This window comes from Candidatus Methanoperedens sp. (assembly GCA_012026795.1).
Classification (GTDB): domain Archaea; phylum Halobacteriota; class Methanosarcinia; order Methanosarcinales; family Methanoperedenaceae; genus Methanoperedens.
The window spans coordinates 1-57,671 of sequence record VEPM01000010.1 but is presented as its reverse complement, the minus strand read 5'-3'; the positions used below and the strand labels follow the sequence as shown (position 1 = coordinate 57,671).

General features: G+C 40.9%; 47 protein-coding genes. 28 read left to right on the top strand and 19 right to left on the bottom strand.

The annotated features are described in order from the left end of the window. Positions 1-3: 3 nt before the first annotated feature. The 5 genes from FIB07_05385 to FIB07_05365 all read right to left on the bottom strand — a co-directional run bounded on the left by FIB07_05385 (position 4) and on the right by FIB07_05365 (position 6,338). Positions 4-861 carry a 2-oxoacid ferredoxin oxidoreductase gene (locus tag FIB07_05385; protein ID NJD52284.1) on the bottom strand — a complete coding sequence of 286 codons (858 nt, stop codon included), beginning with the start codon at positions 859-861 and terminating at the stop codon, positions 4-6. Position 862: 1 nt separating this feature from the next. After that, positions 863-2,614, bottom strand: coding sequence for a 2-oxoacid:acceptor oxidoreductase subunit alpha (locus tag FIB07_05380; GenBank protein ID NJD52283.1), 1,752 nt, complete (start codon positions 2,612-2,614; stop codon positions 863-865). 184 nt (positions 2,615-2,798) lie between these two features. After that, positions 2,799-3,266 carry a hypothetical protein gene (locus FIB07_05375; GenBank protein ID NJD52282.1) on the bottom strand — a complete coding sequence of 156 codons (468 nt, stop codon included), beginning with the start codon at positions 3,264-3,266 and terminating at the stop codon, positions 2,799-2,801. Positions 3,267-3,318: 52 nt separating this feature from the next. Next, complete coding sequence (locus FIB07_05370; protein NJD52281.1) at positions 3,319-5,661, bottom strand: CHAT domain-containing protein; 2,343 nt, start codon at positions 5,659-5,661, stop codon at positions 3,319-3,321. 98 nt (positions 5,662-5,759) lie between these two features. Beyond that, positions 5,760-6,338, bottom strand: a complete 579-nt coding sequence (locus tag FIB07_05365) for an Lrp/AsnC family transcriptional regulator (protein ID NJD52280.1) — start codon at positions 6,336-6,338, stop codon at positions 5,760-5,762. A gap of 123 nt (positions 6,339-6,461) precedes the next feature. On the opposite strand from FIB07_05365, the gene FIB07_05360 reads away from it, so the two are divergent. The 3 genes from FIB07_05360 (at position 6,462) to FIB07_05350 (ending at position 10,540) form a co-directional block, all read left to right on the top strand. Then, positions 6,462-7,190: a 4Fe-4S ferredoxin gene (locus FIB07_05360; protein NJD52279.1), complete on the top strand. Its 729-nt coding sequence runs from the start codon at positions 6,462-6,464 to the stop codon at positions 7,188-7,190. An 82-nt stretch (positions 7,191-7,272) separates the two neighbouring features. Beyond that, complete coding sequence (locus FIB07_05355; protein ID NJD52278.1) at positions 7,273-9,147, top strand: phosphoadenosine phosphosulfate reductase; 1,875 nt, start codon at positions 7,273-7,275, stop codon at positions 9,145-9,147. A gap of 64 nt (positions 9,148-9,211) precedes the next feature. Beyond that, positions 9,212-10,540 (top strand): DeoR family transcriptional regulator, encoded by a 1,329-nt coding sequence (locus tag FIB07_05350; GenBank protein NJD52277.1) that lies wholly within the window; start codon positions 9,212-9,214, stop codon positions 10,538-10,540. Here FIB07_05350 and arcC read toward each other — a convergent pair. Beyond that, positions 10,518-11,459 carry a carbamate kinase gene (gene arcC / locus FIB07_05345; protein NJD52276.1) on the bottom strand — a complete coding sequence of 314 codons (942 nt, stop codon included), beginning with the start codon at positions 11,457-11,459 and terminating at the stop codon, positions 10,518-10,520. The genes FIB07_05350 and arcC overlap by 23 nt on opposite strands. Positions 11,460-11,577: 118 nt before the next feature. Here arcC and cooS point away from each other — a divergent pair, with 118 nt between their 5' ends. Beyond that, positions 11,578-13,635 (top strand): anaerobic carbon-monoxide dehydrogenase catalytic subunit, encoded by a 2,058-nt coding sequence (gene cooS / locus FIB07_05340; protein ID NJD52275.1) that lies wholly within the window; start codon positions 11,578-11,580, stop codon positions 13,633-13,635. Positions 13,636-13,641: 6 nt separating this feature from the next. On the opposite strand, the gene FIB07_05335 is transcribed toward cooS, so the two are convergent. Continuing rightward, a complete protein-coding gene (locus tag FIB07_05335) occupies positions 13,642-14,541 on the bottom strand; it encodes an rRNA biogenesis protein (protein NJD52274.1) in 900 nt (299 codons plus the stop codon). Positions 14,542-14,942: 401 nt separating this feature from the next. Here FIB07_05335 and FIB07_05330 point away from each other — a divergent pair, with 401 nt between their 5' ends. The 3 genes from FIB07_05330 to FIB07_05320 all read left to right on the top strand — a co-directional run bounded on the left by FIB07_05330 (position 14,943) and on the right by FIB07_05320 (position 26,669). Continuing rightward, positions 14,943-19,034, top strand: coding sequence for a PGF-pre-PGF domain-containing protein (locus FIB07_05330; protein NJD52273.1), 4,092 nt, complete (start codon positions 14,943-14,945; stop codon positions 19,032-19,034). Positions 19,035-19,197: 163 nt separating this feature from the next. Beyond that, a complete protein-coding gene (locus FIB07_05325) occupies positions 19,198-25,227 on the top strand; it encodes a hypothetical protein (GenBank protein ID NJD52272.1) in 6,030 nt (2,009 codons plus the stop codon). Beyond that, complete coding sequence (locus tag FIB07_05320; GenBank protein ID NJD52271.1) at positions 25,224-26,669, top strand: PGF-pre-PGF domain-containing protein; 1,446 nt, start codon at positions 25,224-25,226, stop codon at positions 26,667-26,669. The genes FIB07_05325 and FIB07_05320 overlap by 4 nt, the downstream gene beginning before the upstream one ends. Before the next feature lie 47 nt (positions 26,670-26,716). On the opposite strand, the gene FIB07_05315 is transcribed toward FIB07_05320, so the two are convergent. Continuing rightward, positions 26,717-27,283, bottom strand: coding sequence for a DUF2334 domain-containing protein (locus FIB07_05315; protein NJD52270.1), 567 nt, complete (start codon positions 27,281-27,283; stop codon positions 26,717-26,719). After that, on the bottom strand, positions 27,274-27,504 hold the full coding sequence (locus tag FIB07_05310) for a hypothetical protein (protein ID NJD52269.1): 231 nt from the start codon (positions 27,502-27,504) through the stop codon (positions 27,274-27,276). The genes FIB07_05315 and FIB07_05310 overlap by 10 nt, the downstream gene beginning before the upstream one ends. Before the next feature lie 113 nt (positions 27,505-27,617). Between FIB07_05310 and FIB07_05305 the strand changes: the two genes are divergently transcribed. From FIB07_05305 to FIB07_05280, 6 genes are all read left to right on the top strand, one after another. Beyond that, the gene (locus tag FIB07_05305; protein ID NJD52268.1) at positions 27,618-28,109 is read left to right on the top strand and encodes a 3-isopropylmalate dehydratase small subunit; all 492 of its coding nucleotides are present in this window, start codon (positions 27,618-27,620) and stop codon (positions 28,107-28,109) included. Beyond that, positions 28,106-28,966: a hypothetical protein gene (locus tag FIB07_05300; GenBank protein NJD52267.1), complete on the top strand. Its 861-nt coding sequence runs from the start codon at positions 28,106-28,108 to the stop codon at positions 28,964-28,966. The genes FIB07_05305 and FIB07_05300 overlap by 4 nt, the downstream gene beginning before the upstream one ends. 19 nt (positions 28,967-28,985) lie before the next feature. Further along, positions 28,986-29,969 (top strand): NAD-dependent isocitrate dehydrogenase, encoded by a 984-nt coding sequence (locus FIB07_05295; GenBank protein NJD52266.1) that lies wholly within the window; start codon positions 28,986-28,988, stop codon positions 29,967-29,969. A 7-nt stretch (positions 29,970-29,976) separates the two neighbouring features. Then, positions 29,977-33,063 carry a PAS domain S-box protein gene (locus FIB07_05290; GenBank protein NJD52265.1) on the top strand — a complete coding sequence of 1,029 codons (3,087 nt, stop codon included), beginning with the start codon at positions 29,977-29,979 and terminating at the stop codon, positions 33,061-33,063. Positions 33,064-33,241: 178 nt separating this feature from the next. After that, positions 33,242-34,972 carry a histidine kinase gene (locus FIB07_05285; GenBank protein NJD52264.1) on the top strand — a complete coding sequence of 577 codons (1,731 nt, stop codon included), beginning with the start codon at positions 33,242-33,244 and terminating at the stop codon, positions 34,970-34,972. A gap of 74 nt (positions 34,973-35,046) precedes the next feature. Beyond that, positions 35,047-35,964, top strand: coding sequence for an ABC transporter ATP-binding protein (locus tag FIB07_05280; GenBank protein ID NJD52263.1), 918 nt, complete (start codon positions 35,047-35,049; stop codon positions 35,962-35,964). A gap of 9 nt (positions 35,965-35,973) precedes the next feature. On the opposite strand, the gene FIB07_05275 is transcribed toward FIB07_05280, so the two are convergent. From FIB07_05275 to FIB07_05255, 5 genes are all read right to left on the bottom strand, one after another. After that, positions 35,974-36,333 carry a cupin domain-containing protein gene (locus FIB07_05275; protein ID NJD52262.1) on the bottom strand — a complete coding sequence of 120 codons (360 nt, stop codon included), beginning with the start codon at positions 36,331-36,333 and terminating at the stop codon, positions 35,974-35,976. Between the two features lie 67 nt (positions 36,334-36,400). Beyond that, on the bottom strand, positions 36,401-36,925 hold the full coding sequence (locus tag FIB07_05270) for a 3-isopropylmalate dehydratase small subunit (protein NJD52261.1): 525 nt from the start codon (positions 36,923-36,925) through the stop codon (positions 36,401-36,403). 70 nt (positions 36,926-36,995) lie between these two features. Next, the gene (locus FIB07_05265) at positions 36,996-37,304 is read right to left on the bottom strand and encodes a transcription factor S (GenBank protein ID NJD52260.1); all 309 of its coding nucleotides are present in this window, start codon (positions 37,302-37,304) and stop codon (positions 36,996-36,998) included. Continuing rightward, positions 37,282-37,719 carry an NUDIX hydrolase gene (locus tag FIB07_05260; GenBank protein ID NJD52259.1) on the bottom strand — a complete coding sequence of 146 codons (438 nt, stop codon included), beginning with the start codon at positions 37,717-37,719 and terminating at the stop codon, positions 37,282-37,284. The genes FIB07_05265 and FIB07_05260 overlap by 23 nt, the downstream gene beginning before the upstream one ends. 31 nt (positions 37,720-37,750) lie before the next feature. After that, positions 37,751-38,842 carry a GTP-binding protein gene (locus tag FIB07_05255; GenBank protein ID NJD52258.1) on the bottom strand — a complete coding sequence of 364 codons (1,092 nt, stop codon included), beginning with the start codon at positions 38,840-38,842 and terminating at the stop codon, positions 37,751-37,753. A 56-nt stretch (positions 38,843-38,898) separates the two neighbouring features. Between FIB07_05255 and FIB07_05250 the strand changes: the two genes are divergently transcribed. Then, positions 38,899-40,167 carry an ArgE/DapE family deacylase gene (locus FIB07_05250; GenBank protein ID NJD52257.1) on the top strand — a complete coding sequence of 423 codons (1,269 nt, stop codon included), beginning with the start codon at positions 38,899-38,901 and terminating at the stop codon, positions 40,165-40,167. Positions 40,168-40,198: 31 nt separating this feature from the next. Here FIB07_05250 and FIB07_05245 read toward each other — a convergent pair whose 3' ends face one another. From FIB07_05245 to FIB07_05235, 3 genes are all read right to left on the bottom strand, one after another. Beyond that, positions 40,199-41,056: a tetratricopeptide repeat protein gene (locus FIB07_05245; GenBank protein NJD52256.1), complete on the bottom strand. Its 858-nt coding sequence runs from the start codon at positions 41,054-41,056 to the stop codon at positions 40,199-40,201. After that, positions 40,978-41,331, bottom strand: coding sequence for a tetratricopeptide repeat protein (locus tag FIB07_05240; protein NJD52255.1), 354 nt, complete (start codon positions 41,329-41,331; stop codon positions 40,978-40,980). Before FIB07_05240 ends, FIB07_05245 begins: the two co-directional genes overlap by 79 nt. Before the next feature lie 100 nt (positions 41,332-41,431). Next, complete coding sequence (locus tag FIB07_05235; protein ID NJD52254.1) at positions 41,432-41,647, bottom strand: hypothetical protein; 216 nt, start codon at positions 41,645-41,647, stop codon at positions 41,432-41,434. Positions 41,648-41,939: 292 nt separating this feature from the next. Between FIB07_05235 and FIB07_05230 the strand changes: the two genes are divergently transcribed. Continuing rightward, positions 41,940-43,103, top strand: a complete 1,164-nt coding sequence (locus FIB07_05230; GenBank protein ID NJD52253.1) for a PAS domain S-box protein — start codon at positions 41,940-41,942, stop codon at positions 43,101-43,103. A gap of 30 nt (positions 43,104-43,133) precedes the next feature. Here the strand turns inward: FIB07_05230 and FIB07_05225 are convergent, their stop codons facing one another. Together FIB07_05225 and FIB07_05220 are read right to left on the bottom strand one after the other, a co-directional pair. Next, positions 43,134-43,748 (bottom strand): hypothetical protein, encoded by a 615-nt coding sequence (locus FIB07_05225; protein ID NJD52252.1) that lies wholly within the window; start codon positions 43,746-43,748, stop codon positions 43,134-43,136. 40 nt (positions 43,749-43,788) lie between these two features. Next, positions 43,789-44,166, bottom strand: coding sequence for a hypothetical protein (locus FIB07_05220; protein ID NJD52251.1), 378 nt, complete (start codon positions 44,164-44,166; stop codon positions 43,789-43,791). A gap of 109 nt (positions 44,167-44,275) precedes the next feature. On the opposite strand from FIB07_05220, the gene argB reads away from it, so the two are divergent. The 13 genes from argB (at position 44,276) to FIB07_05155 (ending at position 57,212) form a co-directional block, all read left to right on the top strand. Beyond that, positions 44,276-45,163 carry an acetylglutamate kinase gene (argB, locus tag FIB07_05215; protein NJD52250.1) on the top strand — a complete coding sequence of 296 codons (888 nt, stop codon included), beginning with the start codon at positions 44,276-44,278 and terminating at the stop codon, positions 45,161-45,163. Between the two features lie 6 nt (positions 45,164-45,169). Next, on the top strand, positions 45,170-45,523 hold the full coding sequence (locus FIB07_05210; GenBank protein ID NJD52249.1) for a hypothetical protein: 354 nt from the start codon (positions 45,170-45,172) through the stop codon (positions 45,521-45,523). 11 nt (positions 45,524-45,534) lie between these two features. Beyond that, positions 45,535-47,301 (top strand): ribosome biogenesis/translation initiation ATPase RLI, encoded by a 1,767-nt coding sequence (locus FIB07_05205; protein NJD52248.1) that lies wholly within the window; start codon positions 45,535-45,537, stop codon positions 47,299-47,301. A 211-nt stretch (positions 47,302-47,512) separates the two neighbouring features. Beyond that, the gene (locus tag FIB07_05200; GenBank protein NJD52247.1) at positions 47,513-48,112 is read left to right on the top strand and encodes a hypothetical protein; all 600 of its coding nucleotides are present in this window, start codon (positions 47,513-47,515) and stop codon (positions 48,110-48,112) included. Between the two features lies 1 nt (position 48,113). Next, entirely contained in the window at positions 48,114-49,370 is a 1,257-nt protein-coding gene (locus tag FIB07_05195; protein NJD52246.1) for a hypothetical protein, read from the top strand. 188 nt (positions 49,371-49,558) lie between these two features. Continuing rightward, positions 49,559-51,805, top strand: coding sequence for a VWA domain-containing protein (locus FIB07_05190; protein ID NJD52245.1), 2,247 nt, complete (start codon positions 49,559-49,561; stop codon positions 51,803-51,805). A 220-nt stretch (positions 51,806-52,025) separates the two neighbouring features. Next, entirely contained in the window at positions 52,026-52,250 is a 225-nt protein-coding gene (locus FIB07_05185; protein NJD52244.1) for a hypothetical protein, read from the top strand. Positions 52,251-52,259: 9 nt separating this feature from the next. Continuing rightward, positions 52,260-52,670 (top strand): putative toxin-antitoxin system toxin component, PIN family, encoded by a 411-nt coding sequence (locus FIB07_05180; GenBank protein ID NJD52243.1) that lies wholly within the window; start codon positions 52,260-52,262, stop codon positions 52,668-52,670. Positions 52,671-52,987: 317 nt separating this feature from the next. Further along, on the top strand, positions 52,988-53,365 hold the full coding sequence (locus tag FIB07_05175; GenBank protein ID NJD52242.1) for an amidase: 378 nt from the start codon (positions 52,988-52,990) through the stop codon (positions 53,363-53,365). Positions 53,366-53,371: 6 nt separating this feature from the next. Continuing rightward, positions 53,372-53,551, top strand: coding sequence for a CsbD family protein (locus tag FIB07_05170; GenBank protein NJD52241.1), 180 nt, complete (start codon positions 53,372-53,374; stop codon positions 53,549-53,551). A 227-nt stretch (positions 53,552-53,778) separates the two neighbouring features. Next, entirely contained in the window at positions 53,779-56,544 is a 2,766-nt protein-coding gene (locus FIB07_05165; protein ID NJD52240.1) for a heavy metal translocating P-type ATPase, read from the top strand. A gap of 3 nt (positions 56,545-56,547) precedes the next feature. Beyond that, positions 56,548-56,766, top strand: coding sequence for a hypothetical protein (locus FIB07_05160; GenBank protein ID NJD52239.1), 219 nt, complete (start codon positions 56,548-56,550; stop codon positions 56,764-56,766). A 107-nt stretch (positions 56,767-56,873) separates the two neighbouring features. Continuing rightward, positions 56,874-57,212 (top strand): hypothetical protein, encoded by a 339-nt coding sequence (locus FIB07_05155; GenBank protein NJD52238.1) that lies wholly within the window; start codon positions 56,874-56,876, stop codon positions 57,210-57,212. The last annotated feature ends 459 nt before the right edge of the window (positions 57,213-57,671 follow it).

Sequence of the window (57,671 nt, the reverse complement as noted above, 5' to 3'; positions counted from 1 at the left end):
TCTTTACGTAAAATCATCCATAAGCCCGCTTATATCAATATTATCGATAGGCTGCTTCACAAGCGGTGTATCCTTTATCTGCGGCAGTTCATCCTCATAAGTTGGCGATAGCACTTCATAAAATATCCCGATCGGTATATGCTCACCCCATTCCTGCGACTTTATCAAAGCCTTGATTTTATCTGCCTTATCATGCCCCGCATCCTGGATATCATAGATCCGCTGCTTGTACCAGTCATAAGTATTGATAAAGTTAAAGCTCACACAGGGCTGAAGTACATCTATGAAAGACAGGCCCCTGTGCCTGACAGCAGCAAGGATGGTTTTCTGGAGATGTTTGACATCGCCCCCAAAACTTCGCGCAACAAAAGTCGCCCCTGCGGAAATAGCAAGGGCTATCGGGTTAACAGGTACTTCGATTACGCCTGATGGTGTGGATTTCGTTCTCACTCCCTTTTCACTTGTTGGTGAGGTCTGCCCTGTGGTAAGGCCATATATCATATTATTGTGGACGATATAGGTCATATCGATATTCCTTCGCATCGTATGGATAAAATGACACATGCCAATCCCGTACCCATCGCCGTCTCCTCCCACTGTGAACACTGCCAGTCCGTTATTTGAAAGCTTTATTGCTGTCGCCACAGGCAATGCCCTTCCATGTATCCCGTGAAGGCCGTATGTTCGTATCCAGTGAGGCAGTTTTCCAGAGCATCCTATACCCGATATCATTGCTATATTTTCCGGCTCTATGTTGAGTTCGACAATAGCCCCTTTTAGCGCAATTAATATCCCGAAATTGGCACATCCGGGACACCAGTTTGGCCTCTCGATAACATTTAAGTCCGTCATTTTAACCATATTAACCATGTGTTACCACCTCTTTTACTTCAGTGAATATGTCTTCAGGATAAAACGGCCTCCCGTCATATTTCAGGATCCTTTTATCCACATCCTTACCCGTTCTCTCCCTGATAATATCAGCAAATTGTCCTGAGAAATTGTTTTCCACCACCACCGTCTTTTTTGCAGATCCCAGAACCTCTGAGACCTTTTCAGACGGGAACGGATTCAAATATACTACCTGGAGAAAATTCACTCTGACGCCTTCCTTTTCAAGCAATATCATAGCCTCTTTTATCGGGCCTTTTGTGGAACCTGTTGCAATTATCGTGACCTCTGCATCATGTGACCCGACCAGTTCGGGCTGTTTTATTTCTTTTGCAAGAATATCCATTTTTCGCGCTCTTTTTTGCACCATTTTTATCCTGACATCGATGTCTTCCCTGATGTTTCCTTCTTCATCATGTTCATCGCTTGAAGCCGTGTATATTCCCTTTTTCATGCCGGGAATTGTTCTCGGGGAAATACCGTTTTCCGTATATTTATACCTCTTAAAAAAAGAGGTTTCAGGAGATGCGGCAAGATCAGTGGGAGATGCATAACTTCCACGGTCTATGGTTATTCTTTTTGTATCAAACTTATCGGTTGACTTGTGGCTTTCTGCAAGGTTCTTATCGCTTAAAACAATTACAGGGGTCTGGTATTTTTCTGCGATGTTGAATGCTACCTGTGTCAGATAAAAACTTTCCTCGACATCCCCGGGAACAACTATGGGCCGCGGGAAATCACCCTGCGAAGCATTGAGGGCGAATTTCAGATCCCCCTGCTCGGACCATGTGGGCATTCCCGTGCTTGGCCCCGGGCGCATTGACAGGATTATTACTACCGGGACTTCAAGCATTCCTGCAAGCCCGTATCCTTCGGTCATGAGACAGAAACCCCCGCCTGATGTACCGGTCATTGCCCTTACACCTGTAAAGCCGGCACCTATTGCCATGTTAATTGCCGATATCTCATCTTCTGTGTGCTTGACAACGATATTGAACCTTCGCTCCTGGGCTGCCATGAAATGCAAAATAGAAGATGCAGGAGTCATAGGATATGCGGCATAGAACTTGCATCCTGCATTTATTGCGCCCATACATATTGCATCATTGCCTGTAAGGATCATACGCCCCGGTTTTCCTATCGTCTCAAGCTTGTATTCAAAATCATTCTTGAAATTATTCTTGATATAATCGTAACCCGCTCTTGCTGCTTTTGTATTTTCATTGATTACCTTATCACCTTTTCTTTTGAAGTTATCCTTTATAACTTCCTCAACAATTCCAAAATCATAATCTATAAGTGCTATAGATGCCCCCAGGGCAACATTATTTTTCATTATCACCTGCGCTCCGATTTCCTTGATTATATTATTAAACGGGATCGGGTAGAGCCGGATATTGTCATTTATTTCCTTCGGTTCTATGGCTTCAGAGCTATCATAGATGATTCCCGCGCCGTTTACAAGCTCACCCTTATGCAATAATATCGTTTCTTTATTCAGGGCAATTAATATATTTACTGATTTTAACTGGGAAAATATCTCCTGGTCTTCCACTCTCACCTGCAAATTATTATGTCCGCCTTTTATAAGTGAAGGATATTCACTGATATCATACACATGAAGACCGCCGCGACAGCATGATTGTGAGAATATCATACCTGTAGCCATAATTCCCTCTCCTGCTTTTCCGCCTATTTTCCATGTTAGCCTGTTAATTACCATAGTATCACTTCACCCCAGGTACGATTGTCAAATGTTATCCTGATTTTCGTAACAATCATACCAACGGCTCCAAATAAAACATGTATTCAATAAGCAATATAGTTTGCTTTTATTGGTTTTGGCGCTTAGATTTTCAGGTTTCAAAAATTGGCTTCGTATAATTATATTGCTAACACCGGCAAGGTCATACCGTCGGAAGATTTTTTTTCCATGTCTGGCAGAATTCTTCATACACCGGGCGGAAAAATCGCTTGACAAGTATTACAGCTACAACGGCGGCAATGGCAGGAGCCAATCCTAGATTTGTCACTAGAAGAGCCGATAGGGCTGCTGCTATAGTCGCTTCATCGTTGGTACTGAAAGCTTTTATCAGGTCTTTTCTATCGTTCGTATCTTCTGTCTCAGAGCCACAGATGAGCTTGTATGCCTCCAGGTCCAGGCGGTTGAATAGCCGCTGCCCGAACTCCATCACATCTTCCTTGAGCCCCATCTGTGCCTTGTCATAGGTGACCTGAGGTTCGAACGAACTGCCCTTTGTCGGGTCTTGCGCTATGGCTTTTGCGCGGATCCCTAGTTTTTCGTATAGCTGTTCCTCATCGGATTTCAACAATTTCTGAACTGCCGGCTCAGCTTGTTTTGATAAATCTACCATATTTTACCCCATAAACAACTAATACTGCCATCAATTTATAGTTTTCCATACATCAAAATCTTGGCGGCTCAAAGCGCACGGTCACCGGGCCGAATAGCGTGTATGCAAGGCCGAGAGGATTATTGAGTTCCATGAAATATCGCCGGGCGTTCAGTAAAACACTGCCAGCCTGTCCCCCGGCTAGAAAGTCCCCCAGGAATTTTTCTGCAAACGGATGTGCAAATTCTACAGTCATAGGACATTCTGTCCCTATTACCCCACTGGCGCCGCTCGTGAGGAAAAAATGAATAAAGCTGTCCGATAAAGATGGAGTTATCTGTGCGGATTCGCACATATTCAATATAACGAAAGGATGGGACTGGAAATGGAGATCTTGAATCCTGTAAAGCTCTTCAAGATACAGCTTCCCATTGGACAGCTCGATCCAAGAACTATCTGGTTCGAATTTTTTTTTCTTTATGCTTTCATACAATAGTCTGTAGGTCTCAAGCAAGGGTGAGTTCTTATCCAGACTCTCATACCGCCTGATAAATAAATCAAGATTCAATCCTCCACCGATGTCAGCCCGGCGGTGCCGGGTATAGCCATGAGTGTAGAAGTAGAGAATATGAGCATCACATTTGTTCAATAGTTTCATACAATCATCTGCTTCTGTGATGGGAGGAGTGATTTCAAGGCTACCTGCGCTTCTTGCCTTTAGTTTTTCCAAAAACGATATTTCTTTGTCTGCATTCCTGAAGGCTTCCCACAGCATGAACCCGAGCTTGAGCCTGTCTGCAATCTTAACAGGCTCATCTGTCCCTTTATTTCTATTGGGCAACTGCTGTTCTATGCAATATCTGAGTCCCCAGAAGCCCTCAAGATCCGGGAGTTCATAATCTTTACCCGATATATCCCTGTCATAGAGCAAGGCCCATGGGAACACAAAGCTTGCAGCATCCTGATGAAGGGAAATTTGAACGATACCTCCCTCCCTGACAGTATGGTTTTTTAACCACTTACCTATCCTGTATATTGAGGTGTCTTTTTCAAGCAAGAACAGTTTTGTCCAGAGAGTTTGACCTGCTCTGGCAAGCCTGCGAACGCTCGCAATGAAATCATCCTTTTCTCCTTTCAGTCCAGATGTAAAAGTATTGCTCATCGCAATGTCGTACCATATATTTCGTATGTTTAACAGGAGGTCTTCCAGGTCTGGTGTAGGGATGTAAGCCGAAGCTGTTAAAACAATTTTTTGGTCTGGAGATTTGAAGAAGGCAAACGTGAATGAAAAGCTCTCTCCCTTTTTATTGATGTCAATATGCAAATCCCTGGGCACGATCTTATCAAAGTCCCGGTAATCAAGCTCCCGTCTTTCCTGTTCAAGCCAAAATGGTTCGTCCAACCCAAATCGTGACCGGGTTGAATCATCAAACCCGCCAACGACTTCGGCGTATATCATAACAACCTCAATTAGATTGAATTCATAATAAAGACGGATTCTGATCTGGGTTAAGTCGTTCTTACTGTCAGACTCCTTTAATGGTATGACATGGAAAATGGCATTCTCTACGGAGTCACCGCGAGGAGGGAGAATCAGTGTCTGGGTTTGATCTTTAATCATAATGTAATCTTCATGTTCCGTTGCTGCTGTTACCATAATAGTTACATTTTGCTCCTGTCCGGGTTCCTGGATAGGAGCCCTTTTTTCTCCTTTAAAAGGGATACCTTTTATCTTGGCCCGCACTGCTACTTCCAATTTATACTCCTGCCCTGTTTGCAGCGTGTGCCCCTTTGGTACTTCCTGGCCATGTTTGCTTCCTTCAGCGTAAATGAAGGTAAAATCGGCATATCGCAGCGAAGGTTCGACTGGAAAGACCTTGCTGATTGGTTTGCGGAGGTCTATCTTTCTATCGATAGGCGAACCAATCCGATCCGTGCCAAGATCACTCTTTTTGGATGCCCACTCTTTTGCATACTTTGGCGGTACTTCTGGCAGATCTAACTGTGGTTCCGCATATACTTCCCGCTCTGGCGGTTTGGCTCTCGTTAAGGTGGGCTTTCTGGCCATAGCTTGTAATGGAAAGAGAACCCGGATATTTTCTGAAATCAAATTCCGTATATCCCCACTGATTTTGTCGAAATAGGTTGATACAATCTGTTCAACATTGGATACGAACTTATCATTTTTGGAGAATTTTAGCAATAATTCATTTCTTAAATTCTCAGGCAACTTGTCAAAGTATGCATATAAAATATTAACAACAAAAATAACAGCTTCATTTTTTTCCGACAGCCTTAGCAACAGCTCATTTCTTTTGCTCTCAGGAATATTATCAAAATTAGCTTCTAAATTCCGGCCTTCTTCCCTGACATCCTCAGATGTTTTAGAAGAAATGCCACTATCGTTTTCACCCATTATTTCACCTACCGGTATTTATTAAAATTTGAATCAATCATATATTAAATTACCGGTCAACAGGAGGTGTTAACTAACAGCCCCACTTCCCGAAACATTCACTTCCAGATATTTCCGCTATAACTGTTTGTCACCGGGCACCCCATGCAGCGGTTCGATATATGATGGCTACAGTCTTTGCAGTTACATCCATTACCGCAGGGAGGCGTATCGCTGGACTCAAAATTCATTTTTATTGGCATTACAAAGTCTTTCATTGTTGCTATGACGATACTGACCTCAGCAGCCCTGACCAGGGGATTGCCCCTGAGATGGCCGTCAACAATTGCTTCCAGGGTGGCGATGTCCTCGCCAACGAAGAAAAGGCATAAGTTATGTTTTCCCGAAACGATAAGACCGTTTAGGAAATATGGGCAATCCTTAAAAATATCAAGAACAGACGAAGTGTTATTTGCTATTACATCTACCTTTGCCATATACAGGTTCACTTTTTTCAGGTTCATTCCCACGATATGCGAGAGAGCGCCATTTTTTTTTAATTTGTGAATCCTTGCGCTAACGGATGGCTGGGATATTTTGAGTTTTTCTGCCATTTCACTCTGGGGCATTTCAGGGTATTTTTCAAGAAGGGATAATATTTCCCGGTCTCTTTTATCAAGGTCAAGGAATTGTTTCATTGATTCTCATATTTACATTGAATATTATATAGTTTTCTATAATTTACTATAAAATACTTATATATTCTTATTATTTATAACCAAAATCCTTATAAGTTATAAAATCAATTATTACCTGATAATATGAATAGAGATATTGTTTTTATAGATGAGGAGAAATGTACCGGCTGCGGTTTGTGTATTCCTAACTGTGCTGAAGGTGCGATAAAGTTGATCAACGGGAAAGCAAAACTGGTCGATGACAGGTTTTGCGATGGCCTCGGTGCTTGCCTGGGACACTGCCCGCAGGATGCGATCACCATAATAAAAAGGAACGCGCCCGAATTTGATGAAGAAGCAGTAAAAAAACACCTCAAGGCTTCGCCCGAAATTGTTGGGAAGAAAGCTGAAAAGAAAGCCGAAAAGAATATCCCATGCGGCTGTCCCGGAAGTATGGCAATGGATTTGAGAAGCGAGAAAAAGGCTCCTGTAGCCCAGGGGCGGCAAAATGCAGAATTGAGACAGTGGCCTGTGCAGCTTATGCTTGTTTCACCGGATGCATCGTATTTTAAAGACGCTGACCTGCTCGTAGCTGCGGACTGCGTACCTTTCGCATATCCCAATTTCCATTCAGACTTCCTCAAAGGAAAGTCGTTGATAATCGGATGTCCGAAGCTTGATGATGCACAATACTATGTCGAAAAGCTGACAGAGCTTATCAAGAAAAACAATATTAAAAGTATTACGCTTGTTAATATGGAAGTCCCCTGCTGTTTCGGGTTGCAACGAATCGTTGAGGAAGCCGTAGGTAAGTCGGGGAAGATCCTGCCCATCAGACAGACAGTGATAACGATACGGGGAGAGAAGCAATAAAATTTTTATTTTATAATGTATTATTTATAAAAATTGTTGCCTGTATCACCATATATATACTACCATCACCAAATGAGGAACCATGCCCCATTATCTTGGCGAACTCCTGCTATACTGGTGTCCTTCCTGCAATCTTCCGGTACTCGGGAAAACCTGTGCCTGCGGCCAGGCCACAAAAAAAATTGAAATAACGCCTCCGGGTGACATCAGGCCGGCTTTTCCATACGATATAAATCTCATCAACAGCACAACAGAAAAACAATTCGGCATTAAACTAATCCCTGAAGGCCATCTTGTAGTCCTGAACAAGGCTCCTTATGAAGACAGGATGGATGAAGTGATTTTTGACGGCGCAGTCATGGGTTCTATCAGATTTGAACTTGAAAAAACGAACTGGGTATTCATTCCAAGGCTTGAGGGAGCAGGGCGTCTTGCGAACGGGACAAAATGCGTAGTTATCGATAAAGGGGCTGTTAATTTTATTATGAAAGGTGCATCTGTGCTTGCACCCGGCGTTAACGAGGCAAACCCCGGTATCGTAGAAGAGGATGAGGTAATTATCCTGACTCCTGAAAATGAAGTGATTGCTACCGGAAGGGCAAGGATGAGCGCCCGGAGGATGCTTACTCATGAAAAAGGCATTGCCGTTAAAACACGGTGGCACGATAAACCGCGCGCTATGGAGCAACCCACAGAACAGGCAAAAACCTGGGATGATGCAGTCCAGGCGAATATCCATATTCTTCGAACACGTGAAGAAAAAGCTCACAGTTTTATAAAAAATGTGATTGAAACCCAGAAAAGACCTGTGACTGTTTCATATTCAGGCGGGAAAGACAGTCTTGTCACGCTGCTTCTTGTGCGTGATACCTCAACTGATTTTGATATCCTGTTCGCTGATACTGGCCTGGAATTCCCTGAAACCGTAGAAAATGTCAGGCAAACAGCAAAGGAGCTTTTTTTACCATTAAAAATCCATTCATCAGGTGATTCATTCTGGCAATCCATAGATAATTTCGGGCCTCCGACCGTGGAAGCAAGATGGTGCTGCAAAGTCTGCAAACTCGGGGCGATCACGCAGGTCATAGAACAAAACTATGAGAATGGCTGCCTCACATTCATCGGGCAGCGAAAATATGAGAGCCAGATCAGGGCCGACAGTGAGCATATATGGAAAAACCCTTCTGTCGGAAACCAGATAGGAGCCACCCCTATCCAGAACTGGACTGCGCTTCACGTGTGGCTCTACCTTTTCTGGAAAAAAGCAAAATACAACCCATTGTACGAAGAGGGATTTGACAGGATCGGATGCTGGCTTTGCCCTTCAGCAAGCATGGCTGATTTCTCGCGATTGTCCCGGATACATCCTGAATTAAGTGAAAAGCTTGAAAAATATCTTAAAAGTTATGCCTCCCGTAACGGATTGTCCGATGAATGGGTAAAATACGGTTTCTGGCGCTGGCAGGTACTCCCTAAATCAATTGGTATGATAGCGCAAAAGTTGGGGATAAACATTGTCCCGGAAAATGAAAAAAAACCCGCCCAATTCACATTGGCTGCGGGATACCGCCCCTGCAAAGCAGGAGGAATCACGGCAGAAGGTAGTTTCGGAACTCCTTTGAATCTTTCACTTATTGAAGAATCAGGCTTCATGACCATGATCGGTGAAACAAATTCAATTGAAGGAGTGATCCTTGCTTCACAAAATGAGAATAATGTTCATGTATATGCAAGCGGGACAGTGGTTGCACGAGGCGGGAATGAAGATGAAGCCAGGGAATTAATACAACTTGCGCAAATATCAATAAGGCGGGCAGTGTTATGCACAGGGTGCGGCGTGTGCGTGGGCAAGTGCGCGGCGCGGGCAATAAGCGTAAACGGGACTGCAAGGATAAGTGAGAAATGTACCCGTTGCGGGAAATGCACATGGTCGTGTCCTGTTGTGAAGTTCGGATGACGAATAACAAACATTTATTACTATTAATTACTAATATTGCCTAAAATAGTAATTAGTAGTAAACATGAAAATTCCTGAGAAACCACCATCATCAAAAATTGAAGAAAATGAATTTGATGAGATTAAAAAATATCTGGAGAACAATGAATACAGGCAAGCGATTTTAGATATCTATGATAGGTATTTGTACTGGTCAGAATTAAAGCATAAAACAATTTCTCAACAAATCAAACCCGAAATTTTATGGAAAATTACTAAAATCCAGAGAAATTCTCACCCTGATATAATCAAATTAAGTGATATTAAAGGATTTGAATTTAAATATAACCTGACATCATATATTAATAAAAAATTACATGAATTTGATCTTAACTTAGGGGGAAAACTTGAAGGGGATATTATTCCGGAAGAAAATAAGAAACAGTATTTGATCGATTCAATTATGGAAGAAGCAATTGCTTCAAGCCAGCTGGAGGGGGCGGTTACTACCAGGGAACATGCCAAATCGATGCTAAGACAGGAAAGAAAGCCAGGAAATAGATCTGAACAAATGATCCTGAATAATTACAATACCATTAAAAAAATAAAACCATTAAAAAATAAAAAACTTACATCTGAATTAATTCTCGAAATTCATGCTTCTATCACAAAAGATACCCTGGATGATCCGGATAATGAAGGTAAATATCGGGCTACAAATGATATTTCTGTTGTTAATGTAAAAGGAGATATTGTTTATCACCCGCCGGACCATCAAAATATTGAACACTTGATGAATGAATTTTGTCATTTTGCCAATGAAAGTGATGAGATCAGATTTGTACATCCAATAATCAGGGCTTGCATATTGCATTTCTTGATCGGGTACATCCATCCATTTGTAGATGGGAATGGAAGGACTGCAAGAGCAATTTTCTATTGGTACCTGCTTTCAAGGAATTATTGGTTAATAGAGTATATGTCTATTTCAAGAATTATCATTAAATCTCGTGCACAATATGCAAGAGCATATTTGTTTACTGAATTTGATGAAAATGATTTAACCTATTTCATAAAATATCAGCTGAAAACAACAGAATCAGCATTCCAGGATCTTAAAAATTATATTGCACAGAAAATACAGGAAAAAACCGAACTTTATGATTTCAGGAAAATAAAAAACATCAATGAAAGACAAATTTACATATTAAAATATTTATCAGATAATCCTAAATTTACATTTACAATAAAGGAAATGCAAAATAAATTTAACACTGCTTATGAAACAGCAAGAAAAGATATTCTGTATTTACAAGATAAGGGACTTTTAGAAAAAACAACATCAGGAAAAAAGAAATTGGTATATTATCGCTCAAAAGGATTTGATGAGATTATCGAAGATTTAATTCAGTAGCAATAACTCTCGTCCCGGCTTTTCCTGCCAGCGCATCAAGTGCCTTATCAAGGCTTGATATGATCGCAGATTTTCCGCCCGATTTTATGAACCCGATAGCTGCAAGGACTTTTGGTTCCATGCTCCCTTTTCCGAAATGTCCCTCTTTTATGTATTGCTCGCCCTGCGAAATTGTTATTTCATGAAGGTCGACCTGGTTGCTTTTCCCATAATTCAATGCTGCATTTTCAACATCCGTAAGGATCAATAAAGTGTCTGCACCGACATCTTTTGCCATCAGGCTTGCTGTCATGTCTTTATCAATTACGGCTTCAACCCCTGCAAGTAAACCGTTTTTCCGGATAACGGGGATACCTCCCCCGCCTGCTGCAATAACCAGTACACCTTCGTAAATGAGCTTCATGATAGCAATTTCTTCTACAATTTCAAGCGGTAATGGTGAAGGAACGACCCTGCGGTATCCTTTTTTATCGTGTATCATCTTAATGCCCCGTGCCATCATCATTTTTGCTCTGTCTTCAGGATAATAAAGACCGATCGGCTTTGTGGGATTCTGAAATGAACCGCATGATCCATCAACTATCACCTGTGTCAGGATTGTCACTACCTCTTTTCTGATCCCGATTTCCGATAACATGTTAGTAAGAGATTGCTGCAGTGAATAACCAAGCATACCCTGTGTCTGGGCGCCACAGGTATCAAGAGGCTGGGGATGAACAAGCCCGCATTCTTCCTGCATCGCCAGGATATTTCCAATCTGGGGACCGTTGCCGTGCGTCAAAATTACTTCATAGCCTTCACTGATTATCCGGGCGATCTCCCTGCATGTCCGGTTTATCAGTTCCTGTTGCTCTTCTGGATTTCCTTTTTCCGGATTTAATATTGCGTTTCCACCGATTGCTATTACTATCAGGCTCATAGGATAATTGAATGATCTTAATATACTTCAAATTTTGTTTTCAGTCATAAAAGTAACATGATATTTGTTTTATTTTTACACATCATCATAATAAGCATGATATGCATGTAGCACCTATATGGTCTTTAAAATACGTTTTAATTTTAACAGATATTTTGAAATTACCATGAAAAATAATGATCTAAAAAATCCGGATAATGCAACAAATGAAATGATCAGGCACGCACATGTGCTGGGAATAGAAACCATTTTTGACAGGAATGGAAATTATGGTGCCGGGGAATGCAAGAAAGCAAAATGTAATTTCGGTTCAAGAGGGATATGCTGCAAGCAATGTATGCTGGGACCATGCAGGATTTCAGGCCGTTCCTTAAAAGGAACATGTGGTGCAAGTGCTGATACTATTGTGGCACGAAATCTTCTCATGATGATAGGAAGAGGTACTGCTGCACATTCATCCCATGCCCTGCATGTGGCATCAACATTACTCAAGACAATCCGGAACAATACATCATTCAGGATAAAAGAACCGATGAAATTAGAATCGGTCGCAAGGAAAATCAATTGCAGCGAACATGGGGTCAAAGCCATGGGTACAACTGTCGCAGAACTGGCAATATCCGATATCATGGGCGATGAAAAATATATGAGGTTTGCCATGTCATATTATCCTCCCGATGTTATCAGGAATCTTTCAAATCTTGGAGTAATGCCAGGGTCGGTTGGAAGGGAATTGCTCGATTCCGGGCATGAAACCTCTATGGGCACTATGGCTGATCCCACAGGGTTCGTACTCCATGCGGCAAGGCTGGGTATAGCTGATATTTCATCACTTATCATAAGTGCGGAATTACAGGATGTGCTTTTTGGCACACCAAAAATAGTCTCTTCAAAGATCGGCTTTAATGTGCTTGAAAAAGATAAAGTGAATGTGGTAATCCAGGGTCATGTCCCGCTGCTTTCAGAGAAGATCATTGAATTTTCAGATGACCCCGGACTCGTTGAAAAAGCAAGATCCCTTGGTGCCAGCGGCATAAATGTAGTGGGCTGCTGCTGCACGGGGAATGATGCATTGATGAGACATGGAATTCCGATTGCAGGAAGCAATATTCACCAGGAACTTATAATCGCCACAGGAATTGCCGAAGCCTTAGTCGTTGATGTCCAGTGTATTTATCCCAATATTGAGAATGTTGCAAAGCATTTTCATACAAAGATCATATCAACTATGAAAGAAGCAAGATTCAAAACCGCATACCATATACCTTTCGATGAAGAAAATGCAGATGACGCTGCAAAAAGCATCCTTAATGCAGCGATTGAGAATTTCCCGAAAAGGGGGCATAAAATCTTCCTGCCAGAAGAAAAGTCTCATGACCTGATGGCAGGTTTCTCGGTTGAGAATATTCTTGGTGTTCTTGCTACAATAAATCCGCAAGACCCGTTCAGACCATTAATAGAACATATAAAGTCAGGAGATATAAACGGGATTGTTCTTATGGCAGGCTGCATAAGCCCGGAAATGACCGAATCCAGCCAGGTGATAATCGTAAAAGAATTACTAAAGCAGAACGTACTTGTTTTCTCAACAGGATGCGCTGCGCAGTCATGTGCAAGAGGAGGACTTCTTACACCTGATGCTACAATGGAATTTGCAGGCGATAAATTAAAAAGAGTATTGAAATCGCTTGGTGATGTAGCAGGGAAGCCGCTTCCTCCTGTATGGCATTTCGGGAGTTGCGTTGACAATTCAAGGGCGATCATCCTGGCAATTGCACTTGCACAGAGGATGGGAATATCATTAAAAGACCTGCCTATAGCTGCATCAGCTTCCGACTGGGTGGCTGAAAAGGCCGCTGCAATAGGAGCAGGCACAGTAGCGCTGGGCATTACGGTTCACCTGGGGAGAGCCCCGCCAATTCTTGGAGGACCCGAAGTTGTTACTTTACTGACCCGGAAATCAGAGGAAATATTTGGCGCAGGGTTCATTATTGAAGAAGACCCGATAAAAGCATCGCAACTGCTTCTTTTACGCATAGGGAATGCAAGGAAAAAGCTGGGTCTGTGTTCGGATATTGGCATACATGGCTCACAGCAGCTAGATAAAAAGGATATTTCGATCTCCCAGAATAAATCCCCTAATCCTCAAAATCCGATACCCCTGCCGACATATTAATAGTAATTATTTCTTTTGCCTTGTAGGTTTTTTCCTGATAGCATCAACCTTTAACATTAATTCCCGCTGCAAATCTTCTTTTACATCGCCTGAATAAAGGTCATATCTTGAAGCAAGGGATATTTTAGCTGCAAGCACCCGTGCGATCTTCCCGCGCTGCCATTTTGGGGCAGTATTGATGATCGGATGCCTGAAAATAACACCATGTTTCGGTGATGGGGCTTTACCCTTCAGGTGTTTGAAAAGCGCATTGTTCGCACCTATTACCTGTATCGTGCCAGAAGGCATGGAAGCAAGCTTTTCAAGGCTCCCTGCGATACTTAACAGGCGCGCCCCGAGTATATGTCCTGTGATACTTGTTATATTTGGCGCTATCAGCGGCATGTTTTCTTTCAGGTATTCTTCGATACGGTTTCGTGTTTCATACAATGCCACAAGGCTCAAAGAGAAGCTTTGCATTATTTCCAGGTCAGCGGCTCTTCCCTGTTCGTCCATCTCAATAATTTTTCGGGCAAGTTCTTCACCTTTCAAAATCGTATCCTCAAAATTCATGATGTACCATTCCTTCAATCTTTCTGAAAGGACGTTACCTGTCTCATTAAGATCATCGATAGCTTCAACAGCAGCGATTATCCGCCTGTCGGGTGTCACGGTTTGAGCAACCTGTTCTTTTGCAAGCATGATTTCGAGTTCATGGAGCAATTTATCATATTCATCACCCGAACCTGCAAAACCATATTTTATAGCCAGTCTGCGAAGGTCCGAACCTGCGACATTTCCTCTTAACAGGAGGGGTTCATGGAGGAGTCGTTTAGTGATTGAAGAAAGGTCTTTCGGGAATATTTCGGCACTTATGATGGTGTTATTTTCTACATTGAAAATACCGAACCATGTTCGAATTTGCATGGGCCTGTATCTTACCTGAAAGTACTAAAACTTTCATAATTATGAAATTACGTTTGGAATAAACACAACATTTACATATTTTATATATAATAAATATAGTTATTATGGTCAATGAATAAAGGAACCACAGATATATAAATTGTTGCGCGCCCAAAATCATGACGCTTATCTGTGTTAATCTGTGTTCATCTGTGGTTAATATGCCAGATGAAACAAAAGCATCAAAAATTAGCGCGCCTGAAAGAAAACTGGTTTTTGTTATTCTGATTGATCGCATACAGGATTAATTGTTAAACGTTCTGAAAGATTGAAAAAATGTTGCATAAGATTATTAAGGGGAAAGAACATCATTAATTGGTAATTATCATAGTTATTATCATTGATTAACTGGAGGGATTTTAATGTCAAATTATAAAAAAACATTAACAATAACATTAATAATATCTTTCTTCCTGATAATTTTAATTATATCTGCAAGCTCAAGTCCGGTTCCGGATAATTTAGATCGCGACGATAACAATGCTATTCTCTTAAAGAACGCAAGAATTGATACATCCCTCCCGCAGCCCTCAAAAGTTGTTCAGAATACTGCTATTTCGCAAAATCAAATTGATGAGAATGGGTACTATCTCGTACAATTCAAAGGATACACAAAAGAGGAGTGGAAGCAGGCTTTGCGCGCTTCGGGCGCAGTCCTGTATGATTATGTTCCCAATAATGCTTTTATAGTCATGATGAATTCATCTGTAAAATCACAGGTGGAGGCGCTGGATCCGGTGAAGTGGGTCGGGATATATGAGCCAGGATACAGGATAAGCCCCGCGCTTTCCTCATCATCCGGAATTATGGGACAAGAGCCAGTAAATGAAAATATTACGGTTCTCCTGTTTGATGCCGCGGATAACCAGCGTGTATCGGATGAAACAACAGGACTTGGCGGCGAAATAATCAGTAATTCAGGGGACAGGATCAGGGTCAGGATAACAAAAACGAAGGTTCCTGATGTTGCACGGATAAACGGGGTGAGCTGGATAGAAAAATATGTGCAGCCTGTTCTTATGAATGATGTTGCGGCCAATATAACAACAGCATATTCTGTCAGGAATACGCATGGGTTGACTGGCGCGGGGCAGATCGTGGCTGTGGCTGATACCGGGCTGGATATGGGAGTTAACGATGCAACGATGCACGATGATATTGAAGGAAGGATTGCAGCTTTGCATGCCTGGTGGTCTGCCTACGGAGATAGCGGTGCAGAGGATAATAATGGTCATGGAACTCATGTCACAGGATCAATTCTTGGAAACGGTTCACAATCAAATGGTAAATATACAGGTATGGCGCCTGAAGCTCGCCTTGTATTTCAAGCTATGGAGTATGATGGGCCAAATCCCTCAATGAATGGGAAGTTGATTTTCCCTATTGACCTTTCCTCACTTTTTCAGGAAGCATACAATGATGGAGCAAAAATTCATAGTAACAGTTGGGGATTAAGTGATCTATTCGATCCACCATTTGGTGATTACATTTCTGATTCTCAATATGTTGATAGTTTCATGTGGGATAATCCTGATATGCTTATTGTTTTTGCAGCGGGAAATGAAGGGGTTTCAGGAGGTAATACGGTTCTTCCTCCGGCTACTGCAAAAAATGCAATTGCGGTTGGGGCATCAGAGAATCTCAGGATTGAAGGAGGATTTTACTCTGACAATGTGAATGACATTGCTTACTTTAGCAGTAGGGGATTCACTGATGATAACAGGATAAAACCGGATGTCGTGGCGCCAGGAACTTATGTTATTTCTACACGGTCAAGCAAACCAAGTGCTTCATATTCCTGGGGTGTTTTTGATTCATATTATGCGTATGACAGCGGCACAAGCATGGCAACGCCGATAGTTGCAGGCACAGCAGCACTTGTAAGGCAGTATTATGTTAACAACAAGTCCATTTCACCTAGCGCCGCACTGATAAAAGCAACACTAATAAATGGTGCTATTAATATGAGTTTGCCAAAGAATGCCCAGGGCTGGGGGCGTGTGGATATCGAAAATTCCCTGTTCCCGGCATTGCCGCGAATTATGCGATATTATGATAATAGCACAGGACTGAGCACTTGGCAATACTGGAATGTAAGTTACGAAATCAGCAATAGCTCCGAGCCATTTAGAGTAACTCTTGTATGGTCAGATTATCCTGGAGTTCCTTATGCAGGTATTACACTCGTGAATAACCTTGACCTGACAGTAACAGGCCCCAATGGGACGTATTACGGGAATGGTGCGCCGGATATCAGGAACAATGTAGAACAGGTCGAACTGGTATCCCCACCGCTTGGGCTATACACAATAAGAATAAATGGGACAAATATTCCCCAGGGACCCCAGCCCTTTGCTCTTGTAATTTCAGGGGCACTGGATTTTCTTCCTCCTTCTGCAAGCAATGAGTTCCCCACTAATAATTCATACACGAATAACAACACTACAAATGTAGCAGTAAACATAACCGATACTGTTTCAGGAGTGAACCTTTCCTCAACAGAAATGATAATTAATGGTTCTTATGTCTCTTTTTCAAATACTCCCATATCTAATGGATACAGGATACAGAATGTAACGACTGTTCCTTATAGCGATGGACGGGTTAATATATCAATAAATGCCACAAATAACGACTCAAAATCGCTGATTTATTCATGGTCTTTTATTGTAGATACAAAAGCCCCGTATGTAACCATCAACCCGGTCTCCTACCAGCGCGGTACAGCAGCAAAAACAGGCGGCATAATACAGCTAAATATCTCTGCGGTCGATCCTTCAGTCAACTCCACTTCATCAGGTCTGAAAAATGCATCTGTGAATGTGTCTTTAATAAACAACACAGGAATAATAACGCTCACTAACAATTCAGGTTTCTGGAAGGGAAATGTAACATTAGATAGATCAGTAGATGATGGGAATTATTCCCTGAATGTCCTATTTTCCGATAATGCAAGCAACATCAATAGCAGCGAGTACATTAACGTTTCAGTTGACAACACACCCCCTTCAGTAACTGATGTTTCCGTTTCATCAGTATTTGTGAATGTAACAGACTCCGTAAATATTACAGCGAACATCACTTCTGGCGACCTGGGAAGTGAAGTCAATGCAAGTGAAGTTTTCTCACGTGTGACATATCCGAATGGCACGTCAATAAATTATCCTATGAATCCTGGCAATGGCAATTTATCCTATTACAATTTCACTGATACAGTACAATACGGCCGCTTTAATGTAACCATAATTGCGAACGATACTACAGGGAACACGAACAGCACCCGGATAAAACAATTCGTTACTGTTCTCATGACAATTAATACAAGTGTGGAAACAAACGCAAATAATGATACTGTAGTATATGCTCCCGCATCCAACACAACGCTGCGCTTATTCACCTATAACACAAGCTATGGCGCAATAAACATTACACAATCGCGGGTAAATATCTCATCACCGGAACTTAATATCACAAATCCCGGCATATATGTGCTTGTAAATGCAAGCCAGGAAATCCGGAATAACCTGACGTATGTAGTTCTCTCAGTAAATTATACGAATGCAGATGTAAGCTCTTTTGTGGAGAGTTCTTTACGATTATACAGGTGGAATACCACCTCATCCCTGTGGGATAAACTTTCCGGCCCGGGTTCACCTTCATACGTAAATGATGCTGGCGTAGATACTATCAATAATTTTGTCTGGGCCAACCTTACAAACCTTAGCGAATTTGCAATAGGTGGCAACCTTTATACACCGCCATCACAGCAAACCGTTTCATCAGGCGGCGGAGGCGGAGGTGGAGGCGGGGGCGGCGCTTCAGGTGAAAATTATTCCAATATCGAAGTAACTGAAAAATACGACCTGTCGATCTATAAAGACAAAGTGACTTCCTACATGTTCAAGAACAACAGCAATCCTGTAATGTTTGTTAATATTACAGGTAATACCAGTTTTGGTGATATAACTGCAAGCATAGAAGTCCTCAGGTCTAATTCAACAATGGTAAAGAATAAACCCCCGGGAAATATATATAAAAATATTAATATCTGGGTAGGATCATCAACTTTTAACAGGCCAAAAAATATAAAAGAAGGTATTATCAGGTTCAGGGTATTGAACTCATGGCTTGATAGCAACAGTATCACAAACATCAAAATGGTCATGTGGGATGGCAGCGATTGGAGAGAGCTTGAAACAAATGAGGTTACAAAAGATAACATTTATTCATATTACGATGCCAGTACCCGGTCATTTGCAAATTTTGCAATAACAGGAACAAGAGGCACAGAAACGCAATTTTCATCGTCTTCATCTTTCAAAAATGTGGAACCCGGTCCAGCTGAAAATGTTACGCTGGTCGCAGGTCCGGATAAGAAAGCGCCAGGCTTTGAAATTAGTACCCTGGTATTATTGTGTTATGTGTTTTTCCTGTCCAGGCAACAGAGAAAATGAGACAGCGGGCAATATCAACCTACTCATGGAAGGCTTTAGTTAGATAACCGATAACTTTATTAATCATTACCATAATTATTATGATGTGATGATGTCCCATTAACCGTTAAAAAGGCTTTATGGAACAGTATGAAAAAAACTTGACTGATGAGGACGTATTATTATGACAGGTTATGGTAAGAGAACACATTTGAATAGCATGATACCAAGATCGGTTTTACTTGCTATGATTATTTTTGTGATGTTAATATTGATGAATCCTGTGGCTTTAGCAACATCAATTCAAAAATTCGGAATAGATTCAAGAACATACGCTTCAGGAGATCTCATAAGTATTTCAGGGGAAATACTCGATGGCAATTCATCTGGCCAGGTAAAAATAGTCATCTGGCAGGGTGATCAATTTCCGGAACCTGCAAATGAAACCGCAAATACAACTATTTACGCAGTTGACGGTTTGTTCTCCACTACAATACCAGCGCCTTCGAGTTCGGGGGAATACACGATCGCGGCTGTTGATACAGGATCAGGTATAATTTCTCCATGGCTTAATTTCAATGTTCTTGGGATAAATGATCCCAAAACCATAAAAATCGTCCTGACTGAAAGCAATGTCCTTACAGTCCCGCTTTCAGATGACCTGAATATTCCGAACATCACCGGGCCGCTTGCTTCAGGAAAAACCGGCGGAAATATCAGCTTTAATGGCAATACATATTATTTCCTTGTTTCTGATGATAATATTGCCTATTTAGACGATGATTCTGATATGAACCTGACATCAGACACCTCAGGGAATGCAGTTGTCGGAAACCTTGTAGAAGGTTCAAAGATCAAATTGAATACCAGCACCTATACTATTATTTATATTCATAATGAAACCCAGATAGTTCTTGCCCGTCCGGTCGTCCCCTCATTTTCAGGGGGCCAATCCGTAAATGTGACACTACTTGCAATAAACGCCACAAATATCCCTCTTGACAGCATAGTCATTCCACTGAACTTCATTAAGAGCGACGGCACCTCCACTACGACCAACGTGACAACGAACATAAACGGAATAGGGACAACAAACATCAGCGTACCCACAGAGGCAGGTGTCAATCACCTTATTGCAGGAAATGTCGGCCACCTGTCTTTTGTAGTAGATCCTGTGGAAATGTTCGGGGATCTGCTTTCCCAGGAGAATAAAGCCAAACATACTTTTTCCAGGAGTGAAACGTTCATTGCAGTTGCTTACCTGAAGAACAGGTCAAGCGGTGAACCCATATCCACTGCAGCGGTGACCGCTTCCATCTCAGGACCATCTATGAGCTATAATCTTACATTGGCCTATGACAGTTCTACAGGCTCATATATGGCCAATTATACTATTCCAGCCGATGCTCCTCTTGATACGTATAACGTAAAATACAAAGCAGTTATAGGCTCGCAGACACAATATGCCTATACCAATTATAACCTGAAAGCATACGATCTCTTCCTGAAAGCCGTTTCAAAAGAAAACGATGAAAGCGATGGTTTTGCACCCGGAAAAGAAGCGTTTCTCCTGCTTGCCGGGACCGACCTTGGAAATGGCATCAGGCTGGACATCAATAACATGACAGGTGGTCTTGATCGTTCACAATTCAAATTGAATATCACGAATGATCGCGGAAAGTCTGAAAATACGAACTGGGCTGTCATGAATCTCACAACATTTTATTCATATAAGAATGTGCCAGTAGATGTCCAGGATGAGATCAAGCGGAAAATGGGTGATAACGTAACTATCATTAACTTTACAGCGCCTGCATCCAATGGCATATACGATATTGTTGTACAGGTGAACCTGACACAGTGGACAATAGTAAAGACCAGTATTTCCGTACAGGATATTTTCGTTCGCGGTGAACCCGTCAACAAGAATGGCTGGTTCAATCCCAGGATAGCTCCAGGAGCTTATGCAAGGCTACTCATAATGGCTTTTGATCCGTCAACTGGAGAACAACTGACAGCGGACAGGATAAATGACGCAGGGCTTGTGGAGGTATTTAGCGAAAGCGCAGACGATGTCGTAACCCAGTTTATGATGAACTCCACCCTGGAGACTATCGAAATCCCATATATGGGACAGGTAAAGGCATTAAAATTCCAGGTCAATGATTCATACCTGGGATTCCACTTTGTCAAGTTCTGGATAAACGCGACAGTCAACGGGACGTCGAAAACGGTGATCGGGAACGGCTGGTTCGATGAAAAATCATATACAATAATGGCAAGACCGGTCTATAACACAGGAACCGGGATGTTCAAAACATTCGGCGGGAATGACGACATCAACCTGTCAGTATATGTGGAAGACATGAGCGGGAATAATGTATCGGGTGCTTCTATTGAAGTCCAGAACGTGAGATATGGGATGACAGGGGAAAATGTGCCGTTAAATTCCTCACAGACTTCATTCACAACAGACAGCAACGGCATGGTAACAGTTACAATTGATCCCACAGGCACATTGAAATCCGGTTTTTATAACGTCAGGATTAAAATGACCACCCAGGAAGGTGTGACAGATTACGGAAATGGCTGGTTCGAAGTCCGCAATTTCATCTTCTTTGCATATTCAACTTCATGGGATGCAGCCGTAAATAAGCCGATCCAGTTCAGTTTGAATGCTTTTAACAGCAATTTCCAGAACAAGAGCGCAAATGTGACATTGACCAGGATAAACTCAATGGGCGATTGGGAAATGATGACCCCGCCATCCGTATTCAATGATACTGATGTCCTTATAGGACAGATCAATGGAACATATACTTATGAACATCCCGGCCTTTCTAAAGGCGGGGATTATGAATTCGTGTTCGAAGCGAACGACGGCTCTTCAACTGAAGTGGGATATGCATGGGTACATGTGACACCCTTCATTGCATGGATAGATACCTATGGGAAATATGAATTTTCAACATCAGGCTACCTGAATTTTACTGTAGTGGCATCAGGTGATAAATTCGGCGGTGCGATTTCGCACAATATCACCAACATCACTGTTGAAAAGGTGATGCAGGAAGGCATGCAGATGGCAATATATCGCAATAAGTCGCAGATGGCGGAGATTACAACGACCCAGCAAATGGCAGTCAACAGGATGAACGTCTCAGTCAACACAACAGGCTGGGGCCAGGGCGGTTATTCGATGATACTTAAAGCAAAGGACAACCAGAACAATGAAATATATACCCAGTTCTGGTTCCAGTTAAAACTTGCAAGTGTTACAGTCCCTGAGCTGATGCGAGTAACCATCAACGGGGGCCAATTCCATACAAATACGACCGCGATCAATGCTACCTCCGATATCATTGCAAATAGGGATAAATTCACATCGATCGGCGCAATTACAGCAGGAAAAGCCAGCAGCAGGAACTTCAGTGGGAACCCTGATGAGCGAGAGTTCACAATGATAGCGGGTAATGGTAATGACCAGGTCGTAGATATCTGGAATCACAGTCTTGTCCCGTACTTTGCAATGGCAGCCATTGATACTGTTAATAATACGGTTTATATGGAATTTGAAAACCAGAGTGAGCCACGGGACCAATACTACAACCTTTCGGACAATACAACGACCCAGGTCTTCAATGCGTCCGTGGGTGACAGCTTCACCGACTATACAGGAAGGACATGGGAGATAACTGAGATTACATCCGATGGCACAATAAAATTGCAGGGCATAAACACCCTGAAAAATGGGCTCATGGTAAGCCCGTCAGTGATGGCAGGAAGCAAATCCGGAAAGTTCCTTATGGGAAATATTTATGATGAGGAATGGAGAAATGTCGATCTTGACGGCGATGGCCAGTATTACGGCAATGAAAGGTACAATATCCTCATGCTGGATTCGGTAGATGCCGGGATATATGATAAAGTCTATATCAGCAACATATCAAACTTCTCATCCGGAACATACATAGATGCAAGCTCAGGCAACGGTGTACAATTCGGAGGAGACCCGATATACCTGCTTTCCAATAAATACACATCAGGCGCTTATATGCTTGATTTCACAACATACAGGAAAGGCTGGGGTGGAATGAATCTCGGGACATTTGCGAACGGCTCTGTCATCAAGATACCTGTCCTCGTTCTGGAACCGGACGGGACACCTGTATCAGGCAGCAATGTATCAATAGACTTCTTGATGGATGAGAGCAGGTTACATTATCCGCTTACCGGGGTCAATAGCACGACTGATTCAAAAGGACTTACCATAATATCAATAAACTCGACCGCCAATACTATGCCGACAGGGGCATGGATGATCTATTACAATGCCAGTATTGACGGCAGCTATGCCACGGCGGATGAAGACATGTTCTGGGAAATGCCCAGGTTCGAACTGAGGAACTTCATGGTAACAGGAGCCCTGGGTATTCCTGGAAGAATAGATCTAACTAAATTGAGCGATAATATTACTTCAGACGGCTTACCCGGAAATAACATGCTCCTTGGCTTTGGCGATGAGATCGAATTCCAGCGCGGCATAGGGACGTGGTGGAATGATGGTGCGAAATACCAGCTTGAGTATCCCTTTGAAAGATGGTATTTCAACAATACTACACAAGGATTCAATTATTCCACAGACTGGGGAACCACCATGTATCCGGGGAACGGAACTTTGATCAATTCAAGCAGTGCAAAGAATGTGATCACATACAATGTCACGTTGATCAATAAAACAGGTGATCATCTTATCCTGGGGCTTGGAATGTATGAATATCAAATGTGGTTGTTCAACGTTACGTCAATCGGGGCAGGCAGCACCACTATAAATATGTCATATAAAGGATGGCCGTGGACAATGCCAGGCGGCAGTCCAGGAGGCCCTGGACCTATCGTGCAGACATTCAGCACTGGCATGAATTGGTGGATCGGCGGTCTTGATTTCACGGTTGAAGCCATATATCAGAGTAACAATACAGTCGTCTTGAGATTGAACAGGCCGGTCCTGGTTGGAGAAGTAAACTCCGCGAGCGAATTGATGGATAACTATAATGCAAATGGCGAACTCGAGAAGATGCGCGGCTCGGTTAACAAAGTGACTTTCAATTCCATGGATTACCTCGTATATGGATATGAAGATAAAGCGCCCACATCGGCTGATGGGATGCAATTTGGCAGAGATACTATGGACCGTGTGCTTGTAGAGAACCTCACAAATTCAAGTTCAAATGTTTACCGCATTGGTGAACCAATCCCTGAACTGAATAATTATTATGCGGCCTCCGCTCCGGAATGGGGAGGAAGGCTGGTTCTATTGAACAATAGCACCACACAGGTTTTCCCCATACCGCAATGGGGAGCAGACGCCCCGATCTATTATACAGGAAAATTCAGCGATGAGGATATAGGTGCTGATCTTGCCACAATGGGTGGTGGAGGCGGCAACATGCCAGCAGGGAATATTAGTTCCGATAAAAGGTATTCGATATTAATGTTCGATACTATACCCAATGGCTTCAACTTCCCCACACAGGCCATGTATGATGATGACCCTGATCTTACACAACTGGAGGATTGGGGCGGGCAATCGCCTGCATCATATGATATGTATGGACCTGAAAGAGGATATGGCGACGCTTTCCCTATGGGCATGTTCGATCCGATGAATCCGATTTATGTGAACATGTCAGAAAGGGGATCATGGGACATCGGGACAGGCAACATGGAGAGCTACCCCATGGCGATCCCAACAATAAAGATCAATGGGACTCTCAGGGCAATGACATTTATCCAGAAGCAGGATTTCGATAAGAATGACAGCATAACACTTTATGTTGCTGCGAAAGACTTCAAGGGCACGCCCATCAATGGAACCGCAGTTTTAACAAAGATAAAAATGTCTTTTGGCGGTTCTTTTAATAGAGGCCCCTTCGATGACCTTCCGAAAACATGGGATATTGCTAATGTCAATGTTACCCTCATCGAGGGTGAAGGGCTGATAAGAGTAAATGATTCCGAAATGCCGGCTGATCTAAAAGCAGGAGGAAGCCATGACTTCAGTTTCGGCGAATTCACGGCATTCATTGATGTGACCGATAATGATAATGCAGGCAGGACTGAGACATTGAAGAAGAATTTCTATATAATGGATAAAGATGCGCCCAAAGGAGGGCCTGGCGGCAGTGGCGGTGGCGGCGGAGGAGAAAAATGAGGACGATCTGTATGAAACAACAAATTATCGTATCCATGATGCTATTGATTCTTGCGATCCCGGCATCATCGGCAGTTGCGACAATAACTATTGGAGCGATCAGTTATGATAGTACGGTAGTAAAGGATGAGAGTATAACAGTTTCATCATCTGTGACTGCATCGACTGTGACGGGAACACTGACCGTGGATGTAACACTGACAGATAACTCGGGATTGTTCAATATCCCGACACCTGTCCAGCAATTGCAGTTCACGACCAATGGCACAAAAGCAATCTCATGGACGATAACGGCAACAAGCTCCGGAACGAACGCAGCTCCGTTTACTATCACGGGATCAGGCGACGACGGGAGTAACGGGGTAAGATCCTCAACTTCCGCGGTCACCGTAAAAGACAGGCCGGTCATTTCAATATCCGCCTCCTCAAATGTATCTTCAATAGCAACAGGAGGCTATGCTTCTGTAAGCTATGTTGTTTCAAATGACGCCTCCGTTGGCGCTTCGGATGCCACGAATGTTAATGTGACACTTGTATTGCCAGCCGGATGGAGCCTTTCTTCCGGAACTAATCCATATGCTCTTGGCTCTATTGCGCCAGGGGCCTCCACGTCAGGTTCATGGACCGTAAGGGCGACCTCTCCGGCCGCATCCAACACATTCACATTAAATGCCATCTCTTCCATCCCGGGAGGAACAGAATCCGGAACAGTATCTATCACAGGTCCTTCCGGCAGCGGGGACAGTGGCAGTTCTGGCGGGGGAGGCGGTGGAGGAGGCGGCGGAGGCAGATCAGGTGAGAATGTATCAAATATCGAAGTGATCGAGAAATATGATATGCAGATATCAAAAGATGCTCTTACCACCTATAGGTTCACTGATAAAAAGAACCCGCTAATGTATGTCAATATAACAGGCAACACCACTCTGGGGATCATCACCACATCAGTAGAAGTATTGAAGAATACCTCGACACTTGTGAGCTTCCCGCCTGAGGGACTTGTATATAAGAATGCTAATATCTGGGTCGGAACTGCGGGCTTTGCAACTCCGAAGAATATCAGGGATGCTCTCATCAAATTCAGGGTTGAAAACTCCTGGATGAATGAGAACAGCGTTCAAAACAGCGCAATAGTTCTTGAGAAATGGGATGGAAGCAACTGGATACAGCTTGAGACAAAGTTCGTATCAAAGGATGACACCTACTCGATCTTTGAGGGCAGGACAAACTCCTTCTCACCCTTTGCAATAGTTGCAAAAGCAGGAGTTGCAGCAACAATCGCCCCCGCAACAACATCAGGCTCAAGTACAACCAGAGCGCCGGGAGCAGCAGGAACAGCGCCAGGCAAGGCGCCATCAGGTTCCCCGACATGGCTTATCGCAGTGATCGTAATCGTGATCATCGGGGCTGCGGTTTATTTCCTGGCCAGGAAGAAAAGATGAGAAATCATCTTTTCAACCTCGATAAAAAAGAGTAGTAAGTAAGATTCTTACTTACTTCCAAATGTTTTTGTTGTTGCATTCAATTTTAATAGTCCATCTAATATATTTTTAAAGCTATCAAGACCTCTATTATCGTAGTCTTGCGGATGGAATAATACTAAGCAAAAATTGGTTGCATCTAAGCTTTCTTTACAATCACTAATTACTTGGGTATCCGGAGTAATAGCTCCGTTATTACCATACTTTGTTGCTGTTGAATATCCCACTCTATACATACGGGTATCATATAGGTTATCCCAATACTGATTTCCCGCAGATAGATACTTAAATCCCAGTTCACTTAATGGGAATGTGCTATTATCATTGTATTCATTATTCGGTGGAATGAAAGTTACTGGATTTATCTTCAGTAGATCATAGAGTTTGTCTTTTCCTATTTTTGCTAATTTATACGTTTCATCTTCGGTTAAATTAAAAATCTCACTTTGAGTATGATATGTTCCATGTTGTGCAATTTCTACATGAGGATTATCTTTGATTGATAACAGATACTCATAAATTATCTTATCATCCTCTATGTGAGTGAAAGGAATTACGCCCAGAATCACTGACATATTCCTTTGTAAGTCCACCTCATTAAACGAATATTGTCAATATAATCAATATGCAAAAACGTATTATAAGGTTCTGATTCAGTAACAGTTATCGGGGCTAGTGTTACAGCAGGAACTGATGTTTTATCGTATTTTTCTAATGCTTGAATATTTTCTCTTGAAATGCAACCACTGAGCAAAATCATTACTATTAATATTAAAATTATATAATTCAATTTCACAACAATTCAACCACCTTGACTTGCCGGATTAACTTCCTAGTGTTTATCACTGTCATTGATAATATCTTTTACCAAAATTTTTATATTCGCTGTAAACAATAAACTGTCAGTAAATGACTGGCAAAAACAATATTATATCGGGAAGAGCCTGGAAATTCGGTGATAATGTCGATACCGATGTTATAATTCCCGGTAAATACCTGCGCACGACTGATATGAACGTATTCGCGTCCCATGTTATGGAAGGGATCGACCCGTTATTTTCCCAAAAAGTCCGAAAAGGTGACATAATCGTAGCTGGAAAGAATTTCGGATGCGGCTCATCCAGGGAACAGGCACCCCTGGCTTTAAAATATGCAGGCATAGCGTGCATCGTAGCCGAATCATTCGCCCGGATATTTTTCAGGAACGCAATAAATGTGGGATTGCCTATTATCGAAGCAAGGATTGATTGCGAAGAGGGGGATAATATCGAGATCGACCTTGAGAAAGGAATTGTGAAAAATAATGGGAAAACATATCCGGCCACAAAACTCCCGGATTTCCTGCGCGAGATACTTGCTGATGGCGGACTTGTTGAACATCGCAAAAAGGTGACTCCTTGATATTCCCGGCTGATTATAAAAGCGTAGGTATGACCAGGACCGATCCGACAGGAAGGATCGGGGGGCCGATATATTTTACTACGGAATACCTGATCGCCGAACTTCCATCGGGTTACGAAATATATAAGGTGAAAAGTGAAGGCGAGGGACTGTTAAGAAAACTGGTCTCACTTGAGTTGATTGCCTGTGGAAAAGAGATAACAAAATTTAAGGAAAAACTTGATTCCCATGACAGGACGAAGCTTATCGAATGCGCTCTTCCCTTATGTAAAGGTGTCATAAATACTGTAATTTTTGAGGGTATGGACAGGCATACGACTTTTATCCGGGATCCGAGCCTGCATGAAGTAATGGAAATAGAAATAATTGATATCTCACCACCTGAACCACCCTGGCTTGACTTTGCAATCCAGAGACTTGTTAGAAGCGGTATACTCGGAGAACTGAATATTCGTTTTTCGACAAAACTCATTGACCTTCGCCAGTTTGAAGGTGAAAATGTGGTATTTCCCTGTCACGCCTCTGAACTAAAAGGAAAATACCTTGATACCGATACCGATATCAAAGATAACTCCATGCTTGTGGGATGTGATATATCAAAACAGATATTTGAGCTTCGCTATCCCGATTTGACTTATAAGCATATCAATATGTGTCCGCTTAAAACAGAACTTTACCTGCCCACAAAACCTTTTATCACACGATGCTGCCAGAGCAAGAAATCAGGTATGGTGAACCTTAATGGCATTGACGGCGCCGTAGTTCACTGGGGCGCGTCCGAATACGATATTGTGGATGCGATCAGGATGCTTGTAAGGATAATGAATGGTAATATCGAGAACAAGGAAAAAAAATAATGAAAAACCAGGAAAAAACATGAAAATCGCAATTATTCCCGGTGATGGCATAGGGAAGGAAGTCTTACCTGCGGCATTATCAGTACTTGATGTTTTCGGCCTTGATATAGAGAAAGTTCCTCTTGAGATTGGTTTTGGCAAATGGGAAAAAACGGGAAGTGCTATCAATGATGATGATATTTCTCTCATCAAGCAGTGCGATTGCGTTCTTTTCGGGGCTATTACAACTGTGCCTGATCCCAATTATAAGAGCGTTCTTGTGCGGTTGCGCAAAGAACTCGACCTGTATGCAAATATCCGTCCTTTCACGCCTCTTGAAAAAGTTAAATTACCCTGTGCAAAGAAATTCGATTTTGTGATAGTAAGGGAAAATACGGAGGGCATGTACTCAGGTGTCGAAGAACTGCATGAGGATGTTGCATATTCCACAAGAATAATTACACGCAAAGGCAGTGCAAGAATCGCAGAAAAAGCATGCAGGATCGCAAAGATGAGGAAAAAGCAGTTAACTATAGTCCATAAAGCAAATGTTTTGAAATCCGATTCGTTTTTCCGTGATGTCTGCACAGGCGTTGCGAAAAAAAATGATATAGTATATAATGAAATGCTCGTAGATGCCATGGCATACGATATGATCCTGCATCCGGAGAAATATGATGTGATAGTGACTACAAATCTTTTCGGGGACATACTTAGCGACGAAGCTGCGGCTATGGTAGGCGGCCTGGGCCTGTGTCCCAGCGCCAATATCGGCGATAAATATGCGCTTTTTGAACCCATACATGGCAGCGCTCCCGATATTGCAGGAAAAGGCATTGCTAATCCTATAGCAGCCATACTGAGCGTCAAGATGATGCTTGAATGGGCAGGGTTTGGCGTGGAAGCAACAAAAATAGGCCAGGCTGTAAATAATGTTCTTGATAATGGTATCGTTACTCCTGACCTTGGAGGTTCCTGTTCTACTCTTGATATTTCAAATGAAATCACAAAATTGATTAGATGAAAGAAACATGTGCGTTTCGAGTGGAAAAATGAAAGGAAAAACGAAAGGCCAGTTAATCGAGGAACTTAACAGCTTAAAAGAGCGCCTGAGTACACTTGAAAACGCTGATATTGAGCGGAAAAAAGTGATTAAAGCACTTAGCGAATCAGAGGCCAAGTATCGTTTATTATTTGATTCGGCTCCTGTCGGGATAGGGATAGCTGACCTTGAAGGAAATATTATTGATGCCAATAAAAACATGCAGGAGATGAGCGGCTTCTCTCTCGATGAATACAGGGCAATTGGTGTTGGAGCAACCTATGCTGATCTGGAAGAACGAAAGCTTTTACTGGACTCTTTAAGAGAAAAAGGGAAGGTGAGGGATTGGGAAGGCAGGTTGAAACGCAAAGACGGATCGGAATATTATGCATTGATCAACGCAGATATAATGGAATTGAAAGGTCGTAAAGTACTTCTTGCGATTATAAGGGATATTTCACAAATTAAGCGAAATGAGGTGGCATTAAATGCGGCTCTTGCAAAAGCGCAGGAGGAGAAAAACAAATCCGAGGCTATCATTGCAGCACTGGGTGATGGTATAATAATCCAGGATACTGGTTATAAAATAATATACCAGAACTATGTTCAAAATGATCTGTTCGGGAACAAGACAGGTGAACTTTGTTACAAAGCATATGAAGGCAAGGAAAAAATATGTGACGATTGCCCGGTTGAGAGGACATTCAGGGATGGGAAGATCCACAGGTCGGAAAGAAAAGTTTCCACAGATAAGGGAGATTTTTATTATGACCTTACTTCATCTCCTTTAAGGGATTCTAAAGGGAAAATCATAGCAGGAATAAAGGTTGTCAGGGAAATAACAGGACAAAAGCGCCTGGAACAAACCCTGCGCGAGAGTGAGGAGAAATACCGCAGACTGGTAGAGACATTAATGGAAGGTATCTGGGTGCTTGATAAAGATGGGAACACTACTTTTGTAAACCCGCGTATGGCACAGATGCTCGGATATACAGTTGATGAGATGCTGGGAAAGCATGTGTTTTCTTTTATGGATGAACAGGAGAAAGAGAATGCAATGCGCTATCTAGAACGACGTTCGCAAGGAGTCAAAGGACAGTACGATTTTGAATTTATCCGGAAAGATGGAACAAAAATATATACAAGTTTAGAAACATCCCCTATTACAGATGAGAATGGAAAATACTCTGGAGCTGTTGCGGCAATAGCAGACATTACCGAGCGTAAGCGTACTGAAGAGAAGCTTCGTAAAGGAGAGAAATTCCTTGAAAGCATCTATTCAAGCATCCAGGATGGAATCGGAATAATCGATAAGGGCATGAACATTATCAGTGCTAACAAGACCGCTGAAAGCTGGTACCCGCATGCTGTGCCGCTTATTGGAAAGAAATGCTATGAAGCATATCACCAAAGAAAAGAGCGGTGTGAGCTTTGTCCTGCCTGGGAAACGCTCAAAACCGGCAAAGCAGCTTATAGAGAAGTTGCCAGACACGGACCTGGAGGAAAGCAGGTGGGATGGGTGGAAATTTACAGTTATCCTCTTAATGATATGATTACCGGACAGATGAATGGCGTAATCGAATATGTCCGTGACATTACGAAACGCAAGCATATGGAGGAGCAGCTCAAACAATCAGAGGAAAAATACAGGAATCTCGTTGAACTGACTACAGATATCATTTATTTGACGGATAAGAAGCGCAATCATATCTTCATGAATGATGCAGGATTGCGGATATTAGAAGCTCTTCCTGGAGAAGTGATCGGTCATCACTGGTCTAAATACATATATCCTGAGGATAGGGAGAAATCTTTCCAGAAATTCCGGGAAATGATAGAAAATGGCACTGATGTTTTCGATTTTGAGAACAGGTATATTTCAAAGAGCGGCAAGGTAATTAATGTCCTTCATAATATCAGGATACTGAGAAATGAAAATGGGGAAGTAACAGGGACCCAGGGGATCGCAAGAGATATCACAGAAAGAGAGCGTTCAGAGGAGGCGCTACGCCTGTCGAACCTGGTAGTTGAGAACAGCCAGACAGTTCTTTTCAGGTGGAGGGCTGAGGAAGGCTGGCCAGTCGATTTTGTCTCAAATAATATAGTCCAGTTTGGTTACAGTGCCGAGGAATTCCTTTCAGGTGCGCTTCTTTATGAATCCATTATTCATCATGACGATCTGGAAAGAGTATCCAGACAGGTGCATGAACATTCAAAGAGTGGTGATGACAGGTTACATCAGGAGTATCGCATCATTGCAAAAAATGGGTCAGTCCACTGGGTCGATGACAGGACAGTGATCGAGCGCGAAAAGAACGGAAATATTACCCATTACCAGGGAATAATAATAGATATCACAGAACGCAAACATACTGAAGAAGCTATCAGGAAATATAACAAGGAACTTGTGGAGTCCAACCGCATGAAGGAACTGTTCACTGATATCATGCACCATGACCTTTTGAATCCTCTTAATGTGGCCAATGGATATGTTGAACTTTTTCTTGAAGATGAAAAAAATCCCCGGAAAAAATCCTACCTCAATACCATTAAACGAAATCTTGTCAAAGGAATGGAGCTTATTGATAATGCCACAAAGCTTTCAAAGCTTAAGAGTCTGGAATCTATTGGATTTAAGGATCTGGATTTGAAAATTGTTGTCACAGAGGTTATTGAAAATCTTACACCGCTTGCGGTAAATGCCGGGATGAGGATTGAAAATAACCTGGAAACCAGATTACCTGTTAAAGCTAACAGGATTATTGAAGATATTTTTATAAACATTATAATAAATGCTATAAAATATGCCCCGCAGGGAAAAAGAATAGTGGTAAAAGGCACAGAGGAGGCTAATTCCTGTTCGGTAAGGATTATAGACTTTGGAGAGGGAATAAAAGATCCGGAAAAAAAACTCATTTTCGAAAGATTCAACAGGAATGAAAAGAAAGGCGTAAAGGGTTCAGGATTGGGTCTAGCAATAGCAGGAAGAATTGTTGAACTTCATAATGGCAGGATCCGGGTTGAAGATAATCCTGAAGGCGGAGCTGTATTTGTTGTGGAGATTCCAAAATCATAGAGATTGGAATCGATCGATTTAAATAGAATCCTGATAGTCTGAAATGCTGGTGGTTTAACCCAGGATTGTGGCTACGATTTGGATATCATAGTAAAAATATAAGGATTGTAGGTTAAGTAATCCTTTTTGTCTTAGGTGATGCAAAACCACATTTTAAAAAACGTGTTAGGTAATTCAGATGAAAAGGTTAAATGATAGAAAAACTCGCATTCAGAACACTAAACGAAACTGGCTGATAGTTTTAATCACATGTGTACTGTCTGTCACAGTTATTGTTTTTCTTGGAATCAGATCAAACGATGAGATCCACAATATAATCCAGGAACAGTTTAGTGAAAGACAGCTACTTCTTTCAAAACAGATTTCTTCAGGGCTAAATGGATTCCTGAACGAAAAAACAACAATTATTGAAATAACGGCTTTGCATATTTCTGATGGATCGCCAGATACGATATTAACCGAATTTGCGAATGTTTACAACCATACCAGCGGCATTTATGTATTTGAGTTTATTAATGAAAGTGGTATAGTTACTATGGGGTATCCCAGGGAAAATACACCTTTCGGATATGATCTTTATGAATTTAAAAGGCCGGAAGATAATGAAACAGAACCTGTTCTGATAAATACTTTTGAATGGGTCAGAGACAAAAGAAAGACAAATATCACAAGGCCTGTGCATTTATTAGAGGGAGGACTCGGAGCTTTCATCTGGACCCCTGTTTACAAAGGAGATACGTTTAAAGGTGAAATTCTTGCAATCCTGACAATCTCAGATATCTCGGATAAATTCCTAAAAAACTATAATCCTCCATGGGAGGTCCTCATGGTCGATGACCTTGGAGGGATATTATATGATAGTTCTCACAGGTATCAAGAAGGTACAAAATATCCAGACGCTTTGAACAGTACGGATCCCTTTTATTTCAAAGATAATGGAAATGAGAAGGAATTGATAGCCTATTCCCCCATCATCTGGCGCAATCAGAACTGGTCAATAGCCGTGATATCCCCGGTCTCGGAAGCTGACTCCTTGATAAATTCGGTATATTTAAAACAGAATCTGTTTATAGGGGTAGCGGTTGGTTTTATTATATTGAGCAGTTTTTCAATTATTTTATTACTCTTTGGATGGAATAAATCTCTTGAACGTGAAGTGGCAAAGAAGACAGACGAACTTTATGAATCTAACAAACTTTTACAGGATGCGAATGAAAAATTGAAGATAATTGATAAATTGAAATCAGATTTTCTGTCAATGGTATCACATGAATTGAAAACACCGCTTACTGCCATGAAAGTTTCTTCAGAAATTCTAATGGAAAATGATTCAAAAGCAAGTACCAGGGAGGAATTATTACAAATTTTAATAAGGAATATCGATCGTCTAACGCGCCTGGTAAACAACCTGCTGGATATTTCCATAATTGAGTCAGGCAAACAGAAATACAGTATGGAAATAGTGGACCTGAATGATATTATTGATACTGCCGTTGGCACCATAAGAAGTCAATATGAGAAAAACAGATTGAAGATCACAACAGATATTCCAGAAGATCTTCCGAAAATCAATGCGGACAAAGATAAGGTTATTCAGGTATTCATAAATCTTTTAAGTAATGCTCTGAAATTTACCCATGAAGGCGGAAATGTAGATATTAGAGCTTTTGAATTTGAGAACTATATAGAAGTGCGGGTAAAAGATGATGGCGTTGGTATACCACCGGATAAAATTGATAAAATTTTCGATAAATTTTATCAGGTAGATAATAATTCCACCCGTTCATATGGTGGCGCAGGGCTTGGGTTAACAGTTAGCAAAGCCATTATGGAGGATCATGGAGGTTCCATCAGGGCTGAAAGCTCTCTATCGAAGGGGAGTGTATTCATTCTTACATTCAACAAATGAAAGTTATAAGACGAAATTTTTTTAATTAAAATAAATCAGCTAATTATATTTCATAATAGCTCATTATCACATCCATGCTTGCAGTTAAGGCTGAAGGGATATACAAATATTATAAAAGTCAAAATCGAAGAAAAGAGGTACTGAAGAACGTTTCCATCAATATCGGGGAAGGGGAGATATTTGGCGTCCTCGGGCCGAACGGGGCAGGTAAAACCACGCTCATTTCCATACTTTCAACGCTGTCGATACCTGATTCCGGGAAAGTGGAAGTTTTCGGTATCGATGCATTAAAAGATCCCAATAATGTAAAATGTATCGTTAATATCAGCAGCGGAAACCCAAATTTCCCCTGGAGCCTAACGGTTTATGAAAATCTCAAATATTTTGCATTGCTCTACGGATTGGAAAACAGGGAAGGATCCATAAATGATGTAATTGGTATGCTCGAACTTGAGAAGTTCAGGAATACAAGATTTGATTCGCTTTCAACAGGTACAAAACAGCGTCTTTCCCTTGCAAAAGCGCTTCTTAACGATCCGCGCCTACTGTTCCTTGATGAACCTACTGTCGGTCTTGACCCGGATATGGCTATAAAGATACGCAAATTAATTAAAAAAATCCATGACGAAAAAGGGATCACTATTGTCCTGACAACCCATTATATGAAAGAGGCTGAACAGCTATGCGGGCGCATTGCTTTTATCAAGGATGGCGAAATAATCGCAAATGCCGCACCCGGTGAACTGAAGAGGCAGATGAAACTTGGCGAGAAGATAATTATTGATTATGAAGGCAGGTTTGAAATTTCATCACTGGATGACATCCCGAAAATCCTGGATATTAAATCCGAGAACGGAAGGGTGGTGATCGTTGCAGAGAATATTGAGTACATACTTAATGATATCTTAAAGAAGTTCTGTGATGTTCATATCAATAATATTGAGATTTCACAGCCCAATCTTGAGGACGTTTTCCTGCAGCTTGCTCATTGATTGGCTGAATTAATATATTACTTCATCTTCTTTTTTCCAGGCAGGATCTACTATGCACAGGAAAACCAGATCATTTTTACCTGTATTTTGGATGAATTGCAGGGAGTTCGGTGGAATATAAATTGCATGACCCTGATGGACTTTTTGTTTTTCCTCATTTATGTGCATTAGACCTTCCCCTTCAAGAATGTAATATACTTCAGTTGTCTTTAATTTATGAGGTAAGGATGTCTGGCCCGGCTTTATGATCGCATGGGCAAGACTATAATTGATTGCAATTTCTGCCCTGTCGGGATGTAAAAGTTCGCGAAGGATTGAATTATCCCCGGCCCTGAATTCTTCACATTCATTTAAATCCCTGATAAACATAACAAATCAGCTTTATTAACCGCAAAGGTCGCAAAATGTAGCAACAATGTTCTTCTCGGTTTTATTTTCACTCAATCATTTTCTGCGCATACCCGATAAGGCCGCCCGCATCAACTATGCCTCGCACAAAATCAGGAAGCGGTGTTGCCTGGTAGGTTTCTTTTTTGGTCACATTGGTGATCAACCCTGATCCGAAATCAACCTCGATATGATCGCCCTCTTCGATCTTATCAGTATCAGGGCACTCAAGAAGTGGTAATCCGATATTGATCGCATTCCTGAAAAATATCCGTGCAAATGATTTTGCGATAATGCATTTAACCATGGCGCCTTTTAATGCAAGCGGCGCATGTTCCCGCGATGAGCCGCATCCGAAATTAAAACCTGCAACAATGATGTCCCCGGCTTTAACACCCCGCGCAAATTCGGGACGCACGCCTTCAAAAGCGTGCCTGGCAAGTTCATCAGGTTTATTGATAGTGAGATATTTGCCCGGAATAACGGCATCCGTGTCAATATCGTCCCCGAATCTCCATACGTTTCCGGGGAGCTTCAGGTCTTTCTCAAGGTCAACTGTGAGTTTTTGCTTCATGAGGGGTTGAATTGGCCGGATTGGTAATAAGATTTATTCAGATTTTGAACCTTTTAATTCACATTATGTTCTAATTATACTCTCTCCACGTCTTCCCGCATTTCGTGCATCGAAAGAACCTGACCTCGCTTTCATCGGCAGAACGGAGCTGCCTCAGCCACCAGTATGCGGTATCATTCCCGCAGTCCTCGCACCTTGCCCGTGTTGTGGGCATTCCCATTTCCCTTTCTTCAAGAACAGTAACTTCCCTTTCTTTCATTTCAGTAGTTGAAACAAAGCTTTCCTTAATATTCTTTTCAAACCCGCACTTTATATTCCTGCACTTAAAAATATTCTTGGCGGGCATCATCATGCTTTTACATTTCGGACAAAATTCCATTAATATCACTCTTCGCGTTTTCTATTATCTTATTATGATCAAATGCCAGTTTGGGTATTTCATTAATTCCAAAAAGCCTTATATCTTTAGCATCCGAACCAGCTTTAAGCTTTCCGAAACCTCTTGCAAGATAACATACAGTTACAGTATGCCCCCTCGGATCGCGAGAAGGGTCAGAATATACGCCAAGAAGCCTGACAAGTTCTATATCAAGCCCTGTTTCTTCTTTTGCTTCACGAACAGCTGCTGCTTCCACAGTTTCCCCGATCTCGACAAATCCACCCGGCAGTGCGAACTGGTTTTTAAACGGCGGATTCAGGCGCCGTATAAGGACAAGCTTCCCTTCATGAATTATCAGCGCATCCACAGTCAGGAGTGGCGTTTTAGGAACAGATCTATTATTATTTGTATTCATGCATTAACTCCTTTTCAGGAGGTCTCGTCCTTCATCTCCTCAAAACAAGCGTCAGGATATCATTATCATCCATTATATGGTCAAGTCCGGCGCGCTGTCCTTCATGCTTTGCCGATGTACCCCAGATCTGTGCATACCTGAATCGTTTCCTGAAATCGCGGTGAAGCTTGTCGCACACATCGCCGATCGTGGCGCCGTATCTTATAATCAGGGCTTCCTCCATATCAGCAGCCTTGCCCTGCGGCTTCATAAAGATCCTGATAAATCCGAGGTTTTCAAAGAGCCTGTCCTTAAGTTCCTCGATATGGACCTTCTTATCCGCTGAAATCAGAAGTGCATCCGGGAATTTTTCTTTACAGACACGAAGGGCATATTCATCTGCAAGATCGATCTTATTTATAACTACTGTTCCGGGCAGGTATTTCCTGTTATCAAGGATAGCATCTATAAGCTGGTCGATTGTGATATTTTCGCGTATCAGGACATTTGCATTATGGATCCTGTATTCCCCGAGTACTGTTTTTATGGTATCTTCATCAAGGTCAAGGTCAACTGTGGAACTGATAGTCACGCCACCTCTTGCTTTTTTCTTTATCGTTATATCAGGAGGTCTCGAATTAACGCGAATCCCTGCCTCATATAATTCCTGTAAAAGTACATCATAATGCACAAGCTGGAAAACATCCAGCAATATCACCGCAAGGTCGGCGTTCCTTATTACGGCAATGACTTCCTTGCCGCGTCCGCGGCCTGAGGCTGCACCTCTTACAAGTCCGGGGACATCAAGTACCTGGATCGTTGCACCTTTATGTTCCATTGCCCCCGGTACTACATCAAGAGTAGTAAATTCATAAGCTGCAACCGTAGATTCCGTTCCTGTAAGACTGTTAAGGAGCGTACTTTTTCCTACTGATGGGAATCCTACAAGCACAACTGATGCATCGCCTGATTTCTTGACTGAAAAACCCTCCCCGCCGGATTTTGAAGAAGCTCTTTTTTGCACTTCATCCCGAAGGTGTGCAACCTTGGATTTAAGACGGCCTATATGACCTTCGGTAGCTTTATTATACTTAGTTTTTGATATTTCTTCTTCGATTGCCCTTATTTCTTCTTCAATTGCCATCGGGTCTTATAGCTATAAACAAGGCAAAAAGGATTTGGGTAATAAAAACCTTTTCGATGCAAATGGCGACATTACCTGACGATCTTGAATCCAGAACAGAGGAGACAATAAAAACACTCGATGAACTTGTGCACTTTAAGACCCATGTTCCGCCCGGTGAAAACTACGAAAAGGCCATGGATTATGCAGCACAGAAACTAAAGGAACTTGATTTTGAGGTTGAGAAGATACTTATGTCGCGCGAGTTATTCGAGAAGAAGAATCCAAGGCTTACTCACCTTACAGGGGACAGGGTCAACCTTTGCGCAATAAAGAATGTGGATGCAAAAAAGACCCTGCTGATAAATACTCATCTTGATGTAGTCCCGGTAAGTGAGAACTGGACCGTACCACCGTTTGAATGCACAGTAAAGGAGGGGCGTATCTTCGGACGCGGCGTGGCAGATTCAAAAAGTGGGCCTGCGGCTCTTTTTACGGTACTTCGCGCAATGGAAGAACTTGATATTTTGCCAGAATATAATCTTAATATCACCCTGACAACGGATGAAGAGATGGGGCCGTATTCCGGCCTGTGCTATCTTGCCGACCTTGGAAAGCTCAAAGCGGATTATTTCCTGAGTATGGATGGGGATAGCGATGATATTACAATAGCGTCCAACGGGAACGTGGACTGGCAGATAGATGTTTTCGGGAAATCATACCACAGCGGCAGCAGTTTCATGGGGGTTAACGCGATAGAAAAATCAATACCTGTAATGAATGAACTAATGATCCTGAAAGAGAAAGTGGAAAAGCGGCGCTCAAAAGTCCCGGGAAGTTTAGCGATATCAGAAAAAGCAGGGATAAAAACTCTCATGCCTGTCCTGAATATAAACTTGATGAATGCGGGGGTGAAGCAGAATATTGTTCCTGATAAGTGTACTATGAAGGGTGACAGGCGCTTTATTCCTGAAGAAAATTTTGATGATGTATGCAAAGAATTCGATAGTGCCATATCAAATGTTTTGCTGAAACATCCTGAAATAGGCCTCAAATACAGCTGCGATGAGATATATGCGCCCATGCTCACTGATATGAACCATCCATGGGTAAAGAAAGTCCAGGATATTGCTAGTGTTACCGCAGGACGGCAGGTTAGTCTTGCAGGGGCGCAGGGAAGTCTTGATGTCGCATATGCTGTCAAAGTCACAGGATTGCCTGCATGCTGTTTCGGGATCGGGAGAAGGACAGAAAGCAATGCACATGCGGATGATGAGAATATAAGGGTAGATGATCTCGTGATGTACACGAAGTTTTTGGGGAAATTGATCTGTGGTGATCAGTAACCTTTTTTACTGGTAAATTTTATAATATTCATTAACTCAGCCTGAGATTTTTGATATTTTTCATAATATCATCAATACTTTCAGGATCTTTGAGTTCTTCAAACAACTTTAATGACTTCTGATAGTATTCCAGCGCTTTCCCGGGTTTTCCCCATTCATGGTAAACAATTCCGATACTATTAAGCCTGGTTGCTTTTCCCCTGATATCATTCAAATTCTCATCTATCTCCAGAGCTTTTTGAAAGTACTCAAGCGCCTGCTCAGGCTTGCCCCAGTCCTGATACGCACCTGCGATGTTGTTAAGCCTGGTTGCTATACCTTTGATGTCCTTTTGCTCCTGCGCTATCTCCAGTGCCTTTTGAAAATACTCCAGTGCTCTATCGGGCTTGCCCCATTGCTGGTATACAATTCCAATGTTGTTAAGCCTGGTTGCTTTTCCCCTGATATCCTTGCGTTCCTCATCCATTTCCAGCGCATTTTGGAAATATTCCAGCGCCTGTTCAGGCTTGCCCCATTGCTGGTACACAATTCCGATGTTATTAAACCTGATTGCTTTCCCTCTGATGTCCTTTCGCTCCTCATCAATCTGTAGCGCTTTTTGAAAGTATTCAAGTGCTTTATCATGGTTGCCCAGGTCCTGGTACACATCTGCGATGTTGATGATGTCTGTTGCTTTTCCTCTGGTATCCTTGAGTTCTTCAGCTATCTCCAACGCTTTATAAAAAGATTCCAGTGCTTTTTCAGATTTGCCCAGATCCTGATAAACACTACCAATATTGCTAAGTCTGGTTGCTTTCCCTCTGGTATCCTTCAGTTCCTCATCCATCTGTAGCGCTTTTTGAAAATATTCAAGTGCCTGTTCCGGCATACCCCAGTCCTGGTAACGCATGCAATGTTGTTGAGACTGGTTGCTTTTCCTTTGATATCCTTCAGTTCCTCATATATCCCCAGCGCTTTTTGAAAGTATTCGAGTGCCTGCGCAAGTTTGCCCAATTGCAGGTACACACCACCGATATTGTTAAACCTGGCTGCTTTTCCCCTGATATCCTTTAGTTTCTCATCTATCTCCAGAGCTTTTTGGAAGTATTCGAGCGCCAGCTGGAGCTTTCCCCATTGCCGGTATACACCTGCTATGTTGTTGAACCTGGTTGCTTTTCCTCTAATATCTTTCAGTCCTCAGTTATCTCCAACACTTTTTAAAAATTTCCGAGCTTTAAATTAATAAATCGTTTAAGAGTAATAAAACTATTGTGACATCCTCCCCTCAATAAATTGAGGGGCTTCCTGCATCTCTGAGTGTCCATTGACTGCTCTCCGCAGGCTTTAATTCCCCACAGTCCGTAGGTACTGTTGTTGTTCCTCTATTACCTATTATGGTTGCAGAAACATGGTCTCGCTTCAATATCAAACCACATTCAGGACATACATGTACCCTTACTGACAGGTTGTTGAAAAATAGGAAAACACTGTATATTTTCATTCCTGGTTTTCCATTTTTGAACTTTGAAGGGCAATTTCATGAACTCCGCTGAACTGGCTTCTCCTCTCAACCCTTGTATATTCAGATGCACGCCTTGCCAGGCCGCTCCAGAACAAATCCATATTATTCACCTCGGTTGGAAGATGACCCTATCAATATATATTCACTATCCAAGAGCAGAGTGAAACTATTCGATAATATCAGTATCTGATGGTTTTATCAACAAACAGATAATAAATAATATTGTAAATGTTCAGAGAGAAGATAATAAAAGTCTCTTCAGGGAGGAAACATGAAAGATGAAGATAAGACAAACGAAAATATATTTACTGAAAATATAATTAAACCGGAAATGTTGTTCAAGGGTATATTCGATTTTTCCCCTGATGCCATAATCATTGTTAACAATAAAGGGATAATCTTACAGGCAAATGCGCAGGCAGAGAATCTATTTGGATATGCTAAAAAAGAACTCATCAATAGATCGGTTGACATCCTGATACCGGAGCGCTTCAGGAAACGTCATGATGAACACCTGAAACATTTCATAGAAAAACCCCGTATACGACTTATGGGAGTTGAGCTTGGGCTCTATGGTTTGAAGAAGGATGGAACAGAGTTCCCGGTTGACATAGCGCTTGGATATCTTGAAACAGAAAGCGGGATCATTGTTTTGAGTACAGTCCGCGATATGACACAACATAAACGGATGGAAGAAGCTCTTCGGGCAAGTGAGGCAAAATACAGGGGAATCTTTGAGAATGCTGCTGAAGGAATTTTCCAGACAACAATCGACGGACACATAATTTCAGCAAACAAGGCATGCGTGCATATCCTGGGCTATAATTCGGCAGAAGAACTTATCGCAAGTGTCACCGATGTCCGAAAGCTATATGCGGAGCCTGGAAGGCGCCTGCATCTTGTAAGGTCGATCCGGGCACAGGGTGCGGTTTCTGATTTTGAAGCTATTATTTACCGCAAGGATGGAAGCAAAATATGGGTTTCAATAAATGCACATGCACTGGAGGATCCAGCTGGCAAGGTCACAGGTATTGAAGGGATGGTAATGGATATTACCAATCGCAAACGGGCACAGAAGAATTTCCAGGTGCTTATGGACGGTTCTCCTGATGCCATCATCGCAGTTGACCGTGATTTCAACATACTTCTCACCAATACCCATACTGAGAAATTATTTGGCTATTCGCGTCTGGAATTGATAGGAAATTCCTACGAAATGCTATTGCCTGATCGCTTCAAAAGCAAGCATGCAAAATATTGTTCAGAGTATTTTGATAATCCTTCAACAAGAATAATGGCACTTCATATGAGTGCTTTTGCAAAGCGAAGGACGGGAAGTGAATTCCCTGTTGAGATTAATATGAGTCCTGTTGAAACTGGTGAAGGCATAGTTATAGTAATTGATATTCGTGATATCACTGAAAAGAAAAAATGATAAGTCCGGCGGATTGATCTGTCAAAAGTATTAAAAGTGTTTCATAGTTTGAACCGGCACCTCTGCTTCCGGAAACAACTTTTTGGTTTTCATAAACTCCCTTGCATTCTTGATAGCAGTTGCATATACAAACATCCATCCCTCATTGATAAAGATCGTTCCATCCCGGATCGTTTCCTTACTGAGTGTTTCAACGCTGAATTCCATCAATAACTGGATGGTTGCAACACACGCAGCGGAATATTCATCCATATCCTTTGATTCAGTCGTTATATCGTGGAGCAGCATTTTAAAAAGGCTCCTGAACTTATTAGATGGTATATACTGTTTTTCGCCAGCTTTAAGAAGAGCATTAATTTCGATGAGGTCTGAAGTAAGTTTATTGATTTTTTCGTCATCCCATTTTTCTGTGGGAAAATCCGTATGTTCATATTCAGCCCAGATATTCTTGAGATGTTCGTCTATTATTTCCTTTTTTTCAACTCTCTTTAAAGCATATTCCGAAGATTTTAATTCAGGTACAGTTGAAACGTAAAGCCTGAAAAGATTCCTGAGTTTCTCCCCGTCTTCCCCTTCAACTACCTTCATTTTCTTGAGTATCTCATATTCAAGGTCATTCAGGGTCACTATCAAATCTTTTGGCATTTATTCCTCTAAGTTAAATCAAAACATAAGATCGAAGTATTCATTCGATCAGCTCCGCAATAAAAATACACTCAGTATCACCTTTAATGATGCATTCCTCGCCTTTTTTACAATAGTATCTTGTATCGATGTGTTTTCTTGATAATCCTCCGAAGAATCCTCTTAAAATATCGCAATATCTGCATTTGTTTCCCATAACAGGCAAACCTTTTACATGAAATATGACTTTTTTTTCCGATCGCTGGATCGAAATAGTAATACCTTCTTTTTCAAATTCCCTGCTAATGTCCTCTATTTTCAATGTTTTTATATTAAGTGCCGCCTGCTCTCCTGCTTCAAACATCAATACTGAATTTGCTGCCTCAGTCACAATATTATTGCATACTTCGACATATGATTCCAGAAATCTCCTGAACAAGTATTCACACCCTTTATTTCTATATTAACAGTCGAATTCCATTCATATTAAGCCTTTCTCTTTCCGGGATTAAGAATAACTTTTAATATCCGTATCCCCATTTTAGCCTTTGATGCTTAAACGAGAAGATATCCTTATAGAAGCCCTCCCCTATATCCGCGAGTTCCACGATTCAATCATGCTAATTAAGATGGGGGGGCATGCTATTGTTGATCCAATAATAATGGAAAAAATAATTCAAGATATTGTCCTCCTGAAATATGTAGGGATACACCCTGTAATAGTGCATGGCGGCGGGCCTGAGATCACCGAAAAAATGGAACGCATGGGAAAAAAACCTGAATTTGTGGCCGGGTTAAGGGTAACAGATGATGAAACCCTGGAGATCGCAAGGATGGTCCTTGTGGGAAATGTGAATAGCAAAATAGTCTCACTTATCAGCAGGCATGGAGGAAAAGGTGTAGGTCTCTCAGGCAGCGACGGAAGGCTTATTGTTGCAAAGAAGCTCGCTCTTCAGCGGGTAACAGTGGGCGGAGTGGAGAAAGATGTAGACCTGGGATGGGTTGGTGAAACAGAGGTCGTTAATCCTGAACTGGTTATGATACTTGCAGGAAAAGGATATATTCCTGTCATTTCACCTATTGCCATGGATGAAAAAGGAAATGACCTTAACGTGAATGCAGATACTGTTGCAGGAGATATTGCATCTGCTATCGGTGCAAAAAAACTTATTTCCCTCACAGATGTCCCGGGGATACTGCGCGACCAGAAAGATCCGGGAACACGCATTTCAAGAATAGCATTTGATGATATTGAAGCACTTATTGCTGATAATATCATAAGCGGTGGAATGATACCAAAGATAAAGTCAAGCGCTGCTGCGTTAAAAGGCGGAGTAAGGCAGGTACATATTATTGATGGTGCAAGTCCGCATTCCCTGCTCATTGAATTGTTCACAAATGAAGGAATAGGGACTATGATATACAGAAAAGAGTGAATTATTGTGACTGAAACAGAGAAAAAAGAGAAAAAAGCGAAGACAGAGCCAGCAGCCAGGATCATAACCCCGGTTGAAGGAAAGCGATTATTGATAGAAGGAATTAAAAAGACAGTTGCACCAGCGTTTATCAGTGCTTTCTTTGCAGTATTATTTTTATACCAATTTGGGAGTGCAAAAGGAGTTTCATGGTTTTCCGTATTCTTACTTGTATTGCTTCTTTCTTATTATATCCAGAGATTGGGATATCCTTTAATCGGTGTCAGGGTGAAGGAATTTGAAACAAAGGACTGGCTGTATGTGGAATTTTTTACGATAATATATTTCTGGGTTTTCTGGACCCTGTTATTGAATAATTGACCTGGTGTTTTATGAGACTAGCTGTTCTGGACCGTGACAGGTGCCAGCCAAAGATGTGCGGGCTCCAGTGTATTAAGTTCTGCCCGGGGGTAAGGACGGGCGATGAGACAATTATTATTGGCGAGGACGAAAAACCCGTCATATCAGAGGAGTTATGCTCAGGATGCGGAATATGTGTTAACCGCTGCCCATTCGGTTCAATTATAATTATCGGGCTTCCGGAAAAACTGGAAGAAGCTACTCACAGGTACGGCAAGAACGGTTTTGCATTATACGGCCTGCCCGGACCAACGATCGGGAAAGTAACAGGAATCCTTGGACCTAACGGTATAGGAAAAAGTACTGCAATAAACATCCTCTCAGGAACATTGAAGCCAAACCTGGGCCGGGGAAAGATCGGCTGGGAAGAGATCCTGGAATATTATGCTGGTTCTGCACTTCATGATTACCTTGAAGGCGTTTCACAGGGAAAGGTCAGGACATCACAAAAACCGCAATATGTGGACATGATCCCCAGGAAATTCAAGGGAAAAGTATCCCAGTTATTATCAAAAACGGATGAAAGGGGAGTACTTAAGGAACTAATATCCAAACTTGATATTTCCGATATTATAGACCGGAAGATCGATGAGTTAAGCGGCGGTGAACTCCAGAGAGTTGCACTTGCTGCCTGTGTGGCAAGAAATGCGGATTTTTATTTCATTGATGAAATAAGCCCTTATCTTGATATTTACCAGAGGATAAAAGCAGCCCAGATCATAAGGGAACTTGCAGCTAATAAAGCAGTAATGGTCGTGGAACATGACCTTGCAATCCTGGATTTACTTGCCGATGTTGTCCATGTGGCATATGGTACTCCAGGCGCTTTTGGTGTTATAACCCATCCGAAGGGTGTGCGCATAGGGATAAATGAATACCTGAAAGGATTCCTGCGCGAAGAGAATGTACGTATCAGGACCGAAGCAATAAAGTTCGATGTGCATGCGCCCCAGGCAACTAAAGAAGTAACATCACTTATGAAATTCGAACAATTCACCAATAAATATGACGGAGGGTTTGAACTTATAGCCAGAGGCGGTGAAATAAGGAAAGGTGAAGTTACCGGAATAGTAGGACCAAACGGTATCGGTAAGTCAACATTTGTTAAAATCCTTGCAGGTGAGATCCAGCCCACAAGCGGTAAGATAGATATGAATATTACAGTATCTTACAAACCCCAGTATATCAAAGCCGAAGACCCTATTCAGGTATCGGATTACCTGCACTCCCTCAGCAAACAGGTGGATTCAAGTTATTACCAGACTGAGATCGCAAGGCCTCTCCAGATTGAGCGGCTCATGAACCAGACGCTTGATGATCTTAGCGGCGGTGAACTCCAGAGAGTGGCAATAGCAGCATGTCTTTCCCGCACAGCAGACCTTTATCTCCTGGATGAACCTTCAGCGCATCTTGATGTTGAGCAGAGGGTACAGGCAACGAAAGTTATCAGGCGGTTTGCCGAGAATAATAAAGTGACGGCGATGGTCGTTGACCATGATATTTATATGATCGATATGTTAAGCGACAGGCTTCTTGTTTTTGAGGGTGAACCTATGAAAAGGGGCGAGGTTCACGGGCCTTTCGATATGCGCGAAGGCATGAACAGGTTCCTGAAGGGTATCGGGATAACGTTCAGGCGCGATGAAGAAACAAAGAGGCCAAGGGTCAATAAGCTTGATTCCCAGCTTGACAGGACGCAGAAAGCAGAGGGGGAGTATTATTATAGTGTGGAGAAATAGGTTGGGATGGATGATTTTTAGGGGATGGGTTCAATTTGGGTTTGGTAATTGCCATGAGATGCCAATATATTTTTTAAATCCGGGGTTATGATGGATTGTAGTTACCTTTATACAATTTTATCATTTAATTTGTATTCATCAATATAAATTGAAACAGTCACTAACAATAAAAAGTTATTTGTACATTGAATTTTAAAATAGAATTGATATTATGAAAATAATCGGCAAAATAATGTTATTTTTCTCGTCATATTTTCTACTTTTTTTAATTCTATTCTTGGGCGAAATTAATAATTATTTAAACCTAAAATCAGATGAATCAAAAAATCCTATAGTCGTGATAATAATTATTTATATACTTTTTATTTTGATCTCATTGTTTTCTATCCATTCTTTTAGGAAAAATTATGAATTTGGTTCGAAAAAAAGCAAGATTACTATCTATATTAAATCTGTATCAAGCGGAAGTCAAGAAATAATTTCTTACCTGATTACAATGGTCATTCCTTTATTTGGAACTGATTCTTTTTCATTATACATTTCGGCAAATAATTGGGTCAAACTTCTTACTATGCTCACAACAATAGTTTTTATATTGATTTTTTATATTAATACGAATCTAGTTGTAATAAATCCGATGTTAGTATTATCTGGGTATTCTATAAATAAAATAAACTTTCAGTATGAAGAATTAGGAATTGAATTTGAAGGCGTTTTGTTATCTGATAAAAAATTGAATCTAACATCAATAGCTAGTAAAACTATTGTAGATAAAATTGATGAAAATACCTTTTTTATAAGGAGGATTTGAATTGTCAAGAGAAGATATTGGAAAATTGGAGAAAGAATTGTATCACTATATAATTTCAAATGGGATGATTGAACCGTTAGTCACCTTATATGGCAAGGAAAAAAAAGGAGGCATATGGAAAACTAAAAATTTAAGCATATCCTCAGAGGAAAGCCAATTAGAACTGATTAAAATATTAAAAAGTTATCATCAAATAGTATTTGATTATATGGAGGGAGGATTTAATATTAAGGATTTAAATAAAAGTGATGATGATAGCGGTTGGTTCTATAAGATAATGAATGAAACTGATTTAAGAAGAACAAATCGCATATCAGATGCTGTTGAAACAAAAGACATTCATGACTTTTTAAAAACAAATAAATTTGAAAACGTATTTTTTATAATAGAGATTAATTTAAATCAATCTGGGGATAAAAAAATAATTCTTCTAAAATCTATAAGCCAAACTTACTATGTAAAGAAAAATCAATATTCTATTAATTTTTGGGATGACAGGCAAAGAATTAAATTCTTAAACAATAAAGACTATTTGCTACTAGATGATAATTTTGATATAACTGCATTTGTGGATGGTTCATATTTGTTTAGCTGGAATAAAATTCCTGGAAACGACAGCTATCGACTCACAGAATTTCTAAAACAGCATTTCGGTCTTGATTGGGTAGAAACAGCAAAAATTGAAAAAATTGATTCAGATAATACAATTAAAATATGTACAGAAAAAAATTTTCTTTCTATAAGTATTAACGATAAAAAAACCAAGGTAAACCTAAAAATTGATGGTGATAGAACCGATGAATTTAATGCGAGAATTGAAAATGGTGAGCTTAATATATATCCACATTCCTTCTTTTTTATTACAAATAGTAAGAAATTTGAAGATTTATATGAATATCTCGAAAGCTATAAAAATGCATATGATGTACTTAAAAAGGGTATGGATTTTATAGATTGGAGCAATGCAAAAGCAACAGCAGCAGTTCAAAGAAATTGTTATAATATTGCTAATTTTGTTCGATTAAAAGAATGTGTTTTAAAATTAAAAACAGAATTGACGTCGGCTAATGATAATCCAATAAAAAGAGCACTAAATGCTAAAAAAATAGCATATAACATTAAAAATGGAAATATAAAAATAATTCCAGAAGGACCTCAACAATTGAGATGGTTGCTGAAAATCATAAAAGATGGAACTGCAAAAACTTGCCTTCTTGATAGAGAAGGCATCAGTTCAGATTTTGAAGAGCTGACATAATGTGCCCCAACGTGCGTACGTCGAAAGAATTTAGGGAGGTTTAATTTAAGTGGAAAAATGCAATTAATCAGAATGTCCAAAAGAACAGGCGAAGAACCTGCAAAGAAAGCAGATTATTATCCGCAATTTTTTTCTGAATTTGTGGAATAATAAAAACAATATAAATTTAAATAATATAACAGATTTTATTGGATAATGAAACAAAAAAGGAGGCGATGATTATTACCAATTCTTCGATAGAGTACAAAGCAATTCTTGAATCACTTGAGATTCCCACAAAAAAATTATCAAAAACAAGCAAAATAACTCCCGAAATTGAAATTCTCAATGAGATTAGGAATCATTTTAATATTCCAAATGAATTATATACGCGCGATGAAATCGAAACTTACCTTGTTGAAAATATAAAATTAGATGATTTTTTTGGTTTTCTTGCGACATTAGTTCAACCATTTGTAAAAATGCTAATGGAAATATATACTTTCTTGAATTTTCAAAAGAATTCTGTTGGTATTGCAAAATCAGTAATTCAACTAAGAATAGGATCAGACGTCACATTTCCGATTGATTTGTCACATATGCCCAAAGAATGGCAAAAAATAATTACTAATATTGACATAAACATATGGGATATTGATTTATTACTCTCAATTCAGAAGGAGCTAGAATATTCATACATCATTGTTTTTTGTGATGGTATTTCCGATGGAACTAAAAAATGCAAACCAGATTGTTTGAAACAATGTAAAGAAAAATGCCAGAAAATCACTAAATACCTAGAAAATATAATCAAAATAGATACAAGGATAAGGAAAAATCTAGAAGCGAAAAATGATTCTATTGATCAGTTATATCAAATTAAGAATAATGATGAAAGAGCTACCAAACATAATCATCCACTTCCGGTTGAATTAAAGAGTGCAATAGAAAAATTTATTGATATTCACAAAAAAAAATCAACTTATTTGGGTAAAGCTCTTTCTGATTGCCTTCTAGGTCAAAATTCTAAAAGACCTGAGCAGCTTTGGACAATTAATCGTCTAGATAAAATTCTTGATGTATTATCTAAGTGTTATAGTTCTCAAAATGCCAAAGTTGAATACCTCAAGGAATTTCTTAAGCTACCATACTGGCGATATCGTAACGATTTATATGAATTATGGATTCTGATTAAAGCATGTCGCAGCTTCGATCCATATCAATTAACAATTAGCAATCTAACAGATGACGGTTGTTGGTGTCTTCCTGGCAATGGGCAAGGAAACCTTTCTAATCCAGTGCTTTGGATTGACACTTCAATTTGTCGTTTATCTGTATATACTGGGGTCAAGTTTTCTAATTTCATGTTTCCTTTTGAGAAAAAAGTTAAATCTGGTGCCATACCCAATTGGCTATCTCCTTTTGAGAAAAAGGAAAAATCTGGTGCCATGCCCGATTGGCTATTCTGCCGTACTATTTGCCAAAATGAATCTTTTGATTTTAGCATATTTGCTGGGGAAGAGAAAAAATTTGCTTCGAAAAGATTAGTGCCAGAATTGATAATCGAGTGTAAAGCAGGGGCAAGTTATCAATTGTTTGAAACACTTGAAGATACTATTTCACGTCGTTATATACCTCTGCTTCGTAATGAAAATGGAAGATGTTTTCTCGTAAATTATCGTCCATTCTCCGTTCCAGAAGACCTTAAAAGGTATCCAGTGCTAAGAAAAATGGTAGAGCGGCGTTACAGTAATGTGACGTTAATAGATGATCTTAGTCCGTGTAGTGAAAGAGAAAATGAATTTGAGAAGGCACTAATCTCCTTTTTTGATAGATTCAAGGGTAATGAAAATAGTATTCAAGATATCGTTTTTGCAATAGATACTACAGGAAGTATGCATGAAATCCTTATTAATATTGAAAAAATTATTATTAGGTTTATTCAGGAAATTGTAAGAATTGATAACAAGATAAGAATTGGCGTAATCGCTATAGGAGATCATGATAAAAGTAAGCCAGATCCTTATATTATAAAACCGTATAAATTATCAGAAAATGTAAATGTGATAATAGATTTCATAGCTAATTTAGAAAGGACTAATGGTGGAGATGCACCTGAAGCGTATGAAGATGCTTTATTCTTTATCTCAAATTTAAATTGGTCGAATCAAGCAAATAAAGTCGTTTTTTTTATTGGTGACTCCTACCCTCATCCATTTTCAGATTGTCCTAGTAATATTGATTGGGAACAACAAGTGAAGCATCTAGTTGACAAAAAAATCAAAGTTTATGGAATGCAAACTAGACATAGTGAACATAGTGATCAGTTCTTTCAATACATGTGTTCATATACAAATGGAAAATGTGTCTTTATAGATTCTTATTTAGAAGATGATATTTTTAGAAAATTCAAAGAATTAGCTTCTGACTATACATTTATTAACAGTATAAAATAACCAATATATGATGTCATAGAACATCGCCATTTAGGTTTGTCTTCAGCTACCATATTATTAGCAGTTTGTGGTGGTTGTTGTTGGAAGCCCGGCGCGCCTCCCGTGCATCTTCCAGCCGCGTCCCTGACGGCGCAGCCCGATGAATTGGGATATGTGTCTTTTATCAAAACGGCGCACATAAAGAATATACATATATATGTGTCTGCACATATAATGATTTATGCCAACAATGACATTATCTATCCCGGACGACCTCTACACAGTCATAAAACACCACAATGAAATTAAATGGAGTGTCATTGCAAGAAATGCCATGTGGGAGTATGCCAGGAAAATCCAGTTAGTGGATACTATATTGGAGAAAAGTGAATTGACCGAGAAAGATGCTGCCGAGATAGGGAAACTTATAAAAAAGTCCATACGGGAACAACACGACATCGAATGAGTTGGGAAAATGAGACTGGTAATAGATACCAATATTATAATATCCTCCCTCATATCCAACTCTATTCGACGTCATATTCTGATAAATTCAAATATTGAATTTATGGCGCCAGAATACACTTTCACTGAAATCTTAAAACATAGCGATATTATCAAAAAGAAGTCAAAACTTGCATCAAAGGATATGCAATATGTAATGGACATGCTATTTTCCCGAATCACCATTTATCCAAAAGACGAATATGCCGATTGCTATGTGCAGGCTAAAGATATCATGAAAGATATTGATCCTGATGATGCACCTTTTTTAGCACTTGCAATGAAAACCAAAGTTGATGGGGTATGGAGCGAGGATAAAGGATTTCAAAAACAAAATCATATAAAAATCTACACTACAAAAGAACTATTAGAGTTTATTTAAGTCAAACATTCCACCTGGGTTGCCGCCTTCAGTGCTACTTCCAGCCGCATCCCTGACGGCGCGCCCGGTGAATTGGGGAGGGTGGAGGACACCGAAAACAGCGGAGCTTCTTGATGTGAGTACATTTGATGTCCTGAGATTGGCAAAAGATCATTGTTCTTTCGAGCGCGCTGATTTTTGATTTGTACGGTGCTTCTTTGTATTTACCCTGAAAACGTCAATCTCCAGTCCCGGTAGTCAAATCCTCTTAAACTCAACAAAACAAGCGAAAAGATTATATTCATTTAGTACAAATATTCATATTGAGGAGGTTAGTTATGAAAAAGATATTGATTTGTGGATTGTTAGTGATATTTGTATTAATAAGCGGATGTACTTCAACGACTACGGTAACACCCGCATCGTCAACACCCGGACCAACAACTCCGGCTCAGACATCCACCGAACAACAGGTAAATATTAAAGACTTTAATTTCGTTCCCGATACTGCAGAAGTCCCAATAGGAACAACTGTAACCTGGGTGAATGATGATAGTGCTCCACACACAGTAACTTCAGTATCAGGCTTATTCGATTCAGGAAGTATCGGTGCAGGTAAAACATACAGTTATAAATTTAATCAAGCTGGAACTTTTGAATATAGCTGTACAAACCATCCAAGCATGCCTCGCGGAAAAGTAATCGTGAGAGGTTAATATACTATGAAAAGCAGTACAAAAGATCAGGTCAAAGGAAAGGCTCGCAAAATAAAGGGTGAGATCAAGGAAACTGCAGGGCAACTCCTCGACAACCCCGAAATGGAAGCAGAAGGCAAAGCAGAAAAAGTAGTCGGCAAGATTCAGGAAAAGACCGGCCAGGTCAAGAAGGTCTTCGGGAAATAGGACCTTTTCTATAAACTTTTTCACTTTTTCCGTTCCAGGCGTTTTTTGGCAGTAGCCATTTCAACAACACATTATTTTACGTTCTGTAAGAGTTCAAGCTTTATTTTTATTGTTAAACAACAACCTGCATCAAAAAGTTTCAATATTTCAACCAAAACAAACATAAAAGATAAGATAATTTAAGTATTATAAATATTATATAAATTCAAAAAACCTGGTGAATTAAATTGGAAGACGTTTCAATAAAAATCAAAGGCATGATGTGCGAGCACTGCGAAAAAACTGTCAGTGAAGCAGCAAAGAGTGTAAATGGGGTCACCAAAGCCTCAGCGGATTATAAAAAAGGACTGGTTCTGGTTTCGTATGATACTTCTATCACTGATCTTGAATCTATAAAAAAAACGATCATAGCATCAGGGTATGAAGTCATTGACGAAGAAGAAGCATGTCCTGTCCCTGCACCCGTTAAACAGGCACAGGCTTCCACTTTGCCATTAGTGAAAAAAGAAGCTAAATCCGGCGGGATACAAAAAACCACTTTGAAACTTACAGGAATGACATGCGCTTCATGCGCCCAGAATATCGAGAAAGTTCTTAATAAGATGGACGGGGTAAAAAAAGCAACAGTCAATTTCTCGGTTGAAAAAGCAACGATCGAATATGATCCGGGAAAGGTGAATCCGGCAGCTTTTGAAAACGCCATTAAAGGCATCGGGTACGGGGTTGCAAAGTCGGAGATTACGTTAAAAATAGGATTGATGCACTGCGCTTCATGCGCTCTTAATATAGAAACAGCCCTTAAGAAAACAAACGGTATAACCTATGTAAATGTGAGTTTTCCTCTTGAACAGGCAAAGATCAATTATGATCCCGAAATTATTTCAATCCCGAAAATAATAAAAGCCATTGAAAGTGTTGGTTATACAGCGTCTGAAAAAGTCGATAAGACAGAGGCTGACAGGGAGCAAAGAGCAAGAGAATCAGAGATAAAAAGACAGAAGATCAATTTCATAATCGCGCTCGTTCTTGCAATTCCGATTTCGCTTGGCGATATGGGGCGAAACCTTGGCTGGGGATTTGTTCCCGAAATACTGAAAGACGATTATCTGCTATTTATTCTTGCAACAATCGTAATGCTATTTCCAGGACGCCAGTTCTTTGAAGGAACATACAGAGGCTTAAAACATGGCGTCACGGACATGAACCTCCTGATCGCAACAGGGACGGGGGCTGCGTACATCATTAGCGTCGCAGCAACTTTCTTTGACCTTGGTGAAGCATACAAACATACTTATTACGATACTGCAGCACTTCTTATCATGTTCATCGTGCTGGGGCGGTATCTTGAGGCACTGACAAAAGGAAAAACATCAGAAGCAATAAGGAAGCTGATGGGTTTACGTGCAAAGACAGCCCGGATCTTTGTGAATGGTGAAGAAAAAGAGATCCCTGTAGAAAATGTCAGGGTCAATGATATTGTGATCGTTAGACCTGGAGAGAAAATACCCGTTGATGGAATAGTATTGGAGGGTCTTACTGCAATTGATGAATCAATGCTGACAGGGGAAAGCATACCTGTTGAAAAAACAGTAGGTTCGGAAGTTATCGGCGCCACCATGAACAAGACCGGGATGATAAAATTCAGGGCAACAAAAGTTGGAGCTGATACAGCACTTGCCCAGATAATCAAATTGGTAGAAGACGCCCAGACCCAGAAAGCACCGATCCAGAAACTCGCTGATACTGTTGCCGGGCATTTTATTCTTGCAGTCCATGTACTTGCGCTTCTGACGTTCTTTTTCTGGTTCTTTATCGGGTTTGAATATTTCAACGTCCCGGCCACATTCGGGATGGGAATGACCTCACCTTTTCTCTTCTCGTTATTGATCTCCATAACAGTCCTGATCATCTCATGCCCGTGCGCAGTGGGGCTTGCTACGCCTACCGCCATAATGGTAGGTACTGGAAAAGGGGCCGAGAACGGTATCCTGATAAAGGGCGGCGAGGCGCTTGAGCGTGCGCAGAAGCTTGATACTATTGTATTTGATAAAACAGGGACACTTACAAAAGGTGAGCCTTCACTTACCGATGTAATAGCCATTAAAGGGACTGAAGTTGAAATCCTGAAACTTGCTGCTATTGCGGAAAAAGGCTCAGAGCATCCGCTTGGTGAGGCTATATTGAAAGGCGCAAAAGAACGGGGTATTGAAATCCCTGATGCAGAGAGCTTCAAGGCAATCCCGGGAAGAGGAATAGAAGTAAAATCCGGTGGAAAGCGGGTACTTGTTGGCACACGCAAACTGATGACTGAGAATAATATGGATATTGCACCCCTGAATAAGAGGATGGAAGAACTCGAAACCCAGGGGAAAACTGCCATGCTTGTGTCATCTGATAATGAAATTGTGGGAATGATCGCTGTTGCGGATACCCTGAAGGAGCATTCAAAAGAAGCAGTGAATGAACTTCATAAGATGGGATTTACTGTGGCCATGATCACAGGAGATAACAGGCGTACTGCTGATGCGATCGCAAAACAGGTAGGTATCGACGTTGTATTATCAGAAGTGCTGCCAGAGGAAAAGGCAACACAGGTAAAAAAACTCCAGGCAGAAGGGAAAAAAGTGGCGATGGTCGGCGATGGTATTAACGATGCGCCAGCACTCATGCAGTCTGATGTTGGTATCGCTATCGGAAGCGGTACGGATGTTGCGATCGAGTCGGCTCAAATTGTCCTGATAAAGAGCGATGTGCGCGATGTGGCAAAGGCCATACGCCTTAGCAAACTTACATTGAAAAAGATAAAGCAGAACCTGTTCTGGGCTTTCTTCTATAACGTTGTAGGAATACCCATAGCAGCAGGAATTCTCTATCCATTCACGAATCCGCCGTTTTTGCTCAATCCCGCGCTTGCAGCAGCAGCAATGGCTACAAGCTCAGTTTCCGTGACAATGAACACACTTTTGATGAAACGGATAAAACTTTCGAGGTGAATCATGGAGAACAAAACAGGATTTTATAGCATTATAGCAAGTACGGTAACATCGATATTGATCGTGGTAATATTTTATATATTAGCTATCCAGAAAGTTGCCCCATCCGCTCAATACAGTTATACCGATGTGTATGCCGGGATGGTTTATGTGTTCATTCTTTCGATGATAGTATCAGCTTCGATATGGCCTGGAGTAATTGAAAAAAAGCTAAAGGGATAAAAACAAATATATATTCAGTTTTACATGAAGGTAAAGTAGAGGGGAAATTTCTTATTCGATTCTCTACAAAAACGACAAAATGAAGGGTGCAGTATTATGAGGATAGTATGACAGTTCACTTTTATATTGAGATTATTAATGCTGCACTCAGCTTATTTAATTTAATTTCGTTAGTGTATATAATATGGTTTATGATAAAGAAACCGGATATTATCAGGGCCATAATGTTTCTCAAGGGGGATAAGTTTAAAAATCCTACTATAATTATAAGCTTCGGGCTTCTATTAATTGTTGCAAGAGAATCCTATAAAGCGACCAGTCTACTTGGCAATCAGATTTCAGAGAATCTGGTAGAATTATTAGAATTTGGAAGCATATTAACGATATTTTTTGGTGTTATACTGGTAAATCGGCTTTTCTGGAGAAGTGATGTTATAAGCAGATAATGATACGAGTTCATGAGATTTTTTGATCTACAGGATTTACAGGATGGAAAATTGATATTTATCATAAATAATAAAAAGATTAAAAATTTTATATTCATGTAGATCTGCCCCTAAAAAATAAAGGGTTATGCATATGTATATGCAAACCCTGGTGGTTGTACTCTTTCTGTTTTATTTCCATTTTATTTCTCCTTTTGTATTTTCTTTGCTCCCCATCAGGCGCGGCGCTGGCTTTAAATAAATTCAAAGCTAATCTTATCATGCCTTCGGACGCTTGGGGTTCAGTTGCTCTTGTGAAACGGCTGAACTCCATGTAACATCTTTTTTATGTATTCGACTTCCTTCTAAATAACCATACACCCCACATTCCGCACATGGTGCCCGTTGATTTTATATAATCAAAATAAGAATCAACCGGCATGGAATATTCGAGTAAAAACATTGATCACCTTGGTATAG

Bases quoted from the DNA above. Each gene is read 5' to 3' on its own strand.
- FIB07_05385 (NJD52284.1), bottom strand. From the start codon at position 861: ATGGTTAAAATGACGGACTTAAATGTTATCGAGAGGCCAAACTGGTGT.
- FIB07_05380 (NJD52283.1), bottom strand. From the start codon at position 2,614: ATGGTAATTAACAGGCTAACATGGAAAATAGGCGGAAAAGCAGGAGAG.
- FIB07_05375 (NJD52282.1), bottom strand. From the start codon at position 3,266: ATGGTAGATTTATCAAAACAAGCTGAGCCGGCAGTTCAGAAATTGTTG.
- FIB07_05370 (NJD52281.1), bottom strand. From the start codon at position 5,661: ATGGGTGAAAACGATAGTGGCATTTCTTCTAAAACATCTGAGGATGTC.
- FIB07_05365 (NJD52280.1), bottom strand. From the start codon at position 6,338: ATGAAACAATTCCTTGACCTTGATAAAAGAGACCGGGAAATATTATCC.
- FIB07_05360 (NJD52279.1), top strand. From the start codon at position 6,462: ATGAATAGAGATATTGTTTTTATAGATGAGGAGAAATGTACCGGCTGC.
- FIB07_05355 (NJD52278.1), top strand. From the start codon at position 7,273: ATGCCCCATTATCTTGGCGAACTCCTGCTATACTGGTGTCCTTCCTGC.
- FIB07_05350 (NJD52277.1), top strand. From the start codon at position 9,212: ATGAAAATTCCTGAGAAACCACCATCATCAAAAATTGAAGAAAATGAA.
- arcC (NJD52276.1), bottom strand. From the start codon at position 11,459: ATGAGCCTGATAGTAATAGCAATCGGTGGAAACGCAATATTAAATCCG.
- cooS (NJD52275.1), top strand. From the start codon at position 11,578: ATGGTCTTTAAAATACGTTTTAATTTTAACAGATATTTTGAAATTACC.
- FIB07_05335 (NJD52274.1), bottom strand. From the start codon at position 14,541: ATGCAAATTCGAACATGGTTCGGTATTTTCAATGTAGAAAATAACACC.
- FIB07_05330 (NJD52273.1), top strand. From the start codon at position 14,943: ATGTCAAATTATAAAAAAACATTAACAATAACATTAATAATATCTTTC.
- FIB07_05325 (NJD52272.1), top strand. From the start codon at position 19,198: ATGACAGGTTATGGTAAGAGAACACATTTGAATAGCATGATACCAAGA.
- FIB07_05320 (NJD52271.1), top strand. From the start codon at position 25,224: ATGAGGACGATCTGTATGAAACAACAAATTATCGTATCCATGATGCTA.
- FIB07_05315 (NJD52270.1), bottom strand. From the start codon at position 27,283: ATGTCAGTGATTCTGGGCGTAATTCCTTTCACTCACATAGAGGATGAT.
- FIB07_05305 (NJD52268.1), top strand. From the start codon at position 27,618: ATGACTGGCAAAAACAATATTATATCGGGAAGAGCCTGGAAATTCGGT.
- FIB07_05295 (NJD52266.1), top strand. From the start codon at position 28,986: ATGAAAATCGCAATTATTCCCGGTGATGGCATAGGGAAGGAAGTCTTA.
- FIB07_05290 (NJD52265.1), top strand. From the start codon at position 29,977: ATGTGCGTTTCGAGTGGAAAAATGAAAGGAAAAACGAAAGGCCAGTTA.
- FIB07_05285 (NJD52264.1), top strand. From the start codon at position 33,242: ATGAAAAGGTTAAATGATAGAAAAACTCGCATTCAGAACACTAAACGA.
- FIB07_05280 (NJD52263.1), top strand. From the start codon at position 35,047: ATGCTTGCAGTTAAGGCTGAAGGGATATACAAATATTATAAAAGTCAA.
- FIB07_05275 (NJD52262.1), bottom strand. From the start codon at position 36,333: ATGTTTATCAGGGATTTAAATGAATGTGAAGAATTCAGGGCCGGGGAT.
- FIB07_05270 (NJD52261.1), bottom strand. From the start codon at position 36,925: ATGAAGCAAAAACTCACAGTTGACCTTGAGAAAGACCTGAAGCTCCCC.
- FIB07_05265 (NJD52260.1), bottom strand. From the start codon at position 37,304: ATGGAATTTTGTCCGAAATGTAAAAGCATGATGATGCCCGCCAAGAAT.
- FIB07_05260 (NJD52259.1), bottom strand. From the start codon at position 37,719: ATGAATACAAATAATAATAGATCTGTTCCTAAAACGCCACTCCTGACT.
- FIB07_05255 (NJD52258.1), bottom strand. From the start codon at position 38,842: ATGGCAATTGAAGAAGAAATAAGGGCAATCGAAGAAGAAATATCAAAA.
- FIB07_05250 (NJD52257.1), top strand. From the start codon at position 38,899: ATGCAAATGGCGACATTACCTGACGATCTTGAATCCAGAACAGAGGAG.
- FIB07_05245 (NJD52256.1), bottom strand. From the start codon at position 41,056: ATGCGTTACCAGGACTGGGGTATGCCGGAACAGGCACTTGAATATTTT.
- FIB07_05235 (NJD52254.1), bottom strand. From the start codon at position 41,647: ATGAAAATATACAGTGTTTTCCTATTTTTCAACAACCTGTCAGTAAGG.
- FIB07_05230 (NJD52253.1), top strand. From the start codon at position 41,940: ATGAAAGATGAAGATAAGACAAACGAAAATATATTTACTGAAAATATA.
- FIB07_05225 (NJD52252.1), bottom strand. From the start codon at position 43,748: ATGCCAAAAGATTTGATAGTGACCCTGAATGACCTTGAATATGAGATA.
- FIB07_05205 (NJD52248.1), top strand. From the start codon at position 45,535: ATGAGACTAGCTGTTCTGGACCGTGACAGGTGCCAGCCAAAGATGTGC.
- FIB07_05200 (NJD52247.1), top strand. From the start codon at position 47,513: ATGAAAATAATCGGCAAAATAATGTTATTTTTCTCGTCATATTTTCTA.
- FIB07_05185 (NJD52244.1), top strand. From the start codon at position 52,026: ATGCCAACAATGACATTATCTATCCCGGACGACCTCTACACAGTCATA.
- FIB07_05180 (NJD52243.1), top strand. From the start codon at position 52,260: ATGAGACTGGTAATAGATACCAATATTATAATATCCTCCCTCATATCC.
- FIB07_05175 (NJD52242.1), top strand. From the start codon at position 52,988: ATGAAAAAGATATTGATTTGTGGATTGTTAGTGATATTTGTATTAATA.
- FIB07_05170 (NJD52241.1), top strand. From the start codon at position 53,372: ATGAAAAGCAGTACAAAAGATCAGGTCAAAGGAAAGGCTCGCAAAATA.
- FIB07_05160 (NJD52239.1), top strand. From the start codon at position 56,548: ATGGAGAACAAAACAGGATTTTATAGCATTATAGCAAGTACGGTAACA.
- FIB07_05155 (NJD52238.1), top strand. From the start codon at position 56,874: ATGACAGTTCACTTTTATATTGAGATTATTAATGCTGCACTCAGCTTA.